Here is a 57,671-nt window from a genome sequence, read left to right on the forward strand (position 1 = left end):
GAATAAAGGGCTGGTATTATACAAAGTGGATTATGTTTATTCTTATTTTTATATTGGGTGTAGGTTTATATATCTTCAATGACATAAATGGGAATTGAAATACCACTATTCTAATTTAACTAACAGGTGCTTTAGCTTAGGATCGGAGCTGTCTTTAAGGCAGCTTTTTCTTATGCAACTAACGGGTGCGTTAATTCATTAAGGAACACAAAAATGATCAATCATTGGTCTTTTTCTTACAGGTTTAAATATTTTTCATACTGAGTTAGTAATTCCATATAATTTTCAGTGGGTTTTATATCAGGTTTTTTTTGTTTAACAACGTAAAGGGCTTCTTCTCGATTTAATCTATATTTTCGCATATAAAATGCAGTAATGACAAATCCCAATCGTTGTATTCCTAAAGTATCGTGTATTAATATTCGATAGCCCTGGTCAAACAATTGATTAATCTGTTTCATCAGGTTATCGACCAATTCTAAACTGGGAGTTACCCGAATAGTAAGAGGAACCCATATCATTATTCTTCTTGAAAAATCAAATGGAGGGCGGTCAGGTTTAGTACGTAGGTTCACTATGACTGATATATTTCTTTGAACAAACCCCCAATCATCGGGAGAAATTTGTCCTCCAATGTACAATCGCCCTGGTATCATTTCCACAAAACCCATTTACATTGCCACCTACTTCATTTTAGGGATGAAATATATTATGTTTTATCTAATGAAATGGCTTACTAATTAATTTTGCCATTTTACAGAATTTCCTTAATGAACTAACGGGTGCGTTTGCTGAGGATCAGAGCTGTCTTTAAGGCAGCTTTTTCTTATGGAACTATCGGGGCAGGTTATTGAAATAACAATTCTTAGTAAATTTTATTTAATTATAATGAAAATAAAATCTTAACGATTATTAGGAGATAAAATGTTCAAAAAAATTAAAACTTGGGCGAGGAATCTAAAACGTCAGATTTTTATCCTTTACTTTGCTTGTAAAGATCCAAGAGTGCCTTGGTATGCAAAAGTATTTACGGCTTGTGTTGTAGCTTATGCTTTCAGTCCGATTGACCTAATACCTGATTTTATACCAATTCTTGGCTACTTAGACGATGTAATTCTCGTTCCGATAGGGATAATGATTGCATTAAAGCTGATACGAAAGAATGTATTAACCGACTGTGAAGTTAAGGCAGAGGAAATGATGAAAAACGGAAAGCCGAAGAATTGGATAGTGGGCTCTATAATAGTATTGATTTGGGGCTTGATTATAATATGGGCTATTATAAATATTTATCGCTTAATGAACTAACGGGTGCGTTAGTTCATTAAGACTTACAAAAATGAATGTTTATTTCGGTCAATTTCTTAGGACTGTTAATGTTTATTCCCTTATTTTAAACCATAGGAAAAAGCTCTCCGGACCGGACAGCTTTTTTGTTTTATCATGTATCAACATATACCACAGTGACTAAAGACTAATACGATAGAGTGACTTAGCAAACAGATAACGAATAGCCTAATAAACTTTTTTAATATGGCTCCACACTTCTTGTAATGACTTCCCGTCAAACCTGGATTGTTCTAATAACTCCTCTATCGAATCAAACGATTGCAAATCAGATTGGTAGTCAGATAGATGCCATTGATTGGAATGTTCATTGATGTGATAAATTATATCTTGAAAAGCAAAACCGACCCTTTCTCTCTTATAGACATCTTCTTTTAGCTGTTCATATGAATAGTTCATTTGTTCGAGAGAAGATTCGGCATACATTCGAACTTCACTATCGACATCATTCTTAAAATTTTCTATCAATGAATGTAGAATTTCATCATCTAATCTATATGTAAGAGAATTCCAAACACTGTTAGCAACACAACATCTCACATATCTGTCGTGATAATTACTTAAAGTTAATAGTAGATTTCCAAACCACTTTAAATCCACATCGCCTTGTGATAGGTCCGGTATAGCACGTATTAATTCATCTACATTATCTTCTTGTATAAACTTTTCAAGGTCTTGCTTACTGTATACCTTTACCTCCATTCCCTCAAAATCAAATTCCTCATTTTCAAGGTATAGGTTTTTCAGAAATTCTTCAAAGCTATCTGCGATTTGTATAACTTGTTCCAAATCAACGTCTACATAAACAATGGGGGGTTCAGAGGCGGAATTCCGATAATCAAAAGCGAGCCAAGTGTGACCATCTCCATTGAATAAAATAAGTCCTTCCGGCAGTTCCCACTCTTTTATGTAATAATCATTTTCAAGTATTCCATTTCCGGCACCAATCCCTTTAATGTGTTCCACTATAACAAAAGATTCACCCCAGACGGTAGGAACAGGAGACGGATGAGCATTACAGATGGGTTGACCCCCATTTTGTTGCTTAAGAATAGCAATGTACGAGTTTGGTAACGTAACATTAAATAATTCTTCTGCTTTTTTTACGATTTCGTCTGTTAATGGTTGTAACATATACTCGTCATTACTTGCTTCCCAAATACTTTCTACCAACACATTCACCTCATAAAAGTTTGATTAATATTAGATATTTAAGCGGTTGTTTCTTTCTTGTACGAACTTTCTATATCATACTACAAAAAAATTATTCCTTATTTTTTATTGCAACAATCCTTACGAAAACAGCCTTCATTAACAAGGCCAAGTCATATGGCGATTCTTATCTTAAAATCGGCGTATACAATTGATAATGTTCAAATAGCAAAAGGTGAAAGATGTGTTGTTACTGATATTATCGGATATAAATATGAAGTCAATTTTAAAGATTTTAATATAAAAACGATTATCTTTAATAATGAAATACCTGTTTATTTTGATATTGAAATAGCAGGTGTAAGGGATTGGATAAATGAAGATAAGAAATTGGTTAAGGAAGTCAATCCCACAAAAATTAATCTGAAAAAAGATTTAGTAATCAAAAACGTTATTACTTCCCGAAAGGAAAAGAGTTTTATGCTGTTTCTGACACCAGCAATGATGATAAGGAATTTTGGGATTTATATGACGGTTCAACTTATGAAAGGATACTAAGATTAAAGGATTCTGAGGTAAAAGAGTATTTTAATGGTTAACTTTTTCTTTAGGGTGAATATGGGGAAGATTGTGAATCATTGTACTAAAACTAATGGGGGATTTTGTATCTAATGGCAACCACACAACAGGTAACTGGAACACTACGTTTAAAATACAGTCTGTTGGCGAAGAAAAAAAGGTAGACTTTAGTAAGGATTTTGGGACATGGATGGCAAATAGCATTACTGTTTCACCATTAGGAGTAACTTTATATGGAAACGGTGAATTTAATAATTCAAGTAAAATAGTAGTCAATGCTAAAATGAATGACGGTAGTGTTCAAACATTGGATTCTATGACCAATTTTAGTGAGAACGAAAAGGTTAAAGCGAAATTCGTACCTTCTTTGCCTTTAGATAGTTCAAAGATTGAATCCATAAATATTGATGGTATAGAAATAGATTTTTAATGATTAGTGTAAAGTAAAAAAGAGTATATGTATAGTTACTTGATACTTTAAAATAGAATGGATCTTGACTGGATGCGTTTAGTTGAGTAAGACAAATAAAAAGCCGAGTCCTTTGAAGTACAGGAAATCGGCTTTTTTGGGTGGAGTATTGGCTTAGTGTACAAAATTTCCGAAATGTTGGTTGTACCCCTTATTGAAGTAACGGGGAGGTTTAGTTATTCTATTTTTTATTGTTCAATATGCCATTAGTATTGGGATTGACAATTCTAAAGAAGTTAAGACTTTAAGGTCCGAACTTAAAGAAATAAAAAAACAATTCAAAGATTTAGGTGAAAAATAAACACATAAGCAATTTTTCTTATTCAAGAAATGGGTGCGTTAGCTGAAGATTGGAGCTGTCTTTAAAGCAACTTCTTATGGAACTAAAGGGGCAGTTTAGTTGAAGAAGAATAATGGGTTATTATGGTGATGTGAGATTATAGGGGGGGGATCTAAATGAAAAATTTAATTATTGGTATCATAGTTTTATTGGTACTTTGGCTAATACTTCCGTTATTCAATATAAACTCATCATATTTAATTCCTAATGTTATTGAATGGGCTACAAAGTTCATACTTCCGTGGATAGTATTGTATTGGATTATAAGACTCATTAAAAATTTAGAAAAAATTTATTAGCCTTTAAAGAACTGACGGGTGCGTTAGCTGAAGATCAGAGCTGTCTTTAAGGCAGCTTTTCCTTTGTGGAACTAAAGGGGCAGGATAGTTCAACAAGCTGATAACTCTAATAAGCCAGTGAAAACAACAGTTTCAAGTAGTATATAATAAAAAAATAACTATCCGAACCTTTTAAGAGAGGCGAATAACATGAAGGTAGAAATAAGCTACTTCCCTCCTGAAAAAATAATAACTGTACCTGGCCCAGAAGCCACTTATCCTTTTGAGATAATCGGTGAGTTCCAATATATCGTAGAGTTTTCTTGTTATATTGATGGGGACTATATAGATGTCCATGAAGAATTCTTTTGCAATTGGCTGGAAAACCCAAATTATTACCCTATTTATTCACTTGCGGAAATCTATGATTTTCAACTAGCTGAGTACGAAGAGCTGTTTAAGGTGCAAAATATAGAGTTCAATTATATGAAGGGAAGTCGCAAAGACATGTTCTTTGTAAAGGCAATTATCCGCAGCCCACAACAATTTAAACAATACTATCCTTATTTGCATGGGAATGGGAGCATGTTGAACTTATCATTATGGTCCTTAAAACGGGATATATTCAAACTAGAGGAAAGGGAACATGAGTCACCTTATCCTGTAAAAAGGACTAAAAATAACCGAACCAGACTTATTAAACTAAAATGGATAGCCAATACCCCGATAGCAACTTTAACTGAGAATTCCACTATGTTTTGGGTAGGGCATGATGGCGATTATATAGTCGCAATCTCAAACGATGAACACTTTTCAACAATAGACTCTCTTCAAAAAATAATGCCAGAAAAGGTTGAGCTGGTGACTGATCATGAATGGGAATAGTGTTCTCCCTTTCCATATCCTAATAGAACTAACAGGTGCGTTAGCTGAAGATCAGGGCTGTCTTTAAGGCAGTTTTTTCCTTATGCAACTAACGGGGCAGGTTAGTTCATTCAATTGTAATTATGATTAAAATAGGTTTTAAAGTATATTGTTAGAAGTTGATGAAAAACAGAGAGGGCTGGTGATGATAAATGATTATGGTTGATACACCAACAGATTATGAAGATAATAACCTCAAATTTGCTTTTTGTAAATGTAAACCAAAACCATTGTATATGTACGCAGTTAATGGTGAATATCAAGAAACCTTATTTGAATTTTGGAAAGGTTATAATGTTTTTCCATTAAGAGTAATCCAAACAAAATTAATTGAAATTGATGATTTACACGATGATGACAAAAGAGAAAATTATAGAATTAATGTAATAAATTCAAATGAAGAATTAAATAGCCTCTTAAACGAAGTAGGTTGGAAATTGTATGAAGGTAATTTTTATATTACTAATTCATTTAAAGAAGTTAAATTTGTAATGGTAGAAGAAGAATTTATAATGGGGAAAGAATTTATTTTAAGACCAGTATTCGAATTAGGTGAAAATGAAACTTTGACAGAAGTTTTTCATGATGGTCTTATGTTTACTTTAGGAACCAATGATAAATCTTTATTTTCAAAGGATAAAGTTAGAGATGTATTTATGTAAAGCCCTGTTATTCGTTTTGGGCTGAGGTTATGATTAAATTTTCTGTCTGGCTAAATATTATATTATTGTTCCTCATTATTACTGTTAAGATTTTAGGGTTATAGTTCAAATTAATTTTTAATGTTCTTAATTTCAAAACGATTTCAAGGAGTTAAACTCTTGTGATTATAAAGATTGACTTTGGTGATGATTTTATTCAATACATTTCTTGTTCAACAAAAGTAGGCAGGAAGATCAACAGTATTCAGGAGGACTTTCTAAATTGGATTTTTGACGAGGAAAAGAATACAGAATATTGGGCTTTAGAAAATGGGGAAAGAATTTACCCTAATTATGATGCAAAAGCAATTGTTGAATGGTTAAACAATGTAAGATTTAAGCGAGGAATAGCGAAGGCTAAATTAATCACGAATTCTCAATTATGTGTTAAAAAGAAATTATATTTTTAGAGTGTTTCTTAAATGTTTAATGTTCAAACCATAAGATTGTGAAAAAATGTACTTAAACTAACGGGTGCGTTAGTTCAAGAAGGAATAACAAGGAGTGAGTGGAAATGAGTTTGGCTTCCTATATTGGGTGTAATATAGAAATACCGATTAATGATGATGAATATTCAGATGAATTTTTTTATATTGGCGGTTGTTTTGCCGGTGAGTTTGACTTGCTCAATGTAAAGAAATATCAGTTTACTACTCCTTACGTTTATGAGGTATCAAGTCATTGGGGAATTGAGATTTCAGAATATATGAACCCAAAAACGTGTGCCGAATCGAAAAAGAAGCTAATAGAATTATGTAAAATTATGGACAGTTACCTGGAGAAAGGTGATTTATTTGAACTGTATAGTTGTTGGGTAGGAGAAGAAGCTGAAAAGCGAGATGGTGAGATAACCCTCCTAATCAATAACTTTGATATTGACCAGATTAAAATTCCCGAAAAAACGTTAGTTAGATTTGAAAAATGAATTTTTCTTCTTCAACTAACGGGGCAGTTTAGCTCATTAAGTGTAGTATGTTCGAACTGTGACTTAATAAATTAATAAGTAATTTTTATGAATATAGAGTTTAGAAGCACTGCATTATGAGATTCACTAATCTTTCATTTATTGGTAAAATAAAGAAAGAGGTGAGTTGCTTTTGAAAAAGCTTCCCAGGTATACACAAAGTTTTATCTTCACTCTATTTTTTCTTATTTTGGCTTTAGTTTCATTTAGAGTTTTTCAAAATTCTAAAGCTTTCCCAATCCTTTTTGGTACTTATTCCTTTTTTAACTTAGCTCGTGGTTTATATTATTTAAGGCAAAGACAGACTCAAAGGTAAGACAAATGAGCCCATGCTAAGATTTTTCCATTCACCGTGCATTTTGGTTCACCATTTAGAAAAATCTTTGAAAATATGAATCAAGATATCCTAATAAGGGGCTTCTGTATATCCGGTCACGTACGGACCTTATATGGTTTAGAGGCCATCCTGGCATTTTAGGTAAAGGCGACGGTAAAACCGTCCTTTTTTTTGTCACAAAACTCAACAAGTAGGTGATTTCATGAAAACTTGGATTAAAATACCTATTGGTTTAGTATCAATTCTTTTAATCGCTATGATAATTGGAATTTTAAGCTTTTACTCAATTAGATATTAATTTATTAGTAGGTTTCTATATATATTGGGTAAATCCTTCAATTAGAAATGACTTTTCGATGTTCTGCTGCAGGTCAGTTTTGTTAAGCAAAATCAGTTTGTGAAGAATTGTACTTAAAGTAACGGGTGCGTTAGCTGAAGAGCAGAGCTGTCTTTAAGGCAGCTTTTTCTTTATGCAACTAACGGGGCAGGATAATTCAGTAACGTCGCATAAGACCTATAGTGAACAAATAAAAAAAGACAGTGTACCACGCTGCCTCTTGTTGTATGGGTTAAAGAAAACGAAGAATTATTTAAACTTATCTAGTGAAATTATTCTATGTTTTAATTCTGAATTCATATCTAAAACACCTATCACAAATTGATTATCTTCCGTCAATGTTATGTATCTGAAATAATCATCATCAGAAATCAACAAATCGGTGTCATTCGTCATTTTTTCCATTTTGGCAAATACATCTACTGTGTACTCAAGGTGAAAAAAATCATCCAATCCCTTGCTTGAGCTACATAACCAGGTATACAGAAAATCTTTCAGTGTGATTTGTTCAAGCATCGATAATTGTTTCTTGAATTTTAACTTATCTACTGTTACGTTTATCATCTTTCAACACTCCTTTTAACGAGTATTCATTATATACATTGAAGTCTCCTTCAAACAATGCTATTTGCGTAACAATCCGTTTACAGTTTAGTTACTATACTAAAGGGGCTTGAATAACAATTGAGCTAATACACCTCAAAATCAGCTAATGGTAAGGAAAAAATGATGGTTTATTTGGTTTCAATACCATAGTTCTATAAGGGGTCCCGCCAACATTTTAACGGAAATATACGCTAAGCCTCCAACGATTACCAGCTTGGCGTTTTTTATTACTCTAAGGGATCCTGCCACATCGCCATCAAGCTAAGAAGAAGGATTATCCCCAAAACGAAAAAATATGCTATTCCTTGTAAATGCTGCTGAAAAGAAAATTCCCTATCATTTATAAATTTTAGTGAACAGGCATTTAAATAAATTAGGAGGAAGAAGCCATTGAAGACTAGTATCATCATTATCGATGACCATCAGCTTTTCCGTGAAGGCGTTAAGCGTATATTAGATTTTGAATCAACCTTTGATGTTGTTGCCGAGGCGATGACGGAAGCGAAGCTATGGATCTTGTTAAAACACACAAACCAGATGTTGTTATCCTAGATATCAACATGCAGAAATATGAACGGTGTCGAAGCAACTAAAATACTTGTAAACCATTACCCTGAAACGAAAGTCATCATTTTATCGATTCATGATGATGAAAACTATGTACAGCATGCATTGAAAACAGGAGCACAAGGTTATCTGTTGAAAGAAATGGACGCAGATGCGTTAATTGATGCTGTTCGTGTAGTAGCAGAAGGTGGCTCATACCTTCATCCGAAGGTGACAGATAATCTAGTCAAAGAATATCGCCGTTTAGCTGCTGATCGTGATTCAGTACATGCTGTAGAGATCAGAAGACCGCGTCATCTATTGACTCGACGCGAGTGTGAAGTTCTTCAAATTTTAGCAGACGGAAAAAGCAACCGTGCCATCGGCGAAACTTTATACATCAGTGAAAAAACAGTAAAAAACCATGTGACTAACATTCTTCAAAAAATGAATGTAAACGACCGTACACAAGCTGTTGTTCTAGCTATTAAAAACGGATGGGTAGAAGTGAAATAATTTCAATTTATGTTAAGTCCAGCTCTTTAGTTTTCGCAATGCGTGCTGAAGAGACGGGATTTTCTCACGAAACGAGCCTTAGAAGCAATTCTAAAGGCTCGTTTTTTTTGAGGTTATATTGGGGTAGGATCAGGAAAATGCGTATATACAACGATAAGCATTCTGATACAAGTCATATGGACATTATGAATTCTATTTTGTAGGTGATTGGAATTGTGTCTAAAAAGGCTCTACTCTATTGAGATTGTGAAAGAATGTACTTAAACTAAAGGGGCAGGATAGTTGAAGAACGAATATGGCTTTTTATGGTAAAGTAAACTTAAATTATTTTCATTAAGGGGTCTACCTGCTATGAAATTAGATGATAAAAAGAAAAAGGTACAAATGAAATACAGAGAGGAAATAAGGGAAAGGGGAGAATTTGGAAGTAACAGTAAAAAAATGCTTGTTATTGTTACTGCAATTATTATTATTTTAGTTGCATACTGGGCAAACTCCATTATTTTTAAAGCCTTTTAACTGTTTTTAGTTCTTTTAGAAGGCCACCAAATGGTGGCCTTCTGATTGTAAAAAAGAACCCTTAATTAACTAACGGGGCAGTTTAGTTGAACAAAGATAATCCACAATTTGAATAGAATATGTAGATAACAAATAGTTGTTTGGAGTATCGATCCAAATAACAACCTATGAAGGAAGGGTAAGCAAAATGAAGAAAATGGTTGGTTGGACACTTACTTTAGCTACGCTTTTGATAGGTGGAGTCATTTATTATTTCATAATGTTATCCCTATACGAACCATCAAAAGATGCATTTGACTTTCCGGTTCCTAAAAATGCTGAGCTAGTCCAGGAAAATGAACAAGGGAAAAGTTATGATTGGTCAAAAGCATCGGAGGAAAATGGCATACCATTTGGATATGAATTAGTCCTTAAATCGAATGGATGGAAAAAGGGAGAAAGAGAAGGGGCTTCCGTTTTTTACACAAAAGGAAATCATAAAATAGATTTGATTTCTACAACGAAGCATTTAGACATCCTTAAAGTGAATTAATATAAAGGAAATATCTTATTCGGCTAACGGGTGCTTTAGCTTAGGATCAGAGCTGTCTTTAAGGCAGCTTTTTCATATGGAACTAAAGGGGGCAGTTTAGTTCATTAAGCGTAGTGTTAAAGAACTTCGCAGTAAAAAATATGGTACACTATCACCAATACTTGTAAAGGCAGGAATGAGATTGAATATTGGCGATGTATTTTTTCAACTAGTTTTCCTTATTTTTATATTTGGAATAGGTTTAGCTGATTTTATTATTTATCTTTAGAATTAAGCTTTATAAGATCACCTTTAAATCATTTGGATAACTTTTCCAGCCTTTGAAATCGTCAATTAAGTCACTTTGTATATCTTCTTTTCCATTATCTGAAGATATTAAATAATCTTCCCAACTTAAATCATTTTGTGCTCCTTCGATTATATTATCTTCTTCTTCTAATAAACTATCATAATAATATCCAAAAGTGTCAGAAACCTTATCACCCTTATTATGCATTACCTTTTTAGATATCCTCAGCAATACATGAGATTCGTTAATGTTTCCTTCAATTTTTCTTTAAAACAAGGAATAGAAAAACTAGAGAAAATGATTAAAGCTTTAGAACTTAAAAATCAATAATTTTGGGAATGAGAAAATTGAAATCTACTAATTTTATGAACTAGGCGTTTCTCTAAATGAGAACCGTTTTTTTCGTTGATTTAAGATTTAAATATAGAGGTTCATAACTTAAAAGTTATGAACCTCTATATAAGATGTGATAAAATCAGCACTTGTCACTTTGGGCGTTATTTTACACTTGTTTTAAGAGATATTTACTTGACTCAGATTACTAAACTATCTCGTGCGGCTTCAACAACTTCTGTTGTTATTGGGGTAAATAGAAGTATTAGTTTGATGGAACCCTTATTTGTAATTATTTAGTTGTATCATCTATATGAGTAGAATTTGAAGTATCAGGATCAAAGGTATTAAAACTATTTAAATCAATAAAATGAGCAATTGCATCCTTATCTTTGTCAGCTATAATGAGGTTAAAGCCAGATAAGTTATTTTTTATTTTCTCTAATTGTTTTGTCGTTAAATCGATGTTTATTCTGAATTGAGTTTGAAATTTAGTATTATAGCCTTTAGGTTGCTCTGCTAACAATAATTCACTAGTTGTATTATTAAAAATATCGTATAATGCTTCAGGGTACTCAAGTGAAAAGTAAATTTTTTGAGTATTTTCCTGTAAAATTTCGTATATGTCTACATCGATTTCATAATTCATAAGAAAAGTTAATTCCTTATTCTCAGTAATATAATTCATTTCAAAATTTGTTATGCTAAATTTAGGGGGGAGTAACTTGTTTTCTAATGATTTGTTTTTTTGAATAGATGAATTATTCTGTTCAGATTCAATTGGATTATTGCCATTTTTTTCACTTGTCTTTTCTGAAGAATTACACCCCATTAGAAAGGACATACAAATGATAAAAGGACAAATAAACTTTAGAAGCATATATTTTAACACCTCTGTATATTAGTAATAAATAAAGACTTCAATGATTATATATTGAAATCTTCAAATCTCGAAATATCATTATTGTTTAACTTTATCGCTCCATGTTGCATAAGTGTAATTAGCTGTTGTAGTTGTTGCATTTGTTAAATTACAAGGTGGAGCAACTTTATAACGAGTTCCAGTGGCTTTTACCCATTTACTTCCTGCAGTTAATTTCCATGATCCCTTTGGAATAGACCAAGTTGTAGAAAGAGTTTTCGTACTATTATATCCATACCCAACATTAGCCGTTATTTTTGCCCCTGTTTGTAGTACTTTAAATGAAGCTTCTCCTCCTATACTTACTGTAGCAGCATGAGAAATTTGTACAGATCTAGTAACACTATCTGTAGCACTACTGTTATTTGTTGCATAATGAGTGAATTCAGTTTTTGTAGAAGTTGTTTTAGATTTATAAGATGTTGTGTACGTTCCTACTTCTGTACAAGCATAGGGTACAATTGCAATAGGGTCTTCACTTGTTTCTGCTTTTGCCTCTGATAATGAAAAACCTGAAAATAATATGAAGCATAAACTTGTTGATAATAATATTTTTGAAAATTTCATTATATCCACCTCATCATATTTATCACTTCATTGTTAATACTATTCTTGTTTTATTGGAAATACAATGAATAATTAACATTTTTTTCTTAATTTTTTAAAGATTTCTTGACAACTTGTTTGTATGATAAGCCTTCACAAAACCTTATCACCCGGTTTAACCATGAACTTAAATTCAAGGGTGATGAAATCCTGCGAATAAGCGAGTATTAGTGAGGAAATCGAATTAAACTGAGGGATTTTTAGAATCGTAGCTTATTAGAATTTTGTTCATTTACTATTTTTGTAATAACATCTAAAATTTAGTTATTGAAATTAATGGGCGGTGTAAATTTGTTAACTACTATAAATATTCCAGGATTAATTCTAACTTCTCTTTTCGCAATACTAGTTTTGTTTTTACTAAGAAAACTAGTGCAATCTATTAGACGGTAAAACTGTCTTTTTTTTACAGTTTATGTAACCTCTGCAATATGTTTTATTGAACTAAAGGGGCAGGATAATAAAGGAGTGTTTTTTTGAAAAAGGTGTTAATAGGTATTATTAGTATTGTGGTTTTATTTATAGGTTTTTTCTTTTTTCTGAAATTAAATCAACCCTTAGTAGCTTATCCAAGTGCCTCAGCGAATGATAAACAGGTACAACTGGTTTCGGTAGGAAATAAAAGTCCATTTGGGAATATTCAAATTGAAGAAGTTCTTGTCAATGATAAAGTTGTACCCTCCAAAGTGAAATTACAGGTGAGTTATCATCCAAAAGGGTTTGTTATCTCTGATCATTTTAATGGCGAAGAAGATGAATATACCTTCAAAGGATTAGATTCTATAACTCTTAAACCAAAGACTGACCCACAAAAGCAACTCGATAAAGTAAATGCTGGTACTGCAACAGAAGATGATACTATTTATGCCCTATCGTTAGTGCATGAACATAGTATTGAGAGAGTCATAATTAAATACCACTATTTTGGCATGTCACATGAATTGGTTGTACCCATGGTTGGAATGTGACTAACGGGTGCGTTAGCTGGAGATCGGAGCTGTCTTTAAGGCAGCTTTTTCATATGGGGCAGGTTAGTTTAATAAGGGAAGTTAATCTTCGATGAAGAATAAGTTATGATGGACTCCTTGCCTTTATCGAATGCCAAACCTTTATCTAAACTTTGCTCTTCAATTTCACGAGTGCTGCAACATCCTGTAAGAGATAGGCTGTTTTCGCATACTTTGTTGCTATTTACCAGGTATAGCGGTGTGGTTGATTTCCCCTCCAGATGCTTGCTTTCCGCGGGGCGGGCGTTGAGCCTCCTCGGCGTAAACGCCTGTGGGGTCTCACCTGTCCCGCAGCTCCCGCAGGAGTCTCGCACTTGCGCTCCAATCAACCTTAAATCGTTTAGTTTTTAAAAACAACAATCTTTACGAAAAGAGCCAAGAGATAAGAATAAGAGAACGGAGAGTGAAAGGAAGAGGGCCGAATTGTATGCATGAAGTAATAGATATGATTTATTTACAAGAAAACTTAATTTGACCTTGTTTTTACTCTTTTTAAAATTTGCATTAAAGCATATAAAAGACCACTCTCAGAGTGGTTTTTTAATCCCGCATTGCTCCTGCCTCTCGGGAAGTCATTGCACCTTGTCCTTCGATTACATCTTTTTGAATTTCTTGTTTTACTTTTTGTGCATCAGTTCCTGAAAATCCTGGTTTCATGATTGAACCCGAATTCTTTTTGGCTTGTTGATCCTGTTGCATGCAAGTCCTCCTTAATCCATTGTTTAACACTCTTATTATTCACAAATGGCACTTAGTATATTCCGGGATTTGAGCGGATTTTAATTCTTGATTGCAGCCCTTTGTCTTTCCTATTGTTCAATTCTTTTCATCCAGACGTTATAGTAACGGAACCCATACACAAAAAGCCCTAGATTCTATTGAATTCAAGGCTTTTCGAAATGAAATCTCATTTTCGTTTGGATTTTTTATACCATTATTGGTACCTATTCCCACACCTGGTGAAGTATAGTATCATGAATAGGTATGACAAACAAGGAGGGGATATGACCAAAACCATTGGCCTTATTTGTGCTAGTTTACGCAATAATTCTTATAATCGAATCATTGGCAGTCATGGATGGTTCAGCCCATTTCGTTGTTACAAAAAAGAGAAAATGAATCATCGGAACAAAAGGATTATTATGCTTGGAGTCCGCAATATAAAACGTGAAATAGGCTACGGGATTCATCCGTATTATTGGAGAATAGGATATATATCGGAATATTTCTGGGAGGTAGAAAAATGGCGAAAATTACTGTAGGAACCGAAAACGAAACACCGATTGAACTATATTATGAGGACCATGGTAGAGGGAAGCCGGTAGTATTAATTCACGGTTGGCCATTAAGTGGCCGATCTTGGGAATATCAAGTTCCTGCTCTCGTTGAGGCTGGATACAGAGTCATAACTTATGACCGTCGAGGGTTCGGTAACTCTTCGCAGCCATGGAACGGTTACGATTATGACACATTCGCTACTGATTTACACCAATTACTGGAGCATTTGGATATCCAACGTGTGACACTGGTCGGATTTTCAATGGGGGGTGGAGAAGTAGCCCGCTATATCGGAACTTATGGAACAGATAGAGTAGAGAAGGCTGTATTTGCAGGAGCTGTACCACCATTTCTTTACAAGTCAGCAGAACATCCTGAGGGAGCATTTGATGATGCAGACATTCAAGGATTGGAAAATGGAGTGAAAAATGATCGCCTGGCATTTCTTGATGAGTTTACGAGAGGATTTTTTTCTGCTGGAGATCGAACAGACTTAGTCAGTGAACCATTCCGACTTTACAATAGGGATATTGCAGCGGGTGCATCGCCTAAAGGGACACTGGATTGTATCGCTGCTTTCAGCAAAACGGATTTCAGAGGGGATTTAGCCAAGTTTAATATACCTACCCTCGTTCTTCATAGTGATTCAGATGCAATTGTTCCATTTGAAAATAGTGGGAAGCAGACACATGAAGCAATTCCTGATTCAAAGGTAACTTTAATAAAGGGTGGTCCACATGGGTTCAATGCAACACATGCCAAAGAATTTAATGAAGCACTGCTAACATTTTTAAAGGGCTGATTACAAATGCCCGTAGATTGTTGGAAACTGATCGATAGAAATCGTTTTTTTTGATAAATTCAACAATGAATATAACAGAGCCACTTTAAAAACGGGTGCGTTTGTTTTTTTAGGAAGACAAAAAGGGCCAGCGTTTTATATAAAAGATCAATCCAATTTAATAGAAATATAAGGGCATGTTTTGATTATCTTTTTTCAAAACATGCCCTTTCTATTTAGCGAGTATACGTTTATCAACAATCTGGCGCGATTGCTGGACAATAAGCAGTCGCTTTTTTACTAGTCGGATCCGAATGGATGAAAATAATTAAGAAACCCAACTAATCTTCTCATGTAAAGGCAGCTCAGTTCCAGGGGCTGCCATTTGGCAGCCTTTTTGCTTAATGAGCTAAAGGGGCAGGTTAGTTCGACTGTAGTTTTACAAAAAAGATTGATCATTTAGAATAAAGTTTGATAAAAATAACCTCTTTGGATTCTTATCCGTAAGAGGTTATTTTTTAGTTATGCTTTTTATTGAGTTTCTGGTTTCTGCTGATATTTTTTAAATTTCAATCGTGTATAAGAAATAATGCCGGACAATAAGAAGAAGCTGATAATCGTTCCTTCCCGAATATTGATTGGTAAATTGTATAGTAGTGATATTGTTATTGATAGAATAATGGAGAATAAATCGACACAATATCTGTATTGAGAGAAAGGGCGTTTTGTTAATTCGGCTATTCGTAAACATAAACTTTCAATAGGAAAAGGAATAATATCTAATGATAAAATAATGCCTGTTGCTCCACCGGCTAGTATCGCACCGAAAATAAATAGTCCGATTCTTACTAAATAATTCTCTACGTGAATCGTACCGAAAATAGTATAGAGGAAAAAATTAATAACCATTCCAAAGAACAAGATGGAAATGAACATCAAAGTGAATTTTCTAAAATCCCTTTTTTCGCATAGGCAGATATAACCGAATAGAAAAATGAGATTTGCAATGAATGTAATTGTGCCAACTTTGATGGAAGTCCATTCAGATATGGATAAATTCATTGCATTAAAACTGCTGACACCAACATCGGCTTTTAATGTAAGACTAATGCCAATAGCACTTACTATATAGAGTAGAATTGATTCAATTACATTTTTCATGATTATTGCTCTAATATGTCCATTATTTGCATTAAATTTGGTATCGTATATGTGCTCTTAGGTAAACATGATTTAGGCATGCTTCTCTTAGGGTTAAACCATACACAATCAATTCCGGCATTGATAGCTCCTTGAATATCCGATGTTAAACGATCACCTATCATTAAAAATTCTTCTTTACGATTTGTATGCAGGGCATCAAAAATATAGTAAAAGAAATGGGGATTCGGTTTTTCATAACCAATTTCTTCTGAGATAAAAAGATGTTCAAAATATCCTTGTAGCTTGGCACCTCCTAATCTTTTTCTTTGAGTCTTTCCTACACCGTTTGTTCCAATATATAATTTATAATCTTGCTTACTTAAAGCATTTAATAATTCATGTGCATGGATAATGGTCTTATGTCCTTGGTTTAAATGCTCACGGTACATAGCTTCAACTTTTGCTCCGTTTTCATCTATATGAAATTCCTTCAAAAAAAGTGAAAAACGCGTTGTCAGCACTTCTTCACGAGAAATCAAGCCTTCCTCTAATTGATGCCATAATCCATCATTAATGCGCTTATAACATGCAATGGTTTGTTTGTTATAGGGCAACTCGTACAGCGTAATAATTTGTTTTAAAGCCTTTTCTTCTGAATTTTGAAAATCAAGTATCGTATCATCTAAGTCAAAAATAATATGTTTGTATTTGTTCATTCCTATCCACCCCTTGGTAGTAATATATCGAAGGTAAGAATATAATAATAGGAGATATCTCATATTGAGGTGATAAAATGGAAAAAATCAATTTGAAGGATTACGCTGAAAATTTTGCAGATATATATAATGATATTCAAGAAACTTTTCCGAAAGCAGTTTTACATCAGGCTTTTATTTGTAAGTTTTCTTCTAATGAATATATAGTGCGCTTTGATGAAGATATTCAGTACTTATTTTTATTATTGGATGGGCGGGCAAAAATATATATAGTACACGAAAATGGAAAACGTGCGCTGATTCAGTTCCTAAAGAAAGATGATTTTATTGGTGAATTATCCTTGATTGAGGTGGAAAAGGATTTAAAAGATGTTGTGGCTATAAATGACTGCACTTGCTTAGCGGTTCCATTGGCTTCATCGAAAGAGCATCTGTTAAATGACAATCTTTTTCTCCATAATTTATCAAAATATTTAGGTGATAAATTACTTAAAAGAACAGATCATTACACAGCTATGCAGGATTATGAATTCAAAAATCGATTGGCCAAATATATTCTTCAAATAGAAAACGATGGATGCTTTCAAGAGAAGCATACCGAAACAGCAGAATACGTGGGGGTAAGCTATCGACATTTATTATACACACTTAACCAATTCCATGAAGACGGATTATTAGAGAAAAAAGGAAGGAAATATTTTATCATTAATAAAGAAAAGTTAGAAAGATTGAGTTCAAAAAAGGATTAATGTAGTATGAGTTGATAACTTGAAATATAAATATCACAGAAACGAATACTGCTTATAGAATTATTGAGGCTTATGCAGAGTGTCAAGGCATTTTATTTTGATTATAGCAATGAAATGAATACCATTTGGCGATGAATTATTTTACTAAGTTTTTAATGTTTTTACTGATATATGCAAAGTTAGCAGTACACTAATAATGTAATAAGGTTTACTTCAGTAAAATAAGGTATATTATATTTGTTGAATAGATTCTCTTTAGAGACAAGAAAAGTAGGTGAACAAAGTGGGAAAATATCAATTGGATACCAAAGGTAAGGTAGCTGTGACAAAGTATCATGAAAAACAGACGCCTGCCAAATTTGATAAAAAGCAGCAACTTGAAAAAATACGTGCAGAGTATTTGAAAAAGAAGCAAAAACAAACAGATAAATAATATGAATGAAAACATAGGAAGACTAAAATCTTCCTATGTTTTTCTTATTCGGAGTTCTTTTTCAATTGATGATAGAGTTTATTATTCCCATAAATTTCAGATTCGGTGACAAAAAACTCGTCATCAGATGTCCATTCCTCACTAAAAATTTCAGTAGCAGAATCAATAGACCAGCCGTTATTTTGGATACACCAGTAATCTTCAGCAGAAATTTTTAAAACATTTGGATACTCACTTGGCTTAGGTAGCTGAATAAAAAGATGAGTCTCGATCTTTTCAGCAAGATACTTTTTCAACACCCCACACTCAAAGAAAGTCAGGGAATACGTACTTTACATCAATATGGGAGGTTGTTGAGGCAACCCTTTATTAATGAACTAAAAGGTGCGTTAGCTGAAGATCGGAGCTGTCTTTAAGGCAGCTTTTTCTTATGGCGCTAACGGGGCAGGTTAGTTTAATAAGGGTTCCATTTAAAAAGGAACCGCGATTGGCGATTCCTAAGATTATTATTTATTTGCTGCGTTTATGGTACTAAGTGAATTGTTAAGTGCTGTTTTACACTTGTTTACATCAGGACTCGATGAACGAACTGCTGCTAATACAACATCAATTGTTCCATCAATTTTCGTCCATGTAGCGCCATCGATTTTTCGGAGATTTGGTTCCTGTGTGTCCCATTGATGTTCTAATTCATCTGCCCTCTTTTTCGCTGAAGCAAAGTCATTTTTGTTTACAGCGTTTAGTATATCTTTTTCAATTTTTGCAAAATCGTTTAACTGTCCAGATAATGTAGTTTGTGAGGCGCCAGATTTTGATGTTGATTTATTTGCACCTTTTAAGACACTAAGTGAATTAGTAAGTGCTGTTTTGCTTTGATTAATATCAGGTTTTGAAGAACGAACCGCTGCTAGTACAGAGTCAATTGTTCCATCAATTTTTGTCCATGTAGTGCTATCAATATTTCGAAGCTTAGGTTCTTGTGTATCCCACTGATGTTCCAAATTATCAGCGCCTTTTTTTGCTGAAGCAAAGTCGTTTTTATTTACAGCGTTTAGCATATCATTTTCAATTTTAACAAAATCATTTAATTGACCCGCTAATGTAGCTTGCTCTGCAGCACCTTGTGATGCAATATTATTACTGCGCCAGTTATAACCACCTATACCAACAACTAAGAAAATTACGAGTACAACAATCGTTTGTGTTAGCACATGTTTCTTATTTGCATTACTTTGGTTTGTTTCCGCTATATCACTTTTAGCATTTGTATCAATTTTTGAAACGGCAAGGAAAACGATGATTGCTAAAATAGCGATAAGAAAAATCACACTCGTAACGGTTGTCCCGAGTCCTAATCCGCCATTTACTTTTGGTTGAGATAGGTAATCTCCAATTGACGCTCCAAGCGGACGAGTTAGAATATAAGCAATCCAGAAAGCTAATACTCCGTCAAGTTTCAAAAATTTATAAGCTAAGAACACAAGAGCAATAATAATAACAACGCCTATTCCTGTGTTAAGATAACCAAAACCAAGTTGTTCAGAATATAAATCGCCGACCGCTGTTCCAAGTGCAAAGGTGAAAAGGACCGTAAGCCAGTAGAAAACTTCTCTTTTTTTAGTAAAAATCGAGTGGATCGATAGTGTTTTTTCACTAAGATACCAAAATAGAAAAGTCAGTCCCAGTAACACCGAGAATACAGCTGTACTAACCTCAAGTGGTACGCCCATATTATCTGTCAAATAATCCGTTACAAGTGTTCCAAATACGCTTATAAGAACAACTGTTACCCAGTAAATGGCTGGAACATATTTGTTTGCTTTAAATTGAAAAAACAATGCAATAAAAAACGCAACTCCCATAATAATGGTAGTAAGAGTTAAACCAAGTCCAATGTTGAAATTGATGTAATCAGCAAATGTTTCACCAACAGTTGTACACAAAACTTTGATGATCCAAAAGAAAATCGTCACTTGTGGCACTTTGTTAAGTAGAATTTTCATTTTATGTTGGTTTTCTTGCATATATAATTTCCTTTCTTTAAAGTGGTTTCCCACAACTTAATTTTATTTCTCTCTCTAAATAAGGATGCCCATCCAAATCCAAGTTAATCATTAAGGAAGTCTGGGGCTGTTTCTCCCACAGTGGTTGCCATAATCTTGACGATTCCAAAAAATATGGTGAGTTGTGATTCTTTGCTTATCATTTACAGACCTGAAGGTTGGACCATTTCAGTTTGTTCAGAAAATGCTAAGTTTTCTTTAATGGAACTCATCTCCTTTTTGGAAGTGGTCATTGTTACAAAGCAATCTCCATCTCTGACAAAAATAGAAAATACAACATTTCCCCATAATAAGAAAAGTCTGTTTATCAATTAACCATAGGATTTCAACTCTTATTACAGCCGATTTTCCATTAGAAAAAATCCTTATCTTTCTTGACTTAGGTCTTTATGGCTGTACTTAGCAAGGAAAGGGATGTGTTTCGTTACTCTGTCATACATGTAGAACACTACTTGTACCAAAGGCTCCAATTTTTTGGAAGACTGCATAACGAATATGCTTGCCCCGTATGAAATAAGGACGCCACCAATCACGTCTGCAGGATAATGGACTCCGACGAATATACGCGAAATGCCAACAATAATAGCCCATACTAATACGGGATATTTCCACGAGTCGTTTCGTAGCACCATCGTACATGCTATGGAGAATACTAATACCGAGTGATCACTTACAAACGAAGAGTCAGCAGGATGCAGTATTAACTGATGAACATGGTGTGCCTCGAATGGACGTGGATGATAGTAGACAAGGTGAAGGATTGCGTTTATGAACAATCCAAGTAAGCAAGAAAAAACAGCGTATATAGCTGTGTACTGTTTTTCCGCTCGTTTTTCTTTGTTTGCAATAAACCATAGGAACAACATAAGTGCGATTACCACATAAGGAACGCTATTAGTGATGAATATCATTCCTCTATCTAGATAAGAGAAATGGCCGGACCAACCGTTAATCCATTGAAATATTTCATAGTTCATATTGTTCATCTCCTTGCTTATTTGGTTTTGGTTTCTCATTTAAAATCAAGTTGACCAGAAACAGCATTCTAAGTGTATCGAAGGAACCTGAACATCCTATGAAAATTACGTTAAAAATAAATTAAAAAAGAAAAATAAATGCGAGTTTAGTGCTATAGTCTTTTAAAAATGAAGGCAAAAACCAAATAGTAAGCAATTGCATGTGCAAAGCGACTTTTGATGTATTTTGGAAGCGACGGTTCCCCAGATGAAACTTATACGCTTAAAGCTTATGTTTCATCTGGAGGAGCAACAACAGATTTCAGTGTTCTTATAAATTTTAATAAAGAGAAAAGAAAACCAAAGAATATTTATTGGAACTATCATGAAGAAAAAGCAAATATAAAATGGGTTGATAATGATACCGTAATAATTAATGGTCACCAATTAGAAGTCCCAAGTGAAACTTATGATTCAGAAGGGAGTAGAAGAAAATTATAAATCAACTAACGGGGCAGGTTAGTTTCATAAGGAATATATTATTTTTAACAAAATTAGAGTAAAATGGTAATTATAAATTTATTAAATTAAGGATTGGGGAATATGAGGCATCTTATTGCATCAATTTATATATCATTTGGTTTTCTATTTTATTTTCTTACTTTCTTTGGAGACTATTATCCTTCTAAAATCGTTGGATTTGTTTCCTTTGTATTTATATTTATTGGTTTTGGTTATTTGTTTAAAGAGTTTAAAGAAAGAATCAAAAAAACTTTTTAGTGAATTTATTTCTTGAACTACCGGGTGCTTTACTTCAATAAAGAAGGTTGCTGAGGCAGCCTTTTTCTTATGGTACTACCGGGGCAGGATAGTTGAAGAGTGCTGTTTAATCTTTATTCAACAATTGGGCCATTTAACGGAACAACACTTGGCAGCTAAATTGGAGATAATGTTAGAAAATGGGAGTTGCTAAGGATTACACTTGAAATTTTTATTAAGTATTAGAGAGTTGAAGCGATGTTGGAAAAACCTAATATTCCTGAGTATTTTAAGAAATGATACTGTATAGAAATGAAAGGTGCTAGGTAAGCAAAAATTAACACAATTCATGGGTTTGCATGAAGGAGATAGAAAATGAGGTTACAAGAAATTATTGGTATAGTTAGGGAATATTTTTTTCTGGCATTAATAGCCGTAATTGTTTTAGGGATTATCTTATTTCTAGGGTATTTCATTGTAAATAGAAAACCTTTTGGAGAGAAGAAAAACTTTCCCAAGAAGCAGTTGTTTCTTGGAGGATTGTTTACTGGCTATGTCATCATGGTTATTGGCGTCACTTTTTTGAATAGAGGTGCAAATTATCAAGGTGGGATGGATTTATCTTTTTTTAGTTCATATCGCGAGGCTTGGTATAGTTTTAGTGTAAGGCATTGGCAGTTCGTGTATTTAAATATATTCATGTTTGTACCATTCGGTATCCTTTTCCCATTATTGCATTCACGTTTTAAAAAAGCAGTATGGACAATCGGGACGGCAGCGTTTTTTACTCTTTCCATTGAAAGTGTCCAGTTAATAACAGGATACGGCATTTTTGATGTTGACGATTTATTTAATAATCTTCTGGGCGCCATCATTGGATATGGTATCATCATGGGCTTTATTACAATCAAAGAAAAGGGAATAAAGCGATCCTTGTTCTACTTTTCACCTTTATTGCTAGTGTTTATCCTATCCGGAAGCATGTTTGCATACTACTGTTTGAAGGAATTTGGAAATCTCTCCATCGTGCCAATTCATAGAACTAATACAACAAATGCAACAATCACTATTGATGTACAGCTTGAGGATCATAGAAGAAAAGTTCCGGTTTATAGGGCGCCAAGCTATACAAAGGCTTCTGCTGATGAATTTGTCCAAAATTTTTTTGAGAGAATGCATATAGATACATCGGACATGGAGGATATTTCTTATCCGGATGAAGGAATGTATCGGATTAATGGAGAGAATTCTTATCATTTGTCATTCCAATTCCTAGATGGAAGTTATAGTTTCTTGGACTTTTCAAGGTTGGATGAAGATATAGAGCCTAAAGATATAGATGAAGAAACCTTAAAAGAAAGTCTAACAAAGTTTGGCATAGATATTCCACAAGATGCTAGGTTTCAAAAAGTTGATACTGGGATGTATGAGTGGACAGTAGATAAAAAGGCAAGAAGAAACCAGTTGATAGACGGTGTTTTAACAGCAAATTATTATAATGATAATACGGTGAAGGAAATTGAGGACCAATTAATTACCTACGACAAGGTAAAAGATATTCAAATAAAGAGTCAACAAGAAGCGTATAAAGAAGTTTTAAAGGGGAAATTTCAAATTTTCACTAGAAATAACAAGATAGATACCCTACAGATCCATAAAGTAGAGGTAAGCTACTATTTAGATTCCAAAGGCTATTATCAACCTGTTTATGATTTCTATAGTACAGTAGATGGAAAGGATATGACTATCTTAATTCCAGGAATCTAGAAAACTTTATTGCTAATAATAGCAATTCTAATGGGTTAGGCAATACAAATTTAAAAAACTCATAAAAGATAAATAGAAAAGATTTTAGTCAGTTGAACAAGAGTAGATTATTAGTTGAAGAAGAACTAAATGAAATGATTTTAGGGTTGGAACCAAATTTTGGTTATTCAATTAAAGGGCGCGATTCTTGAAAAAGGTTCACTTTTCTTATAAATAACTTAATGGCAGTTTAGTTTAATAAGATGGTAAAATGATGAGAATTAATTATGCTATGGGGCTGGTCAGTTGTAATTTTATAAAGGAGTTGTGAGAAGTTGAAATATCGTAAAGCAAATGTCGATGATATTGATAAATTGGTCGAGTTAAGAAAAAAGCAATTAGTTGATGAGGGGATAGAACCTAATATAGATATTGATAGAGAACTATATGTTTTCTTTAAAAATAAACTAAGTGATGGTACTTTAATTCAATGGCTAGTGGAAGATAATGAAGAAATTATAGCTTGTGGTGCAGTAATTTTTTATGAATTTCCACCTTGTTACACCAATAAGACTGGAAAAAAGGCTTATATCACAAATATGTATACTAATGAAAATTATCGTGGGCAAGGAATCGCAACAAAGCTGTTAACTAAATTAGTTGATGAAGTTAAGATTTCAGGTATTTCACAAATATGGCTTGGGGCTTCAAAAATGGGTAGACCAGTGTATAAGAAGTTTGGTTTTATGGAAACTGATGAATTTCTTGAATTAAATATTTTTTAATAATTTGTGAAGTATAACACTTAAACTAACGGGTGCGTTAGTTGATTAAGGAAGACAAAAAAAGATCAGCGTTTTTATAAAAGAATAATCCAATTTAATAGTAGTATAAGGGCATGTTTTGATAATCTTTTTTCAAAACATGCCCTTTCTATTTATTCATTTATCAAGGTTATTTGTATTAATTTGATCAAATTTTGTGGTGATCCTATGATCCATTCTTTTTTTTATTTTTGCTCTGTATAAATTAATCGCTCCTAAAGCTACAGATATTCCGGCCCAATATAGGGCTTGTTGATAACTGTTCAATAGATTAACTACTAATCCGAATAAAGAGGGTGCTATGACAATGAATAATTGATTTAATGTCAATGCTGAACTCACCGTTAAACCTATAAAACGTGAATCCGATTGTTCTGTGATACAAGCAATAAAAATGGAATACCAACCAATGGCTACAAAACCCAAAAGAAAACAAAATAATAGCATCAATATTTCCATTTCAACAGTCATGATGAGTGGCAGCATCACTGTAAGAATTACGGTAACAGCCATCACAATAAGCAATAATCTTTCCCTTATACCTTCAAAGAATTGATCACTCGCCCATGCGATGACTACCCGTCCAACCATACCACCTATTAAAACGACGCTTAAATATTTTCCTGCCTCTGTTAATGAATAGCTCCCTTCGTTATGCAAATAACTCATAAAATGTGCAATGATAATCATCTGTAATGACATCATCACAACACCCACTATATACATCGGATATAACTCCTTATTATTTTTGATGACATTCATTTTCTCCTTGAACCCGACCGAGGTTGATCTCGTTCCACTCGTTCTTTCTGGTTCGTTATATAATAATAAGAAGATCAGCCCTCCCATTATTGCTACGATCCCTTGTACTACATGGACTGATGACAAATTGAAATGATAATATGTATAGGATAAAACTGCAGAGGCAAGAGATCCTCCAATCGGTATTCCCGTCTGTCTTATCCCTAGAGCCAGACCTCTATGTTCGTTTGGAAACCATTTTACGATGGCCGTGCTTCCACCGGTTTGAGCACTTCCGTACCATATACCGACCAACAATAATAAAAGTAGCAATACAATATAATCATTAACAAAAACTAGCGTTAAAGCTGAGAGGCCCAATAAAATGGTTCCCCACCCGATAATGTGTTTTTCCCCTTTTTTATCCATCAAGTAACCGAACGCCAGCATTGAAAACATCGGACCAATATTGACCGCTGAAACAATGAAGCCTGTTTGAAGTGGTGTTAAATTCCATTCAATTTGATAAAATGCAGCGATGGGTCCCATGCCATATGTCACAAAGGTTGCTGCAGTTTGTGATAACGTGGCCACCAATACGATTAACCATTTATAATATGTATGCATTAAGAAATTCTCCCCCTATGCTTGATGTATCATTCAATAATAATTCGTTGGGATAAATTCTTACTTATAGCTTCTAGCATTATCTAGTCCCCCTTACTTATTAAGCTAACTAGAGTTTACTCTGACTTCCCAGAAGCGTAAAATGGAGGAAAATGATAGGGTTCATAAATTTTTTTTATAGGGTGTGCCAACTATATGAACATCAAAGAAATAGCATTGAAAATTGAAATATTAAACCGTCAAAATTTAAGTAAGTCTGCAGAAATCACGAACTATACTCAATCCGCCCTTACGGCTAAAGTGAAAAAAATAGAGTCGGAAATTGGAAAACTTGTTTTTAAACGCACGCCCCAAGGATTGAAAATCACTAGCGTAGGAATACAATATAAAAACTATCTTCAACTTATTTCACAAGAGTACGAAGAATTTTTACAAAACATTGGTGCCATTCAAACTAACTCTAAAGTGGATTTTGGCACATCACATACAACCTTGAAAATCTATGGTGCCCATATCGCGAATACTTTGAATAAGAACGACATTCAAATGGATGTGGATTTCGCCGTAGATTCCAGTAATGCCATAAACCAAAAAGTGCACAATTCCGAATTAGATTGTGCACTCATTAGTGAACCTATTAAGAAATATCCCGACTTAACTTATGACATCGTTGCAACTGAAACATTCGAGGTCATTTCAAGTAAGGACCATATCATCAATTTTGATTGGGAAACACCTATTACATTGCTCGTATTGAGTATAGGTTGTATGTATACAAGAGCTGTGACCGAATGGCTTATGAATAATCAAATACCATATAAATTAAAGGAAATAAAATCAATCAGTAGTATCCAAGATTTTTTGCAAATCAGCAATACCATTGCAGTATTGAATACTAAGCTTATAGATTTATATAACTATACAAACATTCACTATTACAAATTAAGCTTTAACAATGTCATTAATACCGTTTTTGTTTATAAGATGAACGACGGCGAACAGAACAATATCGTACAATTAAAAAATGTTCTGAAGACGATTGGTTAATTATAAAAAGGGTTTTATCTTTAGAGTTGCTTTGGTGGCTCTTTTTTTATGTAACTATCGGGGCAGGATAGTTGAAGAGTACTGTTTGATCTTTATTCAATAATTGGGCCATTTTGTTTGAAATTTAGGAGTGAAGAAATGAATAATTTTCTTACAGCATTAACTTATGTAAATAAAATGATTTATGAGTCGAATCACTTAACTGTAAAGTCAGTTCAAGAAGAGAAACAAAATTCTAAGTATGGTGCTGGTACATTTCAATTATCTTCTAAAACAGTCCGATTCAGAGTTGCGAATATAACCCCTACCAAAGTAGGGCAGTTTGTTGCATTTTGGGAAAAAGACGAAAATAATAAAAATCAACCCTACTTATATGAGGAAGCCCCTGATTTATTAGTTATAACTACCTTTAAAAATGAAAATGAGTTTGGTCAATTTATTTTCCCAAAAGAAATTCTTTTAAAACAGAACATTCTTAGGTCTACTTCAACAAAGGGCAAAATGGCAATAAGAGTTTATCCTAGCTGGGATAGTCCGAGTAGTAATCAAGCGATGAAAACTCAAAAATGGCAGTTACCCTATTTTGTTGACATGTGTAATCCGGATAAATTACCCTTAGAAAAAATATTAGAACTCTATTCTTTTTAATCCTCTGTAATCGGGCGCGCTTCTTGAAGAATTTTCGCTTTTCTTAATGAACTAACGAGTGCGTTAGCTGAAGATCAGAGCTGTCTTTAAGGCAGCTCTTTCTTTATCCCAACTAAAGGGGCAGGGCAGTTCAACAAGCATAGTGTCTTCGTCTGTGAGGATTATTTCTAAAAAAGTTTTTTAATGGTAAAATTAGTTAGGGGTGATTTTGTTGAATAGAAATAAAAGTTTTAAATTTTATTTTATAGTTTCTTTAACTTTTCTCATTTTAGGTTTTATTTTTATAAATATCTTTACCAATATAGTACCTACCATTATTCTTTTTGGTTACTTCTTTCTGTACTACCTCATTAGTGGCCTTTATCGTTTATCCCAACATAAGAAGCAAAACAGATCGAACTCCTATAATTAAATTTCGTACCCTCTCATTTGCGTCATAGTCTGTTTCAACTCTTCAATAAGTCATATGGCACTAACGGGGCAGGTTAGTTGAATAAATACATTCTTCATCGTTAATGGCTCCTTTCGTATGTAGCTCTGCACTTGTTTTTTAGTTTATGTCTAACGGGCGTAGTATTTACAGAGAAGAAAGCGATAATTACATGAGAAATATGTCCTCAGCTCTTTCGATTTCGACCGAAAAAAGCGATTTGGAAAAATTCCCAAATCGCTTTTTTTATAGTATTACTTTTTAGGTTTCTTATTTAAAATAAAGCGTAGTTCATTGATATCATCATCAGATAGGGTATCTTCCTGAATGAATTGGACAAGCATGGATTTCAAGGTACCTCCATAGATACGGTTGATGAATGATTCGGTCTCGGCACGCCGGCACTCTTCCTGTGTATAGAGCGGGTAAAAGGTGTAAACTCTTAGATTTTTATTGACACCTACTACATCTTTTTGAACTAATCGATCGAGAAGAGTGCGTATAGTTTTCGGCTTCCACTGGCTACTCTCCTGTAAGGAAACGATGATGTCATTTGCTGTTTGAGGGGCTTTATCCCAAAGCACGTTCATGATTTCCCATTCTGATTCTGATATGCTAGGAATGTTTTTCTCCATTTTTCTCCCCACCATTTTCTTGATAGATTCCTAAATCTTTTAAAATTGATAAAGTGATTTCTCCCGCCTTGCTTCCAGATGAATCATCTTCATTTTGTATATTGGTAGCAAAGAAATAAGTATTGTTCTTCGTCTCTACATACCCGATAAACCAACCATTGATGTTTTTTCCATTCACTGTTCCTGTACCTGTTTTCCCTGATAGGCGAGCCTCCTCATTCTTTTCTAAGAGTAGGGCTTCCTTCACAGCTTGGCTATGCAATTCCTTATATCCTAATTGATTGTAATAAAAGGCTTGCAGCAGTTGGACCTGCTCGACTGGAGAGATTTTCAATGAGGATTCGAGCCAGAATTCACCCAATCCCCCAGATACATCGGAATTTCCATAGTTTATCGCTTGTAGATTGGATTGTATTGTTTCGAATCCTGTTCTGCGATCTAATGCTTGGAAATACCAGTTTACAGAATTTTGTAAAGCAGATGAGACATCGTGATCCATATTCCAAGCGTCATAGGGTTGCTCCGTCCCATCCCATGAAAGGGTGGATTCTTCGGGAGATATCACATTTGATTCTAGTGCAAATAAGGCACTATAGATTTTATATGTGGAATCAGGTGATACCCGCAATGTACTTTTCTCTTCATTATAAATGCGATATTGCTGTGCGGCATGATCATATAAAACAAAGCTTCCTTCATACCCTTTAAAGAATGGATGTAAATCCTCAGAAACCACTCCATCATTATTAAAATAGTATCGGTCGTTTTCCGTCGCAAATGCGGAAACGAAAGGTAATTGGATTGTCAAAATGATACTGGCCAACACATAAATAAAGACACTTTTTCTTATTGATTTTTTTGTGGAATGTTCATAGGCAGAAATTCGTTCAATTCGTTTTTTGATTTGAAGCTTCGAACCATTTAAATGTGTCACCATTTGTAGTTTACTTGACCGTTTTGAAAGATCCAAAAAATTAATGATTGTATTTCCATATTCACTAAATGAATGATCATCTAGTAACTGTAAAACTGATGCATCACATGCGATTTCCCGATCCAATCTTATTTCTCTAAAAGCGAGCCAGACAAGGGGATTAAACCAATAAATGATTTGATAGAACAACATCACGTAATTTGTCAGCAGATCCTTGTTTTTATAGTGACTTAGTTCATGAAGAAAGATATACTCGTAATTTTTCAAGCTAAGCCAGTTTTCATGCTGGGAAGGTAAGACGATATATGTTTGAAAAAGTCCGAATATCATTGGGGATTGGACTCTTTTAGAAATGACAATCTTTATTGATTTTTTAATCTGTAGTCTTTTTTTGCATTCTTCGAAAAGCACGAGAGCTTCTTGGTTGGAAAACGGAGAAGAATAATTCTTTATCCTTCTAAGTGTTAGCCATCCACGAACCATAGTAAAGGTAAATAAAAGCATCCCTGACATCCATAAACCCACCACTCCAATATTAAGTAAGGACAGGTCCGGCCGATTGACCGATACGGAAAAGTCTTGTATTAGGTGCAGGCCTTGTATCATATCAGTTCCAGTCATTTTCATATTAGAGCTGGGTGCATTAGTCTGATATGTATCCCCACTGCTAAAGAGGGTACTAAAGTTATATAAATCAGTGGGTATGAATGGAAGTGCTAAAGCCATAAAAAGAAACATCCACAAATGATAGTACCATTTTGCTGTTAATCGTCTTCCAAACCATTTTCGTATAAGCAGAATAACAGCAACGGAAAATGAAGACACCAATAGACCTATTATAAAATGGGTTAAATACATGTCCTTCAATACCAACTCTCTTGACTTTTAAATTTTAAAAACAGGTATATAGCATATTTATAGCGGCTTTAGGGTGAAAAAATAAAGAATTGACTTTATTTGATTACATATGTAATACTGTACTACAGATGTAATAAGACTACAAATGTAATCCGTTAAAACCCCTTGTTTTTTTCAATTCGTGCATAAGAGTCTAATCAAATAATCAGGAGGTCTGCATCACCATGAACAAAGAGTTAAAGATCCGGCTGCTATCCCAGGAGAATACATAATAAATATATTTTAGAAAGAGGTTGAATCTTATGAAATCATTGAGCAACATTTTTAGTACTTCCGCATTCAGAAAAATTATGCCTGTTCTATTTCTTTCATGTGCAACACTTGTAGGTTGTTCAAACGATAACGTTAATACGGAATTAACTAAACCTAAAAAACAAGAAACTGCCGATAACCATGCTTTTGCTAAGCTTGAAGAAAAATTTGATGCTAAACTTGGTGTCTTTGCGTTGGATACTGGCACAAACCAAACAGTGACCTATCATCCTGAAGAGCGTTTTGCTTATGCATCCACTCATAAGGCTCTAGCTGTAGGAGCACTTTTACAACAGAAATCAATAGAAGAACTTAATCAAAGAATTACCTATACAGGTGAGGATCTTGTTAATTATAATCCGATCACAGAAAAGCATGTCGATACGGGGATGACTCTTAAGGAGCTTTCTGATGCTTCTCTTCGATACAGTGACAATACTGCTGGAAACCTTATCCTTAAACAACTGGGCGGCCCGGCTGGATTTAAAAAGGCACTGGAGGAAATCGGGGATAAAGTCACCAACCCTGAGCGACTTGAGCCAGATTTAAATGAAGTTAATCCTGGTGAAACGCATGATACAAGTACACCAAGAGCACTAGCCACTAGTCTTCAGGCTTTTACATTGGGAGATGCACTTCCAACTGAGAAACGTGAACTTTTAATAGATTGGATGAAGAGAAATACTACTGGAGATGCGTTAATTCGTGCTGGAGTTCCGAAAGGTTGGGTAGTGGCTGATAAGACTGGAGCAGGATCATACGGTACGCGAAATGACATATCGATCATTTGGCCATCGAAAGGAGACCCAATTGTTCTTGCTGTACTTTCAAGTCGTGATAAAAAAGATGCCGATTACAACGACGACCTTATTGCTGAGGCCACAAAAGAGGTAATAAAGGCCCTTAAAGTCAAAAATAAATAGAACGTTAAGCAGCCTTTTTTAGTAGATTCATTCCCAAAACGATTGTTATGGTGATGTCTTTCCTTATACGTGGAAACAGGGAGTTCCTGGCTTCAATATACAATTTTAAATGGTCAACCAGTAGAAAATCACTGGTTGACCTTATTTTATTTAGCTACTGGTTGGGGGATTAAGACCGAACTTTCCTCGTAGTATGCTACTGCTAAACCCTATAAATCCTCCAACAATCGCTGGAATGATCCACCCCAGTCCGACATCATACATAGGAAGAATTTCATTAAAAAAATTATTAATGGAAGAAAAGTGTATGCCAGCTCGATTTAATCCATCAAATAAACTGACTATAAATGTTAGAAGTAAGCTTCCTTGATACACTTCAGCCTTCCCTTTAAATAAAGAATGGAAAAATGTCAAGAATATTAATACAATGGCTAATGGATAAATAGCTGTTAAGAGAGGAATGGAAACAGCAATTAACTGGGTTAGCCCAATATTGGCAACTATGGCACTAAAAATAGATAAACTAATAGCAATTGTTTTGTAAGGTACCTTTGGAAATAGTTTATGGAAGAATGAAGAACAGGATGTAACAAGCCCTACGCTTGTTGTTAAACAAGCTACTGTAATCATTAATCCTAATAATATCCCTCCATAAGCTCCAAAATAATAATCGGAGACTTTTGCCAAGATGGTGCCTCCATTATCCAGGTGCCCAAGCTTTTCTACACTTGAAGCACCCATATAAGAAAGAGCTGAATACATGGTTGCCAGGAAAAAGGCAGCAATTCCAGTTGCTTTTGCACAAACCACCATAATTTGTTTTTTTGTTTTAGCACCTTTTTCTTTAATGGCATTAATGATGATGATGCCAAAAACAAAAGAGGCAAGCGTATCCATTGTTAAATAACCTTCTCTAAACCCATTAAAAAATGGTTGAACTGAATAATTCTTAACAGGTGCTTGAAAATCTCCGATTGGCTGTTTAAAAGCAACCACTACCAGGATTCCAATGAACGTTATCTTGATTGGTGTTAATATTTTCCCGACAATTCCGACAACTTTCGCGGGATTGATCGAAAAAAGGCACGTAATGCTAAAAAAGATGATTGTGAAAATAAGTAAAGGGGCAGAGCCTGGATTGTCTGACAAAAAAGGTTTTACACCGATTTCAAAAGAAACGTTTCCTGATCTAGGCAAAGCAAATAAAGGTCCAATGGCTAAATAAAGGACGGTTGTGAATACAATACCAAATACAGGATGGACCCGGCTTGCTAACGACTGTAAATCATCTTTCCCCGAAAAACCAAGTGCTAACACACCAAGTAACGGTAAGCCAACTCCTGTTAATAAAAACCCTGCATTTGCTTGCCAGACATTCATTCCTGCTGATTGACCAAGCATTGGCGGGAAAATTAAATTTCCTGCCCCAAAAAATAGAGCAAATAACATTAAACCAATTACTAATATAAATGAAGATGGTACTCTAGTAGCCAAATTAAAACCTCCATGAAAGAACTGAATTTTACTATTAAAAAAAGAAATAATTTTCAAAAAATTGATAACAGACTAAATACATAAGGTTGTATTATGACCTGATAAATTGATTTTAATATAAATTTTAAGTTTCTCCTTTTGGGCGGCCTAATTTAATAGGCAATAAGGTTCTTTTTTTAAGACAAGCAAATTGTTGTTACTACCATGATTACGATTCAATGATAATCGCTATGAAATGCAGAAAATTCCCCTACTTAGCCCCCTATTAGTGATATGTAATCATTAACTGAAATACCATTTTATAACTATTGATATATTGTAATACATCCTTCTTTTTCTTTAAAGGATACAAAGGAGGAAAAAAACAAGAAATAAAGTTGTCATTGGAGGGGGATAAAAGTGGCAGCTGTGAAAAAACAACGTAACAGATTAGTGAAACAAGAATTAAGGAGATTTAAATATAGAAGAGAATTAATGCAGACATAAATTAAGGAGTGATTTCAACTCGCTTGAAAATGCAAAAATGCGTGTTGAGAATAATAGGACACTTAAACATGAAAAAGACTTTTGGGAATTAATTGGAATGTCATCTGTGAAACATGCATTATTTGCTTATTACTTATCGGGGATATGATGGTAGTAGTCACTATAAATAGCTAGTCAAAAGAGCTTAGATTGCAGTCTCCAAGCTCTATTGACTAGCCTTCGTCTTTTATTCAACTAATCTTCCATTATTAAGGGATTGCATAGACTTCGACAGTGAAGCTTTCTCCATCGGTGTTTTCCGGTCTGGCGATATAGAAATCTTCACTCGTTTTGATTTCTGACTCGGACCCGTCTGTAAGATCATAGAAAATCGTTTCGTCGATACCGAAGCTGATGTCTTTCATGACATCGAATTTTGCATCTTTAGGACCGTCGACGATTTTCCATTGTAACTTGGTCGCGTAAGTAGGGATGTTCCCGATCGTGAAGTTATCACTTGATCGGTTATCCTGGCCGTCCTGAGGCTGACCTTCCGATCGGATCGTCGCGATTTTCTCAGGAGCTTCGACCTCCACATTAAAAGCATCCCCATCCAGAATCCGGTCATAGGCGTACCAGGCACCAAGCCAGGTCCCGGCAGCACCGTTCGAATCAGCGGAAATCATTCTTACAGAAAAATTATCCGATCCGTTCGTCGATGAACCTTCCCAGGTGGAAGCGAAAGGATATTCGTCACACTGCTTTCCTGTCCGATCCTCATCTCCGAACTCCCGGTCACAAATCCTCCTTGTCTTGTTCCTATTACGGTTGTATTCATCCTGATGACGTTTTGTATACATCCGTGTCAGAGTGCTTTCTCCTACGGCTCCCGGTATGTTCTTTCCAACCATTTGAGGCTTTGTCTGTTCTGGGTGGTCCATAGCGTCCTTCCAATGCTGGCCGGCTTCAGTTAGCATTTTGAATTCCGGCTTCGTGATCGGGACATTGAAGACCGGTGTGGCTTTGCTGAATACGGCTCCTTGCTGGAAATATTGATTTGGGAAAGCGAACATGTATTTTGCAGAGTCATAACGGACGGTCTGTTTAATGCCATCTATGCTTTTTTTGTATTTCCTTGCTGAATGGGTAAGGGTGAGTTTCGGCCAAAATTCCATGTATCCCAACTGGTCAGGATTTGAATCAGTTGCTGGGGGTGCTTCTGAGGTGAAGATTTCTGTATCGAAGTTCGTGTTTTTCCAGTGGGCGATCGTACGTTCCGTCGGTGGATAGCCGGGATCCTCTTTACAGTCACCTGCGTTCAATTTCGATTCACATACCATATCGATTTTCAACTTGGCTCCATTTAAAGCTGGATCGGTCACGATGATATCGTCAAGTGTATAATAGATTCTCATGTTCCGGCTTTGGTTGGAACCATAACCTATTTCCGTGAATTGAAATTGAACCCCTGCGTTTATACAGATCCCAGCGATGCATTTTACAGGGACTTGATATGTTGCCACATGTGACCAACAGAAGGAATAACGGTTCTTGATATACCCTGTTTCTGAACTGCTGTCAGGACTTCTACGGCATTCATCTACAGTCAGGATATGATCATAGTCAAATTCCGGGGGCACCCATCCGACCGCGGTCTTGATCGGAGGTGCCAAGTTCGCTCTGTATGTTGCTTTACTTTGCTGGTCGACCTCCATCAATTCATCCAATGTCTGAATGCCTTCCTTTTGCTGGACTTGATCTTGTTTGATTTCAAGCTCCCCGAGGGATTTGCCTTGCTTCATCAGTTCGGTTGCCTGCTTGATCTTGTCGTCTGGGACCCAGTACCCTCCACCTGCTGAAGTTGCTTGTGTCTGTACAGGTGCATAGATGCCAAGGGTCAAAAGCATGACAAGGACAATTGTAAAACAACGCTTGTGTAACCGGGACATTACAATTCCTCCCTTATTGAAAAGTAACAGCTGTTTATTACCCATGGACTAGTGCGCTATTAGCTCGGTGCGATTTAAATCGCTGATAGGTTACTACAAAATAAAATGTTTGACAATACTTTCCAATTTAAATAATGCAATCAACCTACATTTTTTACTAAATTCTTTTTAAATAGGAAGATGGTGGCCGATCCAAAAGACCTGATAATATTAATGACAATAAAGATGCTGCAATAAATAAAGTTAGTTAAAAACGAAGGTATGATTAAGGCGATTGTTCAGTAACACTCGAAGCAGGGATGTGGAAAAAACAAGGAAGAGGAGAACAATGAATAAGCTTAAATATTTCAAACGTACAGATTTCAATGCTTCTCGTTCATTATTGTGAAGTGGTTCACTTGAACGAAAGGGTGATTAGTTCATTACCGGGAGCTGATCATCAGCAATTTATATTTAAGGGGCGGTTTCGAATTGAAAAACAGCAACATTTGGATATTAAGCTTCGTTGTTTTTTTACAGATATTGGCACCTATATGGTGACTCTTTTAATCCCAATCATTCTTGCTTCGTCTGGCCCTTTAATTATTGGGATTGTAGATGGTTTATCAGAAACCTTGGCAAATTTTTCTCTGGTCGTCGTTTGGATCGTTTGAAAAATAGAAAAGGATTTGCTTTGTTTGGTTATGGCTTATCAGTTTAGGAAGAATATCTTTGATTATTTCAGTTTCTGGGTCGGTGTTTTCATATGGAAACTGATAGATTGTACGGGAAAGGGGATTTCTTTAAACATAATACAGTGTCAAACAACATAATTTTATTAGTAAAGGGAGGCCAGTTAGATGAATAACTTTGATTCAATTTGTGAACAATTTGCTACTCTCCTAAAAGGAAAAAGTAACGTAAATCAAGGTAGTTGTTCTGTATCATTACACCGCGATTTTAAGGTGATAGTTCAAGGGCGCCAAAGCAGTTCTGTTGTGCCGGCAGGAGTCTTATTTGAATCATTGGATCAAAGTGGCAATGCATTAAATTTGGCTGAAATCGCTGTTTTACAAGAAGAGATTCCTAGTTTTATTTATTCAATTGTCCAACAGGGATTGATTGTGAGTGCCCTACATAATCACTGGTTATTTACTGAACCTTTAATTATGTATGTTCACATTCAATCTATTGAGCCTCCATTAAATTTTGCAAAAAAGATGGTACACTCATTTTCATTTTTACGCAGTTATCCCGTTGCTTAGGAAAGTTTTAGTTATATGAAAAGGACGCAATTCTAGTACAAGTAAAATAGCTCACTACGAGTATAGTGTACAAAAGATTTTCTTCAACAATCGGGTGCGATTCTTTACTAAGAATTGATTTTCTTAATGAACGAACGAGTGGTTTAGCTGAAGATCGGAGCTGTCTTTAAGGCAGCTCTTTCTTTATGCTGCTAACGGGGCAGGCTAGTGAAATAACAATCTTTAGTAATTTTTATTTTGTTATAATGAAAATAAAATCTTAACGATTATTAGGAGATAAAATGTTCAAAAAAATTAAAACCTGGGCGAGGAATCTAAAACGACAGATTTTTATCCTTTACTTTGCTTGTAAAGATCCAAGGGTGCCTTGGTATGCAAAAGTATTTACGGCTTGTGTTGTAGCTTATGCTTTCAGTCCGATTGACCTAATACCTGATTTTATACCAATTCTTGGCTACTTAGACGATGTAATTCTCGTTCCGATAGGGATAATGATTGCATTAAAGCTGATACGAAAGAATGTATTAACCGACTGTGAAGTTAAGGCAGAGGAAATGATGAAAAACGGAAAGCCGAAGAATTGGATAGTGGGCTCTATAATAGTATTGATTTGGGGCTTGATTATAATATGGGCTATTAAAGATATTTATCGCTTAATGAAATAACGGGTGTGTTAGCTTATGATCGGAGCTGTCATTAAGGCAGCTTTTTCTCTAAAGGGGAGGTTAGTTGTATAATCGATCTGGGAAATATAGGTTAATTGAGTTGTGCTCTTAAATATAAAATGAACTCTGGAGGATAAATATGGATATATTGGTTGGGATAGCTCTTATACTTATTGTATTTTTTTCTTCAAATATTATTGAAAAAAGATTAAAAAATATAGAAAAACAAAACAATCGTGTAATAGAAATTTTAGAAGGAATTAGAGATAAAAAATAACGTTCTTTAACCAACGGCTTTCTCCTATGGAACTATCGGGGCAGGATAGTTAAACAAAGATTGATACCTTGTTGGAAGATTAATTTATGAAGTAAAGGAGGGAGTTTTATATCAAACCATATATTTATTACCACAAAGAAAATTGGATCATAATTTAAATAAATATTGAATTATTAGGAGTTAGAAGATGAGAAATAAAATAAGAAAAAAAGAAAGGCAGAACGGCTTTTTTAAAGAAAGCCTAATTGAGCTCTTATTTGAAGTGGCTTGGAACATCTTAATGTTTATACCAAGAATGATGATTCGGTTAATAAAGGACATTTGGTGAAGCGGTTAGTCAACATAGAGCTAACGGTTGGCTTTGTTCAAATAAACAACAATCTATACGAAAACAGCCTAAATAAAAAACCGTAGTTCTTAACCTAATAGGTGAAAGGGAGTTGCTCTGGCACCTCTTTTAAAATCTTATGGCACTAACGGGGCGGGTAAGTTCCATAAGAAGAGCGAACTTACATAGTTTAAAGACTTACCAAAATTCATCGAGAGGGCTAAATAAATGGAGAAAATAACTGAAATTATTTATGGTCTTATAAACCAAGGCATAATAAAAAATGATGATATAGGCATAAAGAAATTAAAAAGTGGTACTACAAACGGAATTCTATATACCCTACATATTAATGGGGTACCAAAATATGTGATTAAAATGGACAAACCTAAACTAATAGCTGCAACAGAGGCTTTTCTCCTTACTTATAAAGATGTAAATTTGTTGCCTAATGTACTTTATACAGACGAGAAAAAAGAATTTATAGTATACTCTTATATTTCTGGGGAAACTCATTTTAATCGAGGTTCTAAAATAGAATGGATGACTATTTTAATTAAGGAACTATTAAATAAATACAAAAAAGTAAACAATGAAAACTGGGGAAGAGTAAATGGAATACATAGAAATTCATGGGCGGACTACAATCTAAGTAGTTTGGAATTCGCCCAAGAGGAAATAGGAGATTTATTACCAAGTGAGGATCATAAAAAAGTAGAGTTATTGGTTAATAAATTGAAAACATACGAATATCAAGATGAGAAGTATTACCTTCATGGAGATGCTGGTGTTCATAATTTTGTATATAAGGGCAACAAATTAAATGGGGTTATTGACCCTATGCCTTTAGTCGGTCCAAAAATTTATGATTTTTCGTATGCTTTTTGCTCTTCTTCAGACGATTTAAATTTAGAGACGCTATTGTCATCTTTCTCATTATTGACTCAAGACGTCACCTTTAATAAAGAAAGGCTTTTGGAGGAAGTTATTTTTCAATTATACACACGTATAGGCGTTTGTATTAGGGTTCACCCACATGACTTAAGTGGCTATCTTAAAGCTTGGAAAGAATGGAGAGTATATCTACCTTCAATGTAAATAGCGATTCTTAATAAGCTAACGGGTGCGTTAGCTGAAGATCGGAGCTGCCTTAAAGGCAGCTCATTTTCTTATGCAACTATAGAGGAAGGTTTGTTGAACAAGTTAAATAAAGAGCATTCTATATTGAATGGTTTTTATCTTTCTCATAATTTGGTGATGGACTGGAGTGTGTTAATATGCGGTCTAATACTTTTTTAGTAAATGGCATAAAGTAATTAAGCATTAGCCCCCCTAAACAAACGGTTAATAAAGTTCCAACGCCAATGGGTCCATTTAGGACAATTGCCATTAGCAAGAATACGAGGTAAATGAATGTTCTCGAAAAAAATATATTTGTTCTAGTTAATTCTTGTATGATTAATGTTAATTGGTCAACTGGAATCGGTGCAAAATTTGTGTGTAAATATGTTGCAGTTCCTAATCCTATAACAACCAAGCCGATTCCAAAACAAACAACTTTGCTGTACCATAGTTCAGGTGTTATCGAATTGTGCAATAAATAAAGCCACATATCAATACCAATACCCGTTATAAATGCGGTTAACAACCCCAAAACTTCTGGTCTTTGTCTTTTTAAAAATGAATTACAACATATTAATATTAAAGCTATTAGTATTTCCCAACTTCCGACAGTAAGCCCCACATTTATGGACAGTCCTACCAAAAGTGCATCAAAAGGTGAAGTTCCAAGGTCTGATTGTATAGTGAAAGAGATACCAAGAGTTAATAGTAAAATTCCTAATACATAAAATACATATTTCACTGTACTCGACCCCTTTACATGATTTTTTTGTTGCAAACGCAACAAAGTAAGGTTACATTTAATATATGTTATTTTTATTGCATTTACAACAAAATTTTAAGCTGTGGAGTTAATTATGAAGGAAATTCTTCGTGAAATTGGAATGATAGCAAGGGCATTAGATTTAAAAAATAGAGATAAAGAATGGGAGTTTGTTAAAGAGGGAAACAAGAGAAATTATTGATTATATGAAGGAGCGACATATTTAAATGACTAAAAATATAAAAAAGTGTACCCTTGAAGATTCACGCGAACTTCAAGAAATTAGTTATGAAACATTCAATGAGACATTTAAGCATCAGAATTCAGCCGAAAATATGAATGCCTATTTGGAAAAGGCATTTGACTTAATACAATTAGAAAAAGAATTATCGAATAGTTCTTCGCAATTCTTTTTTGTTTATTTTAATAATGAAGTCGCTGGATATTTAAAGGTCAATACCAATGATGCTCAGACTGAACAAATGGGTGATGAATCACTTGAAATCGAGAGGATTTATATAAAGAAAAAATATCAAAAACATGGGCTTGGTAAATATCTGCTAAATAAAGCTATGGAAATTGCGATGGAAAGTGATAAAAAGAAAATCTGGCTCGGCGTATGGGAAAAAAACGAAAATGCTATTGCCTTTTATAAGCAAATTGGCTTTGTTCAATCCGGAGCCCACTCATTTTATATGGGTGATGAAGAACAAATGGACCTTATTATGACCAAAGCACTTCTATAACTTGTTTTGGAAGGGTGAACTATTATGTAAAAGTGAAATAAAGGTATAAGCCCACTTTTATTCCCCCTCAAATGTAAGAATTAAAGAACAGAACGGAGCTGTCATATTGGCAGCTTCTCTTCAGTTTGTAAAGGATTGTATAAAGTGCAGGGTGCGCTGGTTCATTAGAGCTGTGACGATCAGCTCTTTTCTTAAAGAGCTAACGGGGCATGTCAGTGGAATGAGGACCTGTGTTTTAAAAGTCCATGTTTTGCCCCGCAATTATTAGTTCATTGGCTATAATTACGGGGTGTTTTTTTATAACCAAGCCTTTTTTAGGAGCTTTACGCCAAGCTCGATTTCCTCACAAGAAAGATTACTGAAACCAAGTTTGATAATCGGTTTATCGGTATTATTTTTAATGAAGTAGAGTGAGGTGGGATACACTTTAACACCATGAAAGGAAGCGCGCTCTATTAGCCATTCTTCTGAACGTTCCAGGTGTACTTTGATTAATACATACAAACCTGACTGCTCACCGATAATGGATATATGTTGATCGAATTGCTTTTTTAAAATTGATACCAAGTACTGCATTTTTCGTTTATAAACAAGACGCATACGTTTAATATGGCGATTCCATTCTCCCTCTTCCATAAATTTAGCCATTGCGAGCTGGCTTAGAAGTGAAGTGGTACTCTCGAAATGAAGAAATTGATTTTTATAACGGTTTAAAAGCGGCTCTGGCAACACCATATAACTTAAACGAATTCCCGGAAGAAAGGACTTTGAGAAATTCCCTAAATAAATGACTCTTGCAGAATCAATGGAAGCGAGAGCTGGAAATGGTTGTTGTGTATAACGAAATTCACTATCATAATCGTCTTCGATCATATACCCTTGCATCTTGTTAGCCCAATGAATAAGCGTTTGCCGTTGTTGAATGGACAGGCTTACCCCATATGGACTGTGATGGGAAGGTGTTACATAGATTAATCGTGATTTGATTTGTTCCAATTGTGAAAAATCAGCACCGGCCTCATAAACTGGTAAAGTTTCAATCGTAAAACAATGGAATTGAAAAGCTTCCCTTGCGCCATCATATCCAGGGTCTTCTACTATAATGCTTGGAAAATCATCCTTCAGTATATGTCCAAGATTGATAAGCATTTGTTGGGTACTGCTGCCGATAATAATGGCATTTGCATCTGTTTTCACCCCACGGGATTGGAGTAAGTATGTGGCAATTTGTTCACGTAGGCACACCTCACCAAAGGGTTCCCCATATTGAAAACTCTCCTGTAACGTTAATACTTGATTGGCAATCCTCCTCCAAGTTTTCAGAGGGAAATGTGCTTGATCTACGGCACCCGCCCGGAAATCAATGAGGGTAGGTGTCACTGGCTCTCTTTGCGTTTTATTATGAGGAATTAACTCTTCTTGGGATAAAAGTGGCTCTAATTCATTTACAAAATAACCTTTTCTCCCTTCTCCACGAATATAGCCTTCAGCTACAAGTTGATCATAAGCCATTAATGTCGTATTCCGACTTACTTGAAGGGAATCTGCCAGTTGACGGATGGAGGGCAATTGTTCATCGGCAAGTATGTCCCCCCGTTCAATATATAACTTAAACTGCTCGTAAATTTGTTTGTATCTGGGAGAATCCCCCTTAAAAGCAAAAATGGCATTTATCATTTACGATCTCCTTTGACATGTATATTTATTTAGAATTGTACCTTTTTATATGTCAGTTTGTATATTACCATATTTTACAGATGAGGTTCTCAAGTAGAAATGAGGATGGACCTCAGTAAAAGCCGCTATATTGTGAATGGAATAATATTGACGGATGAAAGGAGATTTTTTTATGTATATCCCTAAGCAATTTGAAATAAAAGAATTAGCAGCAGCCTGCGATGTAATACAGGAGAATGGTTTTGCAACATTGTGTTCAATTCATGAAGGCGTGCCTTTTGCTACACATTTACCACTGCTGTTGAATAAGGAGAAAACCTATTTGTATGGTCATTTTGCTCGTCCGAACCCTCAATGGAAAGATATTGAAAACCAAACAGTCTTGGCAGTCTTTCATGGTCCTCACTGTTATATCTCCTCTTCTTGGTATGAGACGAACCAAGCGGTACCAACATGGAATTACGTGACTGTTCATGTATACGGCGAAGTCGAACTTATTGAGGATGAACAGGAGTTAACCGATACCCTGGAAGACATGGTATTGAAGTATGAAGCCCCTGATAGTTCATACAATTTGCAAGATTTAGATGCTGACTATCTCGCTGGGATGAACAAAGGGATTCAAGGCTTCAAAATAAGAATCAACAAGATAGAGGGGAAAGCAAAGTTAAGTCAAAACCATTCATCACTTCGGCGAGAGCGGGTTATCAATCAACTGGAAAAGATCCAAAATACAGATGAGCAAAATATTTCCTTTTTAATGAAGGCAAACCTATAAAAGTGGCGTTGAATGGTACTGCACTAACGTGAGTGTTGATCCAATAAGGATTTACACTCTTTTTGTTGAACTTCTGTTACTACCGGAGCGGATTTCAATACCATGGAGGAAAAATGGGAGCCTTTTAAATAATCCAGTCAAAATCTTAATTGATGTTAAGCCGTATGAATATTTTTAAAAAGATATGCATGTGCCGGGTTAATTTAACAATCATTATATAAAATATAACAAAAAATCACGGTCCCTTTATACGGATATAAAATTCCAGAGTTATTCTAAATTTACATCCAGAGGGAGGGATCGGAAGTTGTCAAAATTTCAGGCCATAACTTCTTTGTTCATCTTGGTATTTATCATCATTTACGTAGCTTATAAAATCACAGCACACTCATCCCAACATTCCACATCCAACCGCCAACACATTCAAGTACAATTGTTAGGCGTTAATGATTTTCACGGCCAACTAAACAAATATCAAATGGTTTCAGGAACCATGGCAGGGGGGGCTGAATACCTGGCTGCCTATTTAAAAATATTTATACAAGAAAACCCAAATACACTGCTTGTTCATTCTGGTGATATGGTAGGAGGAAGTCCTCCAATCTCTTCTCAATTTAATGACGAACCCACGATTGAATTTTTAAACCTCCTGCACTTTGATGCCGGGACACCTGGAAATCATGAATTCGACCAAGGCGTAAATGAAATGAAACGTCTTATTCATGGAGGATTCAATAAAAAAACAGGTTATTTTCAAGGTGCCGCTACTTCTTACAGCTCTGCAAATATCATCGATACAAAGTCGGGTACTCCCTTGTTGCCACCGTATGTTATTAAACAAATTGACGGAATTAATATTGGATTTATCGGTGTCGTCACAAAAGAGACTAACCTGTATGTGGCACCTGAAAATCGAAAAGAAGTTGAAATTACGGATGAAGTTTCAGCTATTAACCGAACCGTTAAGCTTTTAAAGGAAAAAGGGATCAAAGTAATTGTTGTACTTGCACATGATTCAGCCAAATCAGATCAGTCAAGAGCAAATTCCAGTGGAGCTTTAGTGGAGATGGCTCCAAAAATCGATGATGAGGTCGATGTCATTTTTGCCGGTCACAGCCATGAATATGCCAATACCGTTGTAGCCGGTAAACTGATCGTTCAAGCTTATTCCAATGGGAAAGCCTTTTCTCAAGTAAATCTTGAAATTGACCCACATACTAAATTTATTGTTAAGAAACAAGCAAAGATTATTGTCACTTCACATCAACATATAAAACCAGATAAAGAAACGGTTGCTCTTCTGAATAAATATAGAAAAAAATTGGGGAGCCATTTTAATCGGATAATAGGAGAAATGCCTGAAGAAATCTCACGAAATCAAGATGCAAACGGTGAATCCCCATTAGCGAAAATGATTGCAGAATCTGAGCGGGAAGCCTTGGGGGTTGATATAGCTTTTGTCCATCAAGGAGAAATGCGGAAGAATTTTAAAAAAGGGGAAATCACTGTAGAAGACCTTTATACAGACTTGCCTATGGGTCATAGTGTCAGTAAGTTAATCTTAACAGGGGACCAAATAAAACTTGCATTAGAACAGCAGTGGGCGAAAGATTATGAAAATAGGATACAAACAGTTGGTTTAACGTATAATTGGGACCCCAACGCTCCAATTGGCAACCGCATTGTTGCGCTGAAAGATATGAAGGGTCAAGAGATTCAGCCAAACAACGAATATGAAGTAGCGGTTAGTAATTATTTAGCTTCAGGTGGTGATAACTTCACTGCATTTGAACAAGGTAGGTTCGTGGAATCCGGTCCACAGGTTGTCACTGCACTTATACGCTATATCCAACAGAAGTATCCCCATGAAACTTCTCACCGTTCATTGAAAGAATGAAGGGGAAAATACAAGGACTTGGATAAGTGGCTTTTGAGGAAGATGAAGCTGGAGGAGTTAATGAAATGGCTTTAGGGATAGCACGAGATATTGAATGGCAATGGGTATTAACGAGAAATAAAAGGTAACTACTTATTCAAATATAACAGCTCTTTTTCTTTTCACCGTTTCAGATAGAAAAGTTACTATCTGAAAGCACGCAACGAAATTATCGTAATAATATTTCATGATTTAGAAAAAAATAGAGGTAAGGAGGGATTGCGAATGTTTGTGAGAAAGTGGGTAACAGGATTGGCCGGTGTACTTGCGATGTTTGTAGTTGTGACAACACTAGGCTCAGTCGGTGTATTTGCCGAATCCGGTGTTGTAAATCAGCCTATGGAGACGAGGAAATCGATTGAGGTCGAGTTGAAAGATGATTTCTTTAATCCGAAAGCCATCACCATTCCGAATGGAACAGCCACAACGGTGATATTAAAAAACAAAGGCGTTAAAGAGCACACCTTCACAGTTGAAAAGCTCGGCATTAACGTTGAGGTCCAGCCAGGTGAAGAAAAAAACATTACCGTGAATCCGAAACAGCCCGGTACATATGAACTGATATGTCGGTACCATTTCCAGGAAGGAATGGTTGGGAAAGTGATTGTCGAATAAAATGCAGGGCCAATATGGCCTTGTTTTTTTAAATACTCCCTCTGCGAATGGACTTTTCTACTTTGTATGATCGATTAAGTTTTAGCGAGGTTTTTTATCAAGCTTATTTTTCATTACAGGGGATATTGATGCTTGGATTAATAATAATTGTACCGCCTCCAATAAATGGTAAATATAATATAATGTAAGGTAACGTATAAACCATTTAGAATGAGGTGGAAAGGTGTATTTTTTAAAACCTATTTCTGATGAGGTTCGTTTATCTCAAATAATATTCAATAAACATAAAAAAACGATGAAGCTCATTTTAGTGTCCATTCTTTCTTGTATGGCTGCCATTCTGCAGGCTGCCGGAGCTGTACCAGGGATAGGATATTGTATAAGTCCGCTGTCCACTGCACCTATCCTGTTATGTTCCATGTTTTCCATTCCATTTGGAGCAATGTCCTACTTTCTGACAATTATGCTGTTATTCATCCTACAGCCAACGGAAATAATTGCATTTCCTTTTACAACAGGATTGTTAGGACTTGGAATAGGGGCATCCTTTCACCTTTTTAAGATGAGGTTAAGTATTATTGCTACTGGTGCCATTCTTTTAATGTTAGGAATTACGAGTTTAATAGTTATTTTTCACTTTCCAGTTTTAGGTCCGGCCGTCTCTGTTTCCTTTTCATTTCTTATATTTGGCTTTTTATTTGCCTTCATTTATAGCTGGTTATGGGTTGAAATTGCTTTAATCCTTTTTAAAAGACTAAAAACGATTAGAATTTAAGGCTCTTTTCGTAAAGTAGTTGTTTATAAAACGAAACGATTTAAGGTTGATTGGAGTGGAAGTGCGAGACTCTTTCGGGAGCAGTGGGATAGGTGAGACCCCACAGGCGTTTATGCCGAGGATGCTCATCGCCCGCCACGCGGAAAGCGAGCATCTGGAGGGGAAATCAACATTACTTGGTGAATAGCAACAAAGTATACGAAAACAGCCTAATTTATTAATTCTCCATCACATGGTTCTAATTACAAATCCATATAAGCGATTTATCAAGATTAAGTGGAAATGTATTGTATTGATTCATGGAACTATTTCAAAAACAGTGCCTTTGTTAAAATCAGTCACTTTCATAGAGCCATAAGCCGCCAAATATAAGCTGGTTTGATTCATATTCGTTCCCAAACTAACATAATAGGCTGATTGAGACCCAAAATCATAATCGGTTTGTATCACACTAAAATCATTTTGTTCACCATTGGGTCTTACGGTGGTATAAGCTAAAGCCCCTCTAACCCGGGGTTGAGAATCTTTCCGGGCAAGATCGGTAAACACAACGCTTCCCGTTAAACCAGGGATTGCATTCCCCATATAGGCTTGCACTCCTGTAAGTGCAGTTCCTCCAAACTTATCAGGTCTGGTATCTTTATGGAAATAACTGGTTAGAGGCTGAAGACGACTCGCTGAAAGTGTTACTGCTTCATTGTAATAAGCAATTGTTTTCTCATCCAAATTATTATTTTCATTGCATCCTCTTATAGTCGAAGTAGGAAAAGCACCTTCCCAACCTCGCCAGCCAAAGTTAATGAATCCCTCTTTGTCAGCTTCAGAATTCATGAAAGAAGCTTGAACAATCTCAGTAACCGGTATTGGTTTATAATGAACGAATGAAAAAATCGACTCAACCAAATCCTGTCCGACACCCCCCGCATATTTGATATACTGATTATAAAACCTTTGAAATGAAATGCCTGTTATATTGCGCACCCCTTTTGCAATGACCGTAAGCGTTTCCTGAATAGGCAGAGGAAGTTCATTAAAACGTGTAACAATGGGTGGATTATTGAAGGATATGCTCTTATCTACATCGATTTCAATTATTTTACCAGCTATCTCCATATCATCTTGACTTAAATTAAATGGATCATAGCCTGCCCCACCATCCCCGGTTGTTAAAATAAGTTTTCCGGTTTCAGGTGAAAAGTTTAAGCTATTGACACCATTATGATTAAAAAATGGTCTTCTTATGTTAAGTAATGTCCGTCGTTTTTGAGGTTGACCATTCGATTGTAAAATCCATTCTTCAACTGTATTAATATGATCATATTGTGTTTCTCTATTTATCCACTTTAGGTTTAAAGTTTTGGGATCGCACGGGTTAGGCCTAAAATGTTCAGTAAGGGCCCCTGGACCTTGTGTTCCAGCTACTGAATAATGAAGATAAAACAGACCGTTATAATAAAATTCTGGATGAAACGCTAGCCCCAATAATCCCCGTTCATCATATCCACTACCTGAAACACCTTGTTCAGAAGTACCTAATTTTAAAATTCGCGGGCGAATATCTAAAAAAGTCCTGATAACTCCGTTTCCTATGTAAAAGATCTCTCCTACCTGGGTTGCAATAAATAATCTTTCAATTGAGTCACCTGGAAGTATAGCTGTCTTTAAAACAGTTGGTAAATTAATATTGCTTACAATGGGCCGTAAACCAACCTTAACTTTTATCAAATGACTTTGCACTCCTTCTTATTGTTTTTCTTAGGCTCTTTTCGTAAAGATTGTTGTTTTTAAAATGCAACGATTTAAGGTTGATTGGAGCGGAAGTCCGAGACTCCTGCGGGAGCAGCGGGGAGGTGGGACCCCACAGGCGTTTACGCCGAGGATGCTCACCGCCCGCCCCGCGGAAAGCGAGCATCTGGAGGGGAAATCAACCACAGCGCTTTACTTTGTAAATAGAAAACAGCCTTTTCTTATAAGAATATGATTAGAACCGTCTATTAGTACCAAATCAGGCCGCGAACCTGATAAGGCAATGCACTACTTTCCGCATGAGCGTAATTAAACTAAAAGAGTGCGTTAGTTGAACTAAAATAAGTGAAATTTATAAGAATGAAAATAAATTCAAGCTATTCCATTAAAGGACGCATCCTGAAAAGGATAAGCGCTTAAAGGAGGAGCATCAGGAAAACCTGTAACGGTAAGCGTTCTGATACAGGTCATATGAGACACATCTATTGAGTTTTTTTAGCATGTACTTAAACTAACGGGGGAGCTTAGTGCAATAAGAAAATCAAAAATTGGGGATAATATTAAAGGTATTATCCCTAATGAAGAGTGAATTTTCTTTTTTTATTAGGCTCTTTTCGTAAAGATTGTTGTTTTTAAAACGAAACTATTTAAGGTTGATTGGAGCGCAAGTGCGAGACTCCTGCGGGAGCAGCGGGACAGGTGAGACCCCAAAGGCGTTTACGCCGAGGAGGCTCACCACCCGCCCCGCGGAAAGCGAGCATCTGGAGGGGAAATCCACACCGCATTACTTGTTAAATCGCAACAAAGTATGCGAAAACAGCCTTTTATTATTTAAAAATGCTGAAAATGAATAATCAGAAATGATTGTTAGACATTACCTAAAAGTTGGAGTGAGAAAGTGGAAAATCATGTTACTTACCTTCTAGAACATTACGGGTACTTCGGAATAATATTTGCTTTAATTGGAGGTATTGTAGGACTTCCTATACCCGATGAGGTTCTTCTTACATATATTGGTTACAATGTGTTTCAGGGTAAATTATCTTACTTAATTTCAATAGTAAGTGCCTTTGTAGGAGCAACGGGAGGGATTTCGCTTAGCTACTTCATTGGTTATAAATTTGGGTTGCCTTTATTAGAAAAGTTGGGACCAAAACTTCACATAACCGAACAAAAAATTAATAAAACAAAGAAATTATTCAAGAAATTTGGACCTTATCTATTATTATTTGGTTATTTTATTCCTGGGGTACGGCACCTTACGGCGTATATAGCATCTGTCAATCGCTTCCCATTTAGAAAATTTGTTGTTTATGCCTATACGGGTGCATTAATATGGAGTTTTGCTTTTATCACATTAGGAAGAATCTTAGGGGAAAATTGGAACAATGTTGAACAATATATGTCAACATACAGTATTTATATAATTACGAGTTTATTGGTCCTTTCAATATTCATTTATTTTTTATGGAAGAGAAGAAATCGATTAAAAAGGGGTATTTCATGAAAGTGACGGTTTAGATGGAGGACTTTAATAAAATTATAGTTAGAGCTTATAGAACGATCTGGTGCTTTAGCTGATGATTGGAGCTGTCTTTACGGCAGTTTAGTTCATGAAGAAAATACAAATAATTATTTTTAAAACTTATGGGAACAGTAAACCTAAAAAATATTAGGCAGGTTATATCTTGAATAAACTTTTCTTAGGTCTGTCCATAAGTTTGTTACTATTGAGTGCTCAACCTAATAGGATTAATTCAGCAGAAACTGAATTAAATAATAAGTTAATGTATGATGCATTATTGACTTCACTTGGCCCATACATTTCAGAAGAAGTAGTTAATTATTATGGCTATTATAAACAGTACGGTTTATTTGATGCCAAAATCATAAGGATAATTAGGCAAAGTGAAGGTAGTTTTAGTTTTAGTGTAACAGTTCAAGTAATTACTTTTGAACACGCTCATAATCCTCCATATGGCAAAGAAACAATCACTTTTGATGTAAGCCCTTTTGGTGTAAAAGTGATTAATTTTGTTCATGAAGGGGATGAAGAGGAAATGAAAATAAATGAGTTTTACAAGAACGTTCTTTTAGATATACTGCAAACATTTAATTTAAGGTTGGAATCCTTTTCAAAATATAGTTATCAACAACTACAATATAAATCAGAAAAACAAAAAGAATACAAAGTTCTTTCAGATATTGCAACTGACATTATAGTTCATGATTTAAATCCTGATATAAAACCTCCATATAAAAATGTGATAGACCCAGTTACTTTCATTAAGGGTACCCAAGGATATATTCTGTTTAAAAGGTCCGATGGAACAAATATAGTTCTTCAAGTGGCAATGGAAAATGGTAAATGGGTGGTCGTAGAAAAGAAAAACAAACAAGGGAAGAAAATGCAAAATGAATTGATTTGGTATATGTAATATCAGTATTAGGCTAACGGGTGCGTTAGCTGACCTGAGCTGTCTTTAAGGCGGCTTTTTCTTATGGAACTAAAGGGGCAGGATAGTCCTAGAAGGAAATATTATGAAACTATTGGGGCTTTCTATCCGTAGAATATAGAGTGAGGGTGTGTATGTATTGATGTTTTCACGGTGGACGTTTCTGCAAGGGATTATAGTAATCATTTTAGGAACTCTCGCATTTATAACCGATTATTTTAAGAGAGAGATGGCAACTTCAATTCCATCAAACACTGTAAATACAGTACAGATGTTAATGACACTATGCTTAAGCTTAAGATCAGAGCTGGCTTTAAGGCAGCTTTTTCTTATGGAACTATCGGGGAGTTTAGTTGAACAAGAAAGCATGGTAAAATTCATAAAAAGTATCGAGGTGATTGTATGAAATATACTTGTCCTTGCTGTGGATATAAAACATTAGATGAAGAACCAACCGATACATATGCAATTTGCAAAATATGCTTTTGGGAAGATGACGGTATTCAATTTCGAGACCCTGATTACGAAGGCGGGGCTAATGAAGTTTCATTAAGCCAAGCACAAAAAAACTTCGCTAAGTTTGGGGCATGCGAAGAAGGCTGTATTGAGTTTGTAAGAAAGCCAAATGAGAAAGATATAAAAGACCTTAATTGGAAACCGTTTATTTAGAGAAAGTTTTTAAGCTAACGGGTCTTTACTTGCTGCGGCGGCTTTTTCTTATGGCACTAAAGGGGCAGGATAGTTCCATAAGCGTAGTGTAGTAGTAATGTGCGGCTCACGAATTAAATTTGGTTTATAAGTGAAAAATACTGTTACTATATTGACCAAATTTAAGGATGTGCCACTTTGCTAATAAAAAAATTGATTCTCATAGCTACATTGTGCTTTACAATTACCCCTAGAGCTTATGCCAATTTTGATAATGCTGAAACGCAAAAAGCTTATTTTGAATTAGGTTACGAATCAGTCTACGATTCCTTAGAAAGAAGTAACATGTATTTTAAGCATGAAATTCATTTACCTGTACAAATTCCTCCGATTCCATTCACCCGTGTAGTTGGAATGTTGAATAAGCATGAGGATAGAAATAATAGCACTCTTGAAATCGAATATATAAATCAAAATGGTTCTCCTTATGGAATTACAATCTTTCCCTTAAAGTCTAAAGTACAATTGAGTGAACTTGATAGTAATGCAAAGATCTTTACCTTGAAAGATGGGAGTAAAGCCGGTTATATTACTAAGCCACCAAATTTCAAGATGATTAATCATTTTTACTTTGAGAAAAATGGCTGGCAGTATCTTTTTAGGGTTCACCCTGAAGTTTCTAACGTTATTACACCTGAATTATTATTTGAAATTGCAGATTCCATAAAATAATTTACCGCACAGTTTGTGTCAACTCTACAATAATCCTTAATGAACTAACGGGTGCTTTAGCAGAAGATCGGTGCTGTCTTTAAGGCAGCTTTTTCTTATGGCACTAACGGGGCAGGATAGTTGACTAAGGATTGAAACTTTATTAATTTCGGAATCGTATAAAAGAGAGTATATACGGGTAGGATACGATACGATAACTTATAAGGGATGATATTTAATGGAAACTTGTAGCAAATGCGGCAACGAACTTACGAAGGCTTATATTTCTGGAATTCAAGGAGAATTTCAGATAAACCAAAAACAAAGAGGTTTTTTCACGGATAGTCCGATTTACAGCAAAGTATCTACTTATGTTTGTTCTAAATGTGGGTATTTAGAGTTCTATGTAGAACAACCTGACAAATTCAAATAATGAAAGGGATTTCTACTTCTTGTAAAAGACTCAAGGTTGCTGCGGCAGCTTTTTTTAATGGAACTAACGGGGCAGGTTAGTGAAAGAAGGCATAATTCAATTAATCAAGAATATGAGGAACACGAGGTGAAAAGTAATGTATCAATTCCAACACGAGGTACAAAGAAAAGAAAAGATATATAAGGTATATGTCATTTTATTTATTATATCCGTATTGATAAATGTAGTTTTATTCTTTGTAGATGGTAGTATCCTTCGTGGAATAGTCAGTCTCTTAGTTTGTTCTATTGTCCTTCACTATGGTTTACGAAAGAAAGCCTGGGCGGGATTTATCGTAAAATGTATGGTATGGATACATATAGTTTTATTGTTTATTATGTTTCTAACTATGATAATTAAAGTTATACAGTAAGTACCTTTTTCAACTAACAGGTACATTAGCAGAAGATCAGAGCTGACTTTAAGGCAGCTTTTTCTTATGGCACTTAAGGGGCAGGTTAGTTTAAAAAGAGGTAATATAGTAATTCATTAGCAACCTTAGTTGAAAGGATAAGGAAGTGATTTATTTGATGGCTTTAAGGATTATTATTAACATTTTAGTAACAGCTTTATTGCTTTACATAACCATTATTTTCCTGCCAGATTCATTGAACATAAATGAAACGGTTTCAAAATGGATTTTTATGATAATGATATTTACGCTATTAACGATATCTAAAGAAAAAGGGTGGATTAAGCTTATTTCAATGTTTCTTGGTTTGGCAGTATTTATGTTATTCATTATTTTATTTGTATCATAAATTTGAGCTCTATTTTGCCATTTTCTTCATCAATTAACATATGCTTGAGTTTAACAATTTGGTTGCTACCCAACACTTTCTTATGGAACTAAAGGGGCAGAATTCTTGTATTAACTGAAATACTAAAAAGTTTGTGAAGAAATCTACTTAAACTAACGGGTGCGTTAGCTGAAGATCAGAGCTGTCTTTAAGGCGGCTTTTTCTTATGGAATTAAAGGGACAGGATAGTCCAGTAAACGGATAGTTTTAGGTTGTTCAAGACTGAATAGTTAGTGGAGTAAATGAAAAAAGAAAAAACCAGTTTTGTTAGACTGATTTTTTCTTTAATATAACACTTTGTTAAATTCAGTTTTTAACACTTTCATGTTCAATTATACGCTTCATTGCCTGGATTTGCCCCATATGGGTCGCTTCATGCATTAATGTTAAACATGCAAGTTCTCCAACAGTCTTACAACCTAGGAATGGTGTATCCAAATCTTGTTCTAGCTGTTCAGTAGAAATTTGCTTTAAACGAGTTAATTGATCTTTCAACTGTATAACAAGTTGATCCATGGCAGGTATATTCCCTGTCCAATCAGCTGGTTTTGTGCCATTCCCAAACAATTCTATATAATTCGTGGGAAGGTGAGTTGTTACATGCGGGTAATTAAACATAGTTTGTTCAGTAATTGTCAAAACGTGACCTGTCTGCCAATGAATTGTGTTATTAAAACCATCTGGCTGCACATCAGTTTGTTCTATAGAAACAGACTCTACATTCTTGATGAAATATTCTCTTGTCATCTCAAATTGCTTAAATACAAGTTGATTCATCGTTTTCTCCCCTCTCATTAACAAAATCATCCATATTATACCAGTAAAAATCGGAAAAGAATATAGTTGAAACTTCCTAAAATTAGTTTTTTGTCAACCGGTTCTTGTTCCACAGTAGGCGCGATTCTTTAAGGCGGCTTTTTCTTATGGAACTAAAGGGGCAGGATAGTTGAAGAAGAACTGAATAAATAAATAAAAACAGCTTAGGTTCTGGCTGCCAAATTCAATCAGATATATGGGATAATTTTATTAATTCCAGTTTTTTTCTATAAATTGAACTGCTGGTTGTAAATTTGTATTGTTAGCAATTGAAATGACAGTGGGAACCACAGAAGGGTCCGTTTTGGATAAATTGGGGATCCGTGGATTTAACCGAAAAAAACGATTTCCCAGAAGCTGAGAACTGACCATGGATTCATAGTAACCTGATCCACTAGCGACTATCTGAAGAAATGGCAGTAATGGTTCATTGGGCGATCGATCCAAAAGAACTCCCCAATTCGGGGGAAGGTTCTTCATATTTTCGGGGCGTATGTTATCTGCACTTACCATCCCCCACCCCTTCGTATCTCTTCTTAGTTGAGTCGGCTCTTCACCTGTTCCAATGGATAATACCGCAATTTGATCCAACGGCTGTTTGGCTTTCCCCACTGCAAACGCGATACTGGCTGTACTGGGGTTAGTTGTTACTGTATACCCATCCACGTAGTTTTGATAGGCTCGTTGCGTCGCGGGAGCACCGCTGCTCCGTAGAATTACATCACTCGCTTTCTCATTTAAATAGGGAGAGCCAGGAAAGTTGTGGAATAACACAGGAGTCCAACGATTCAGCTCCGGTGAAAATAAATGAAATGCAGGGACAACAATTCGTCTTTTTAAGTCTTTGAGGAGAAGATTTGGTGGAAAAAATGTTTGTACCGCTTTAATGAAACCAGAATAAGGTAATTGTTGGTTATAAACAGGTCCGCCTGGTCGGGAAACGCTGAATGCCGGCACGATTTTATCCTTAAAAAAGTGGAATGTCTCCTTCGGCGATCTTCCACTTGCTAACGCAAGGGCAGTGAATGAACCGATTGAATTTCCCGAAAAAACATTGGTTCGACTAATTAATTTTGGGTTTTGCCGAGCCAGTCTGTTTAAAAGTTGTAAACTTAAAGCACCTAAGGTGCCGCCTCCATCAAAGGTCATGATTCGATATTTTGTCAAAGCTGATTTCTCCTTTCCAATCTGGTCAAAAGTATTATTCAGTATATGTTTATTTTTCAGGAGCCGGATTATGTAGCTAAACATCCAAGGAAAGACTCCATCGAGTAAGAAATGATAAAATATGTATAGCTAAATTGGACTTTGGGACGTGATTAAAACGGATAAAAGGTTATTGGACATATATAAGGAATGGGAAGACAAATTAGATGATGACGAGTGGTATTTTAGTAATTCTTTTGAATCAATTACTAAGGATATGTCCCCTGACGAAGCGTTTAACTACATTCCAAATGACATTGAGTTGTTATTTAAGTTAGACGATGACTTTTTGGTATGGGAAACCCTTTATTTCTTAATTGAACTGTATAGTCTTACTGATACCACGCAGATACATCCATACCTCGAAAGGAATTGGTCTGTGTTAAAGAAACATATTAAGAAATATGAAGACTCCTATACTACTCCATTTAAGGAACTTAAAAGTCACCTTAGAGTTATAGAATGAACTTATCTTGTTGAACTAAAGGGGCAGGTTAGTTGGATTGCCTGCCAAAGAATAGGAGTGGTTTGAATTTATGGAAATAACAAAGAAAAGATTCTTCATTACTTGTATAGTTGGTATCATACTCAAGTATCTTGCAAGCTCTGGTCTGCAATACTTCAGGGGACAAACGATAAATTGGTTAGGAAATTTAGCATACGCATTCTATTTCGGAGTATTTCTTTCACTTTTACTTTGGTTATTTGGAGATTCTGGTAAGAAAAAAGCCGATCATTAATTCAGTGATTGGCTCAGGCTGTTGAGAAACCCTCGACAGCCTTTAATGAACCAACGGGTGCGTTAGCGCCATAAGAAGGCCGTCAATTGGCGGCCTTTTGAACGTATGATTCTTATCATTATCATACATTCAAATTATAGGGAGTTTTGTTCAATAATAGCACTCGATAAATTGGAATTTTAAGGTAAAATATTATTTGAACTATAATTATATAATAAGGAGTTTGATTTTTTGAAAAAGAAAATTTTGTTTCTATGCTTTTGTTCTCTTTTGATAACTGCTTGCCAAAGGGAGTATAAAGGTGAATATATAAAATGGGGAGAAAAAACCAACAGTAATGCGACTGAATTATTAAAAGGAAATGGAATACCTTATAAAATTAAAGATGGAATTATATATATTCCTGAAGATGCTTTTGATAAATCTATTATGTGTTGTTCTTAAAGTTTAAAATAATCTAAGTTTAAGTTTGTATAATTTTATTCAAATATCGGGTGAGTTAGCACATCCATATTCAAGAGAAAAAGTACCCTTAATTAACTAACGGGGCAGGATAGTTGCATAAGGGAATGGGAAATTTACAAAAATACACCTTTTTTATGTTGGAATCTAAGAAACATAACTTTTCAAAGGGGCTTATTGTGCGAAAGACATTTATTATTGTTTCTTATTTATTTTTCCTTGTTCCTCTAATGTTCATTGTGAATTTTCTGTTTGATATTGTTACACTCGAGAAGATACAAGGATTGCCTATATTTTTTCCTTTAGTATTTTGTCCTATTGGTCTTTTCTTCGCTTCAAAAGCACATAAAATACAAAAGAATTTTTTGACACTTGGTGCTATCATTTTAAATTCGGTCTTATTAATATTTCCTTTAGTATATATGATTTTAGGAACAGTGATATTTGGTGTTTAAGTCTTGATAATACTGATGACCTTTCTTCAATTAAGTGGTGCTTTACTTCAATAAGAGAGTTGCTTTGGCAGCTCTTTTTCTTATGGCACTGACGGGGCAGGTTAGTTCCATAATGAGTATCGAAAGGTGAGGGTAAACAGTGAGAATATTCGCAGAAGAAATTGAACTCCTTTCTTTGATTGAGTGTCTTGAAAATCTAGAGTTACATCTGTAACAAGCCACTTACAATAGCTGCAGCACCAAGTCCAACACTAACCAATCCAAGTGTTTTTAAATTTCTTTTTTTCGATTTTTTCATCATAAAAATTAAGCCTAAAATAATACTTCTGTGAGATTGTTTTTTTCAGTTCAATTTTTATTAAAGCAAACATTAACGAATAGGTAAAAGGACCACACATATTAGACATATCAAAAATGT

58 protein-coding genes and 3 pseudogenes are annotated in these 57,671 nt (G+C 35.0%); 39 read left to right on the forward strand and 22 right to left on the reverse strand.

The features are described from left to right. Positions 1 to 236: 236 nt before the first annotated feature. Positions 237 to 671 (reverse strand): protein-tyrosine phosphatase family protein, encoded by a 435-nt coding sequence (locus ACFRAK_RS16910; RefSeq protein ID WP_387602789.1) that lies wholly within the window; start codon positions 669 to 671, stop codon positions 237 to 239. 253 nt (positions 672 to 924) lie between these two features. On the opposite strand from ACFRAK_RS16910, the gene ACFRAK_RS16915 reads away from it, so the two are divergent. Then, positions 925 to 1,308 carry a YkvA family protein gene (locus tag ACFRAK_RS16915; protein ID WP_387602786.1) on the forward strand — a complete coding sequence of 128 codons (384 nt, stop codon included), beginning with the start codon at positions 925 to 927 and terminating at the stop codon, positions 1,306 to 1,308. Between the two features lie 207 nt (positions 1,309 to 1,515). On the opposite strand, the gene ACFRAK_RS16920 is transcribed toward ACFRAK_RS16915, so the two are convergent. Next, positions 1,516 to 2,520: an SMI1/KNR4 family protein gene (locus ACFRAK_RS16920; RefSeq protein ID WP_387602783.1), complete on the reverse strand. Its 1,005-nt coding sequence runs from the start codon at positions 2,518 to 2,520 to the stop codon at positions 1,516 to 1,518. A 57-nt stretch (positions 2,521 to 2,577) separates the two neighbouring features. On the opposite strand from ACFRAK_RS16920, the gene ACFRAK_RS16925 reads away from it, so the two are divergent. The 6 genes from ACFRAK_RS16925 (at position 2,578) to ACFRAK_RS16950 (ending at position 6,715) form a co-directional block, all read left to right on the forward strand. Next, positions 2,578 to 3,057, forward strand: coding sequence for a hypothetical protein (locus tag ACFRAK_RS16925; RefSeq protein WP_387602780.1), 480 nt, complete (start codon positions 2,578 to 2,580; stop codon positions 3,055 to 3,057). A 94-nt stretch (positions 3,058 to 3,151) separates the two neighbouring features. Continuing rightward, positions 3,152 to 3,508, forward strand: a complete 357-nt coding sequence (locus tag ACFRAK_RS16930) for a hypothetical protein (RefSeq protein WP_387602777.1) — start codon at positions 3,152 to 3,154, stop codon at positions 3,506 to 3,508. 867 nt (positions 3,509 to 4,375) lie between these two features. Continuing rightward, the gene (locus tag ACFRAK_RS16935; RefSeq protein WP_387602766.1) at positions 4,376 to 5,050 is read left to right on the forward strand and encodes a hypothetical protein; all 675 of its coding nucleotides are present in this window, start codon (positions 4,376 to 4,378) and stop codon (positions 5,048 to 5,050) included. Between the two features lie 191 nt (positions 5,051 to 5,241). Next, on the forward strand, positions 5,242 to 5,751 hold the full coding sequence (locus tag ACFRAK_RS16940; RefSeq protein ID WP_394572120.1) for a hypothetical protein: 510 nt from the start codon (positions 5,242 to 5,244) through the stop codon (positions 5,749 to 5,751). Between the two features lie 161 nt (positions 5,752 to 5,912). Next, positions 5,913 to 6,200: a hypothetical protein gene (locus ACFRAK_RS16945; RefSeq protein WP_387602761.1), complete on the forward strand. Its 288-nt coding sequence runs from the start codon at positions 5,913 to 5,915 to the stop codon at positions 6,198 to 6,200. A gap of 104 nt (positions 6,201 to 6,304) precedes the next feature. Then, positions 6,305 to 6,715 carry a hypothetical protein gene (locus tag ACFRAK_RS16950; protein WP_387707536.1) on the forward strand — a complete coding sequence of 137 codons (411 nt, stop codon included), beginning with the start codon at positions 6,305 to 6,307 and terminating at the stop codon, positions 6,713 to 6,715. 962 nt (positions 6,716 to 7,677) lie between these two features. Here the strand turns inward: ACFRAK_RS16950 and ACFRAK_RS16955 are convergent. Further along, complete coding sequence (locus ACFRAK_RS16955) at positions 7,678 to 7,992, reverse strand: hypothetical protein (RefSeq protein WP_394572121.1); 315 nt, start codon at positions 7,990 to 7,992, stop codon at positions 7,678 to 7,680. A gap of 432 nt (positions 7,993 to 8,424) precedes the next feature. Here ACFRAK_RS16955 and ACFRAK_RS16960 point away from each other — a divergent pair. From ACFRAK_RS16960 to ACFRAK_RS16970, 3 genes and pseudogenes are all read left to right on the forward strand, one after another. Beyond that, positions 8,425 to 9,096, forward strand: a pseudogene (locus ACFRAK_RS16960) (response regulator). Positions 9,097 to 9,447: 351 nt separating this feature from the next. Next, positions 9,448 to 9,615 carry a hypothetical protein gene (locus ACFRAK_RS16965; RefSeq protein WP_387707538.1) on the forward strand — a complete coding sequence of 56 codons (168 nt, stop codon included), beginning with the start codon at positions 9,448 to 9,450 and terminating at the stop codon, positions 9,613 to 9,615. A 187-nt stretch (positions 9,616 to 9,802) separates the two neighbouring features. After that, positions 9,803 to 10,147, forward strand: coding sequence for a hypothetical protein (locus ACFRAK_RS16970; protein ID WP_394572122.1), 345 nt, complete (start codon positions 9,803 to 9,805; stop codon positions 10,145 to 10,147). Between the two features lie 277 nt (positions 10,148 to 10,424). Here the strand turns inward: ACFRAK_RS16970 and ACFRAK_RS16975 are convergent, their stop codons facing one another. The 3 genes from ACFRAK_RS16975 to ACFRAK_RS16985 form a co-directional block, all read right to left on the reverse strand. Continuing rightward, positions 10,425 to 10,643, reverse strand: a complete 219-nt coding sequence (locus tag ACFRAK_RS16975; RefSeq protein ID WP_394572123.1) for a hypothetical protein — start codon at positions 10,641 to 10,643, stop codon at positions 10,425 to 10,427. A gap of 418 nt (positions 10,644 to 11,061) precedes the next feature. Next, on the reverse strand, positions 11,062 to 11,649 hold the full coding sequence (locus tag ACFRAK_RS16980) for a hypothetical protein (protein ID WP_394572124.1): 588 nt from the start codon (positions 11,647 to 11,649) through the stop codon (positions 11,062 to 11,064). Positions 11,650 to 11,730: 81 nt separating this feature from the next. Further along, positions 11,731 to 12,258 (reverse strand): hypothetical protein, encoded by a 528-nt coding sequence (locus tag ACFRAK_RS16985; RefSeq protein ID WP_394572125.1) that lies wholly within the window; start codon positions 12,256 to 12,258, stop codon positions 11,731 to 11,733. 515 nt (positions 12,259 to 12,773) lie between these two features. Between ACFRAK_RS16985 and ACFRAK_RS16990 the strand changes: the two genes are divergently transcribed. Then, the gene (locus ACFRAK_RS16990) at positions 12,774 to 13,265 is read left to right on the forward strand and encodes a hypothetical protein (RefSeq protein WP_394572126.1); all 492 of its coding nucleotides are present in this window, start codon (positions 12,774 to 12,776) and stop codon (positions 13,263 to 13,265) included. A 579-nt stretch (positions 13,266 to 13,844) separates the two neighbouring features. Here ACFRAK_RS16990 and ACFRAK_RS16995 read toward each other — a convergent pair. Further along, positions 13,845 to 14,003 (reverse strand): hypothetical protein, encoded by a 159-nt coding sequence (locus tag ACFRAK_RS16995; RefSeq protein WP_387707944.1) that lies wholly within the window; start codon positions 14,001 to 14,003, stop codon positions 13,845 to 13,847. A 305-nt stretch (positions 14,004 to 14,308) separates the two neighbouring features. Here ACFRAK_RS16995 and ACFRAK_RS17000 point away from each other — a divergent pair, with 305 nt between their 5' ends. Beyond that, positions 14,309 to 14,566, forward strand: a complete 258-nt coding sequence (locus ACFRAK_RS17000) for a hypothetical protein (RefSeq protein WP_387707942.1) — start codon at positions 14,309 to 14,311, stop codon at positions 14,564 to 14,566. Further along, positions 14,548 to 15,384, forward strand: coding sequence for an alpha/beta fold hydrolase (locus ACFRAK_RS17005; RefSeq protein ID WP_387602731.1), 837 nt, complete (start codon positions 14,548 to 14,550; stop codon positions 15,382 to 15,384). Before ACFRAK_RS17000 ends, ACFRAK_RS17005 begins: the two co-directional genes overlap by 19 nt. A gap of 510 nt (positions 15,385 to 15,894) precedes the next feature. Here ACFRAK_RS17005 and ACFRAK_RS17010 read toward each other — a convergent pair. Both ACFRAK_RS17010 and ACFRAK_RS17015 read right to left on the reverse strand, forming a co-directional pair. After that, positions 15,895 to 16,524 carry a YczE/YyaS/YitT family protein gene (locus tag ACFRAK_RS17010; protein WP_394572127.1) on the reverse strand — a complete coding sequence of 210 codons (630 nt, stop codon included), beginning with the start codon at positions 16,522 to 16,524 and terminating at the stop codon, positions 15,895 to 15,897. Positions 16,525 to 16,526: 2 nt separating this feature from the next. Further along, positions 16,527 to 17,222 carry a YjjG family noncanonical pyrimidine nucleotidase gene (locus tag ACFRAK_RS17015; RefSeq protein ID WP_394572128.1) on the reverse strand — a complete coding sequence of 232 codons (696 nt, stop codon included), beginning with the start codon at positions 17,220 to 17,222 and terminating at the stop codon, positions 16,527 to 16,529. Positions 17,223 to 17,299: 77 nt separating this feature from the next. On the opposite strand from ACFRAK_RS17015, the gene yeiL reads away from it, so the two are divergent. Next, positions 17,300 to 17,971 (forward strand): transcriptional regulator YeiL, encoded by a 672-nt coding sequence (yeiL, locus tag ACFRAK_RS17020; RefSeq protein ID WP_394572129.1) that lies wholly within the window; start codon positions 17,300 to 17,302, stop codon positions 17,969 to 17,971. 283 nt (positions 17,972 to 18,254) lie between these two features. Further along, positions 18,255 to 18,404, forward strand: coding sequence for a hypothetical protein (locus tag ACFRAK_RS17025; protein ID WP_387602720.1), 150 nt, complete (start codon positions 18,255 to 18,257; stop codon positions 18,402 to 18,404). A 44-nt stretch (positions 18,405 to 18,448) separates the two neighbouring features. On the opposite strand, the gene ACFRAK_RS17030 is transcribed toward ACFRAK_RS17025, so the two are convergent. The 3 genes and pseudogenes from ACFRAK_RS17030 to ACFRAK_RS17040 form a co-directional block, all read right to left on the reverse strand. Further along, entirely contained in the window at positions 18,449 to 18,700 is a 252-nt protein-coding gene (locus tag ACFRAK_RS17030) for a hypothetical protein (RefSeq protein WP_394572130.1), read from the reverse strand. A 966-nt stretch (positions 18,701 to 19,666) separates the two neighbouring features. Beyond that, positions 19,667 to 20,428: pseudogene (locus ACFRAK_RS17035) on the reverse strand (COG4705 family protein); the annotation flags it as partial. Positions 20,429 to 20,832: 404 nt separating this feature from the next. Further along, the gene (locus tag ACFRAK_RS17040; protein WP_394572131.1) at positions 20,833 to 21,444 is read right to left on the reverse strand and encodes an undecaprenyl-diphosphatase; all 612 of its coding nucleotides are present in this window, start codon (positions 21,442 to 21,444) and stop codon (positions 20,833 to 20,835) included. A 219-nt stretch (positions 21,445 to 21,663) separates the two neighbouring features. On the opposite strand from ACFRAK_RS17040, the gene ACFRAK_RS17045 reads away from it, so the two are divergent. From ACFRAK_RS17045 to ACFRAK_RS17055, 3 genes are all read left to right on the forward strand, one after another. Then, positions 21,664 to 21,924: a DUF5412 family protein gene (locus ACFRAK_RS17045; protein ID WP_394572132.1), complete on the forward strand. Its 261-nt coding sequence runs from the start codon at positions 21,664 to 21,666 to the stop codon at positions 21,922 to 21,924. Positions 21,925 to 22,557: 633 nt separating this feature from the next. Next, positions 22,558 to 23,949: a VanZ family protein gene (locus ACFRAK_RS17050; protein WP_394572133.1), complete on the forward strand. Its 1,392-nt coding sequence runs from the start codon at positions 22,558 to 22,560 to the stop codon at positions 23,947 to 23,949. A 314-nt stretch (positions 23,950 to 24,263) separates the two neighbouring features. Beyond that, positions 24,264 to 24,713 (forward strand): GNAT family N-acetyltransferase, encoded by a 450-nt coding sequence (locus ACFRAK_RS17055; RefSeq protein ID WP_387602711.1) that lies wholly within the window; start codon positions 24,264 to 24,266, stop codon positions 24,711 to 24,713. Positions 24,714 to 24,869: 156 nt separating this feature from the next. On the opposite strand, the gene ACFRAK_RS17060 is transcribed toward ACFRAK_RS17055, so the two are convergent. Beyond that, on the reverse strand, positions 24,870 to 26,120 hold the full coding sequence (locus ACFRAK_RS17060) for an MFS transporter (RefSeq protein ID WP_394572134.1): 1,251 nt from the start codon (positions 26,118 to 26,120) through the stop codon (positions 24,870 to 24,872). Positions 26,121 to 26,315: 195 nt separating this feature from the next. On the opposite strand from ACFRAK_RS17060, the gene ACFRAK_RS17065 reads away from it, so the two are divergent. Together ACFRAK_RS17065 and ACFRAK_RS17070 are read left to right on the forward strand one after the other, a co-directional pair. After that, positions 26,316 to 27,167, forward strand: a complete 852-nt coding sequence (locus tag ACFRAK_RS17065; RefSeq protein WP_387602707.1) for a LysR family transcriptional regulator — start codon at positions 26,316 to 26,318, stop codon at positions 27,165 to 27,167. A gap of 138 nt (positions 27,168 to 27,305) precedes the next feature. Continuing rightward, positions 27,306 to 27,815 (forward strand): MepB family protein, encoded by a 510-nt coding sequence (locus ACFRAK_RS17070; protein ID WP_387602705.1) that lies wholly within the window; start codon positions 27,306 to 27,308, stop codon positions 27,813 to 27,815. Positions 27,816 to 28,499: 684 nt separating this feature from the next. On the opposite strand, the gene blaI is transcribed toward ACFRAK_RS17070, so the two are convergent. Next, positions 28,500 to 28,880: a penicillinase repressor BlaI gene (blaI, locus tag ACFRAK_RS17075; RefSeq protein ID WP_260285099.1), complete on the reverse strand. Its 381-nt coding sequence runs from the start codon at positions 28,878 to 28,880 to the stop codon at positions 28,500 to 28,502. After that, on the reverse strand, positions 28,861 to 30,672 hold the full coding sequence (locus tag ACFRAK_RS17080; RefSeq protein ID WP_394572156.1) for a BlaR1 family beta-lactam sensor/signal transducer: 1,812 nt from the start codon (positions 30,670 to 30,672) through the stop codon (positions 28,861 to 28,863). The genes blaI and ACFRAK_RS17080 overlap by 20 nt, the downstream gene beginning before the upstream one ends. 302 nt (positions 30,673 to 30,974) lie before the next feature. Between ACFRAK_RS17080 and bla the strand changes: the two genes are divergently transcribed. After that, entirely contained in the window at positions 30,975 to 31,907 is a 933-nt protein-coding gene (bla, locus tag ACFRAK_RS17085; RefSeq protein WP_387602703.1) for a class A beta-lactamase, read from the forward strand. Positions 31,908 to 32,057: 150 nt separating this feature from the next. Here the strand turns inward: bla and brnQ are convergent, their stop codons facing one another. Both brnQ and ACFRAK_RS17095 read right to left on the reverse strand, forming a co-directional pair. Further along, the gene (brnQ, locus tag ACFRAK_RS17090) at positions 32,058 to 33,401 is read right to left on the reverse strand and encodes a branched-chain amino acid transport system II carrier protein (protein WP_394572158.1); all 1,344 of its coding nucleotides are present in this window, start codon (positions 33,399 to 33,401) and stop codon (positions 32,058 to 32,060) included. Positions 33,402 to 34,135: 734 nt separating this feature from the next. After that, positions 34,136 to 35,815, reverse strand: a complete 1,680-nt coding sequence (locus ACFRAK_RS17095) for a NucA/NucB deoxyribonuclease domain-containing protein (RefSeq protein WP_387602698.1) — start codon at positions 35,813 to 35,815, stop codon at positions 34,136 to 34,138. Positions 35,816 to 36,213: 398 nt separating this feature from the next. On the opposite strand from ACFRAK_RS17095, the gene ACFRAK_RS17100 reads away from it, so the two are divergent. From ACFRAK_RS17100 to ACFRAK_RS17120, 5 genes are all read left to right on the forward strand, one after another. Then, positions 36,214 to 36,468, forward strand: a complete 255-nt coding sequence (locus tag ACFRAK_RS17100; protein WP_394572135.1) for a hypothetical protein — start codon at positions 36,214 to 36,216, stop codon at positions 36,466 to 36,468. Positions 36,469 to 36,654: 186 nt separating this feature from the next. Next, positions 36,655 to 37,059, forward strand: a complete 405-nt coding sequence (locus tag ACFRAK_RS17105; RefSeq protein ID WP_260285096.1) for a DUF1259 domain-containing protein — start codon at positions 36,655 to 36,657, stop codon at positions 37,057 to 37,059. 281 nt (positions 37,060 to 37,340) lie between these two features. Next, a complete protein-coding gene (locus tag ACFRAK_RS17110; RefSeq protein WP_387706721.1) occupies positions 37,341 to 37,724 on the forward strand; it encodes a YkvA family protein in 384 nt (127 codons plus the stop codon). 139 nt (positions 37,725 to 37,863) lie between these two features. Next, positions 37,864 to 38,001, forward strand: coding sequence for a hypothetical protein (locus tag ACFRAK_RS17115; protein WP_387706723.1), 138 nt, complete (start codon positions 37,864 to 37,866; stop codon positions 37,999 to 38,001). A gap of 556 nt (positions 38,002 to 38,557) precedes the next feature. Continuing rightward, positions 38,558 to 39,427, forward strand: coding sequence for a hypothetical protein (locus tag ACFRAK_RS17120; RefSeq protein WP_394572136.1), 870 nt, complete (start codon positions 38,558 to 38,560; stop codon positions 39,425 to 39,427). A gap of 121 nt (positions 39,428 to 39,548) precedes the next feature. Here the strand turns inward: ACFRAK_RS17120 and ACFRAK_RS17125 are convergent, their stop codons facing one another. Further along, the gene (locus ACFRAK_RS17125) at positions 39,549 to 40,193 is read right to left on the reverse strand and encodes a YczE/YyaS/YitT family protein (protein WP_387602687.1); all 645 of its coding nucleotides are present in this window, start codon (positions 40,191 to 40,193) and stop codon (positions 39,549 to 39,551) included. 115 nt (positions 40,194 to 40,308) lie between these two features. On the opposite strand from ACFRAK_RS17125, the pseudogene ACFRAK_RS17130 reads away from it, so the two are divergent. Beyond that, positions 40,309 to 40,392: pseudogene (locus tag ACFRAK_RS17130) on the forward strand (MarR family transcriptional regulator); the annotation flags it as partial. A gap of 49 nt (positions 40,393 to 40,441) precedes the next feature. Continuing rightward, positions 40,442 to 40,960: a spermidine/spermine N(1)-acetyltransferase gene (gene paiA, locus ACFRAK_RS17135; RefSeq protein ID WP_387602684.1), complete on the forward strand. Its 519-nt coding sequence runs from the start codon at positions 40,442 to 40,444 to the stop codon at positions 40,958 to 40,960. A 297-nt stretch (positions 40,961 to 41,257) separates the two neighbouring features. On the opposite strand, the gene pdxR is transcribed toward paiA, so the two are convergent. Continuing rightward, positions 41,258 to 42,637 carry a MocR-like pyridoxine biosynthesis transcription factor PdxR gene (gene pdxR / locus ACFRAK_RS17140; protein ID WP_394572138.1) on the reverse strand — a complete coding sequence of 460 codons (1,380 nt, stop codon included), beginning with the start codon at positions 42,635 to 42,637 and terminating at the stop codon, positions 41,258 to 41,260. A 172-nt stretch (positions 42,638 to 42,809) separates the two neighbouring features. On the opposite strand from pdxR, the gene ACFRAK_RS17145 reads away from it, so the two are divergent. From ACFRAK_RS17145 to ACFRAK_RS17165, 5 genes are all read left to right on the forward strand, one after another. Continuing rightward, positions 42,810 to 43,415 (forward strand): FMN-binding negative transcriptional regulator, encoded by a 606-nt coding sequence (locus ACFRAK_RS17145; protein ID WP_394572139.1) that lies wholly within the window; start codon positions 42,810 to 42,812, stop codon positions 43,413 to 43,415. Between the two features lie 307 nt (positions 43,416 to 43,722). Continuing rightward, the gene (locus tag ACFRAK_RS17150) at positions 43,723 to 45,312 is read left to right on the forward strand and encodes a bifunctional metallophosphatase/5'-nucleotidase (protein ID WP_394572140.1); all 1,590 of its coding nucleotides are present in this window, start codon (positions 43,723 to 43,725) and stop codon (positions 45,310 to 45,312) included. Positions 45,313 to 45,576: 264 nt separating this feature from the next. After that, the gene (locus tag ACFRAK_RS17155) at positions 45,577 to 45,966 is read left to right on the forward strand and encodes a cupredoxin domain-containing protein (RefSeq protein WP_394572141.1); all 390 of its coding nucleotides are present in this window, start codon (positions 45,577 to 45,579) and stop codon (positions 45,964 to 45,966) included. Between the two features lie 223 nt (positions 45,967 to 46,189). Further along, positions 46,190 to 46,741 carry a hypothetical protein gene (locus ACFRAK_RS17160; RefSeq protein WP_394572142.1) on the forward strand — a complete coding sequence of 184 codons (552 nt, stop codon included), beginning with the start codon at positions 46,190 to 46,192 and terminating at the stop codon, positions 46,739 to 46,741. 55 nt (positions 46,742 to 46,796) lie between these two features. After that, positions 46,797 to 46,928, forward strand: coding sequence for a hypothetical protein (locus ACFRAK_RS17165; RefSeq protein ID WP_387602666.1), 132 nt, complete (start codon positions 46,797 to 46,799; stop codon positions 46,926 to 46,928). Positions 46,929 to 47,038: 110 nt separating this feature from the next. On the opposite strand, the gene ACFRAK_RS17170 is transcribed toward ACFRAK_RS17165, so the two are convergent. Beyond that, entirely contained in the window at positions 47,039 to 48,466 is a 1,428-nt protein-coding gene (locus ACFRAK_RS17170; RefSeq protein ID WP_387602663.1) for a PQQ-dependent sugar dehydrogenase, read from the reverse strand. Between the two features lie 919 nt (positions 48,467 to 49,385). Here ACFRAK_RS17170 and ACFRAK_RS17175 point away from each other — a divergent pair. From ACFRAK_RS17175 to ACFRAK_RS17190, 4 genes are all read left to right on the forward strand, one after another. Next, entirely contained in the window at positions 49,386 to 49,994 is a 609-nt protein-coding gene (locus ACFRAK_RS17175; protein WP_387602660.1) for a DedA family protein, read from the forward strand. Between the two features lie 181 nt (positions 49,995 to 50,175). Continuing rightward, positions 50,176 to 50,925 carry a DUF3888 domain-containing protein gene (locus ACFRAK_RS17180; RefSeq protein WP_387602657.1) on the forward strand — a complete coding sequence of 250 codons (750 nt, stop codon included), beginning with the start codon at positions 50,176 to 50,178 and terminating at the stop codon, positions 50,923 to 50,925. A 420-nt stretch (positions 50,926 to 51,345) separates the two neighbouring features. Then, a complete protein-coding gene (locus tag ACFRAK_RS17185; RefSeq protein WP_387706506.1) occupies positions 51,346 to 51,612 on the forward strand; it encodes a CPCC family cysteine-rich protein in 267 nt (88 codons plus the stop codon). A gap of 177 nt (positions 51,613 to 51,789) precedes the next feature. Beyond that, complete coding sequence (locus ACFRAK_RS17190; protein ID WP_394572143.1) at positions 51,790 to 52,323, forward strand: hypothetical protein; 534 nt, start codon at positions 51,790 to 51,792, stop codon at positions 52,321 to 52,323. A gap of 1,557 nt (positions 52,324 to 53,880) precedes the next feature. Here the strand turns inward: ACFRAK_RS17190 and ACFRAK_RS17195 are convergent. Both ACFRAK_RS17195 and ACFRAK_RS17200 read right to left on the reverse strand, forming a co-directional pair. Then, positions 53,881 to 54,351, reverse strand: a complete 471-nt coding sequence (locus ACFRAK_RS17195; RefSeq protein WP_387706502.1) for a DinB family protein — start codon at positions 54,349 to 54,351, stop codon at positions 53,881 to 53,883. Between the two features lie 249 nt (positions 54,352 to 54,600). Further along, a complete protein-coding gene (locus tag ACFRAK_RS17200) occupies positions 54,601 to 55,557 on the reverse strand; it encodes a patatin-like phospholipase family protein (protein ID WP_387706500.1) in 957 nt (318 codons plus the stop codon). Positions 55,558 to 56,567: 1,010 nt separating this feature from the next. Between ACFRAK_RS17200 and ACFRAK_RS17205 the strand changes: the two genes are divergently transcribed. Together ACFRAK_RS17205 and ACFRAK_RS17210 are read left to right on the forward strand one after the other, a co-directional pair. Continuing rightward, positions 56,568 to 56,780: a hypothetical protein gene (locus ACFRAK_RS17205; RefSeq protein ID WP_387706498.1), complete on the forward strand. Its 213-nt coding sequence runs from the start codon at positions 56,568 to 56,570 to the stop codon at positions 56,778 to 56,780. A 113-nt stretch (positions 56,781 to 56,893) separates the two neighbouring features. Continuing rightward, entirely contained in the window at positions 56,894 to 57,253 is a 360-nt protein-coding gene (locus ACFRAK_RS17210; protein ID WP_387706496.1) for a hypothetical protein, read from the forward strand. Positions 57,254 to 57,671: the final 418 nt, after the last annotated feature.

The sequence above is a fragment of the Peribacillus sp. NPDC056705 genome, from assembly GCF_043656335.1.

Coding starts and splice junctions, on each gene's coding strand:
- ACFRAK_RS16910 (WP_387602789.1), bottom strand. CDS start 671: ATGGGTTTTGTGGAAATGATACCAGGGCGATTGTACATTGGAGGACAA.
- ACFRAK_RS16915 (WP_387602786.1), top strand. CDS start 925: ATGTTCAAAAAAATTAAAACTTGGGCGAGGAATCTAAAACGTCAGATT.
- ACFRAK_RS16930 (WP_387602777.1), top strand. CDS start 3,152: ATGGGGGATTTTGTATCTAATGGCAACCACACAACAGGTAACTGGAAC.
- ACFRAK_RS16935 (WP_387602766.1), top strand. CDS start 4,376: ATGAAGGTAGAAATAAGCTACTTCCCTCCTGAAAAAATAATAACTGTA.
- ACFRAK_RS16940 (WP_394572120.1), top strand. CDS start 5,242: ATGATTATGGTTGATACACCAACAGATTATGAAGATAATAACCTCAAA.
- ACFRAK_RS16950 (WP_387707536.1), top strand. CDS start 6,305: ATGAGTTTGGCTTCCTATATTGGGTGTAATATAGAAATACCGATTAAT.
- ACFRAK_RS16955 (WP_394572121.1), bottom strand. CDS start 7,992: ATGATAAACGTAACAGTAGATAAGTTAAAATTCAAGAAACAATTATCG.
- ACFRAK_RS16965 (WP_387707538.1), top strand. CDS start 9,448: ATGAAATTAGATGATAAAAAGAAAAAGGTACAAATGAAATACAGAGAG.
- ACFRAK_RS16970 (WP_394572122.1), top strand. CDS start 9,803: ATGAAGAAAATGGTTGGTTGGACACTTACTTTAGCTACGCTTTTGATA.
- ACFRAK_RS16975 (WP_394572123.1), bottom strand. CDS start 10,643: ATGCATAATAAGGGTGATAAGGTTTCTGACACTTTTGGATATTATTAT.
- ACFRAK_RS16980 (WP_394572124.1), bottom strand. CDS start 11,649: ATGCTTCTAAAGTTTATTTGTCCTTTTATCATTTGTATGTCCTTTCTA.
- ACFRAK_RS16985 (WP_394572125.1), bottom strand. CDS start 12,258: ATGAAATTTTCAAAAATATTATTATCAACAAGTTTATGCTTCATATTA.
- ACFRAK_RS16995 (WP_387707944.1), bottom strand. CDS start 14,003: ATGCAACAGGATCAACAAGCCAAAAAGAATTCGGGTTCAATCATGAAA.
- ACFRAK_RS17000 (WP_387707942.1), top strand. CDS start 14,309: ATGACCAAAACCATTGGCCTTATTTGTGCTAGTTTACGCAATAATTCT.
- ACFRAK_RS17005 (WP_387602731.1), top strand. CDS start 14,548: ATGGCGAAAATTACTGTAGGAACCGAAAACGAAACACCGATTGAACTA.
- ACFRAK_RS17010 (WP_394572127.1), bottom strand. CDS start 16,524: ATGAAAAATGTAATTGAATCAATTCTACTCTATATAGTAAGTGCTATT.
- ACFRAK_RS17015 (WP_394572128.1), bottom strand. CDS start 17,222: ATGAACAAATACAAACATATTATTTTTGACTTAGATGATACGATACTT.
- yeiL (WP_394572129.1), top strand. CDS start 17,300: ATGGAAAAAATCAATTTGAAGGATTACGCTGAAAATTTTGCAGATATA.
- ACFRAK_RS17040 (WP_394572131.1), bottom strand. CDS start 21,444: ATGAACTATGAAATATTTCAATGGATTAACGGTTGGTCCGGCCATTTC.
- ACFRAK_RS17045 (WP_394572132.1), top strand. CDS start 21,664: ATGTATTTTGGAAGCGACGGTTCCCCAGATGAAACTTATACGCTTAAA.
- ACFRAK_RS17050 (WP_394572133.1), top strand. CDS start 22,558: ATGAGGTTACAAGAAATTATTGGTATAGTTAGGGAATATTTTTTTCTG.
- ACFRAK_RS17060 (WP_394572134.1), bottom strand. CDS start 26,120: ATGCATACATATTATAAATGGTTAATCGTATTGGTGGCCACGTTATCA.
- ACFRAK_RS17065 (WP_387602707.1), top strand. CDS start 26,316: ATGAACATCAAAGAAATAGCATTGAAAATTGAAATATTAAACCGTCAA.
- ACFRAK_RS17070 (WP_387602705.1), top strand. CDS start 27,306: ATGAATAATTTTCTTACAGCATTAACTTATGTAAATAAAATGATTTAT.
- blaI (WP_260285099.1), bottom strand. CDS start 28,880: ATGGAGAAAAACATTCCTAGCATATCAGAATCAGAATGGGAAATCATG.
- ACFRAK_RS17080 (WP_394572156.1), bottom strand. CDS start 30,672: ATGTATTTAACCCATTTTATAATAGGTCTATTGGTGTCTTCATTTTCC.
- bla (WP_387602703.1), top strand. CDS start 30,975: ATGAAATCATTGAGCAACATTTTTAGTACTTCCGCATTCAGAAAAATT.
- ACFRAK_RS17095 (WP_387602698.1), bottom strand. CDS start 35,815: ATGTCCCGGTTACACAAGCGTTGTTTTACAATTGTCCTTGTCATGCTT.
- ACFRAK_RS17105 (WP_260285096.1), top strand. CDS start 36,655: ATGAATAACTTTGATTCAATTTGTGAACAATTTGCTACTCTCCTAAAA.
- ACFRAK_RS17110 (WP_387706721.1), top strand. CDS start 37,341: ATGTTCAAAAAAATTAAAACCTGGGCGAGGAATCTAAAACGACAGATT.
- ACFRAK_RS17115 (WP_387706723.1), top strand. CDS start 37,864: ATGGATATATTGGTTGGGATAGCTCTTATACTTATTGTATTTTTTTCT.
- ACFRAK_RS17120 (WP_394572136.1), top strand. CDS start 38,558: ATGGAGAAAATAACTGAAATTATTTATGGTCTTATAAACCAAGGCATA.
- paiA (WP_387602684.1), top strand. CDS start 40,442: ATGACTAAAAATATAAAAAAGTGTACCCTTGAAGATTCACGCGAACTT.
- pdxR (WP_394572138.1), bottom strand. CDS start 42,637: ATGATAAATGCCATTTTTGCTTTTAAGGGGGATTCTCCCAGATACAAA.
- ACFRAK_RS17145 (WP_394572139.1), top strand. CDS start 42,810: ATGTATATCCCTAAGCAATTTGAAATAAAAGAATTAGCAGCAGCCTGC.
- ACFRAK_RS17155 (WP_394572141.1), top strand. CDS start 45,577: ATGTTTGTGAGAAAGTGGGTAACAGGATTGGCCGGTGTACTTGCGATG.
- ACFRAK_RS17185 (WP_387706506.1), top strand. CDS start 51,346: ATGAAATATACTTGTCCTTGCTGTGGATATAAAACATTAGATGAAGAA.
- ACFRAK_RS17195 (WP_387706502.1), bottom strand. CDS start 54,351: ATGAATCAACTTGTATTTAAGCAATTTGAGATGACAAGAGAATATTTC.